The sequence below is a fragment of the Bordetella genomosp. 5 genome (assembly GCF_002261315.1).
In the GTDB taxonomy this organism is placed as follows: domain Bacteria; phylum Pseudomonadota; class Gammaproteobacteria; order Burkholderiales; family Burkholderiaceae_B; genus Bordetella.
The window spans coordinates 848,872-904,542 of the sequence record NZ_NEVP01000001.1; the positions used below are offsets into that span (position 1 = coordinate 848,872).

Annotated in this window: 55 protein-coding genes and 1 tRNA gene (1 of these 56 only partly in view); 40 read left to right on the forward strand and 16 right to left on the reverse strand. The window is 66.4% G+C overall.

All coding sequences use genetic code 11. The features are described from left to right. Positions 1–125: 125 nt before the first annotated feature. From CAL25_RS03915 to erpA, 6 genes are all read left to right on the forward strand, one after another. Entirely contained in the window at positions 126–1,226 is a 1,101-nt protein-coding gene (locus tag CAL25_RS03915; protein ID WP_094798602.1) for a TRAP transporter substrate-binding protein, read from the forward strand. Between the two features lie 350 nt (positions 1,227–1,576). After that, on the forward strand, positions 1,577–2,005 hold the full coding sequence (gene rplM / locus CAL25_RS03920) for a 50S ribosomal protein L13 (RefSeq protein ID WP_094798603.1): 429 nt from the start codon (positions 1,577–1,579) through the stop codon (positions 2,003–2,005). A 9-nt stretch (positions 2,006–2,014) separates the two neighbouring features. After that, positions 2,015–2,407 (forward strand): 30S ribosomal protein S9, encoded by a 393-nt coding sequence (gene rpsI / locus CAL25_RS03925; RefSeq protein WP_094798604.1) that lies wholly within the window; start codon positions 2,015–2,017, stop codon positions 2,405–2,407. Positions 2,408–2,595: 188 nt separating this feature from the next. Continuing rightward, positions 2,596–3,663, forward strand: coding sequence for an N-acetyl-gamma-glutamyl-phosphate reductase (gene argC / locus CAL25_RS03930; protein WP_094798605.1), 1,068 nt, complete (start codon positions 2,596–2,598; stop codon positions 3,661–3,663). Positions 3,664–3,713: 50 nt separating this feature from the next. Next, positions 3,714–4,685, forward strand: coding sequence for a DUF6776 family protein (locus CAL25_RS23980; RefSeq protein WP_141217885.1), 972 nt, complete (start codon positions 3,714–3,716; stop codon positions 4,683–4,685). Between the two features lie 88 nt (positions 4,686–4,773). Then, entirely contained in the window at positions 4,774–5,145 is a 372-nt protein-coding gene (erpA, locus tag CAL25_RS03940) for an iron-sulfur cluster insertion protein ErpA (protein ID WP_094798606.1), read from the forward strand. A 267-nt stretch (positions 5,146–5,412) separates the two neighbouring features. On the opposite strand, the gene CAL25_RS03945 is transcribed toward erpA, so the two are convergent. Further along, positions 5,413–6,636: an anhydro-N-acetylmuramic acid kinase gene (locus CAL25_RS03945; protein ID WP_094798607.1), complete on the reverse strand. Its 1,224-nt coding sequence runs from the start codon at positions 6,634–6,636 to the stop codon at positions 5,413–5,415. Between the two features lie 11 nt (positions 6,637–6,647). Beyond that, the gene (locus tag CAL25_RS03950; protein WP_094798608.1) at positions 6,648–8,066 is read right to left on the reverse strand and encodes a M23 family metallopeptidase; all 1,419 of its coding nucleotides are present in this window, start codon (positions 8,064–8,066) and stop codon (positions 6,648–6,650) included. Between the two features lie 306 nt (positions 8,067–8,372). Here CAL25_RS03950 and tyrS point away from each other — a divergent pair, with 306 nt between their 5' ends. The 4 genes from tyrS to nrdR all read left to right on the forward strand — a co-directional run bounded on the left by tyrS (position 8,373) and on the right by nrdR (position 12,417). Beyond that, entirely contained in the window at positions 8,373–9,602 is a 1,230-nt protein-coding gene (tyrS, locus tag CAL25_RS03955; RefSeq protein ID WP_094798609.1) for a tyrosine--tRNA ligase, read from the forward strand. A gap of 30 nt (positions 9,603–9,632) precedes the next feature. Beyond that, complete coding sequence (locus tag CAL25_RS03960) at positions 9,633–10,289, forward strand: YbhB/YbcL family Raf kinase inhibitor-like protein (protein ID WP_094798610.1); 657 nt, start codon at positions 9,633–9,635, stop codon at positions 10,287–10,289. Between the two features lie 256 nt (positions 10,290–10,545). Continuing rightward, a complete protein-coding gene (gene glyA / locus CAL25_RS03965) occupies positions 10,546–11,793 on the forward strand; it encodes a serine hydroxymethyltransferase (protein ID WP_094798611.1) in 1,248 nt (415 codons plus the stop codon). A 144-nt stretch (positions 11,794–11,937) separates the two neighbouring features. Beyond that, positions 11,938–12,417 carry a transcriptional regulator NrdR gene (gene nrdR, locus CAL25_RS03970; protein WP_094798612.1) on the forward strand — a complete coding sequence of 160 codons (480 nt, stop codon included), beginning with the start codon at positions 11,938–11,940 and terminating at the stop codon, positions 12,415–12,417. Positions 12,418–12,444: 27 nt separating this feature from the next. Here the strand turns inward: nrdR and CAL25_RS03975 are convergent, their stop codons facing one another. Beyond that, positions 12,445–13,452 (reverse strand): GlxA family transcriptional regulator, encoded by a 1,008-nt coding sequence (locus CAL25_RS03975; RefSeq protein ID WP_094798613.1) that lies wholly within the window; start codon positions 13,450–13,452, stop codon positions 12,445–12,447. After that, positions 13,452–14,018, reverse strand: a complete 567-nt coding sequence (locus CAL25_RS03980) for an isochorismatase family protein (RefSeq protein ID WP_094798614.1) — start codon at positions 14,016–14,018, stop codon at positions 13,452–13,454. Before CAL25_RS03980 ends, CAL25_RS03975 begins: the two co-directional genes overlap by 1 nt. A 214-nt stretch (positions 14,019–14,232) precedes the next feature. On the opposite strand from CAL25_RS03980, the gene ribD reads away from it, so the two are divergent. The 17 genes from ribD to CAL25_RS04070 all read left to right on the forward strand — a co-directional run bounded on the left by ribD (position 14,233) and on the right by CAL25_RS04070 (position 32,361). Continuing rightward, entirely contained in the window at positions 14,233–15,417 is a 1,185-nt protein-coding gene (gene ribD / locus CAL25_RS03985; protein WP_255176044.1) for a bifunctional diaminohydroxyphosphoribosylaminopyrimidine deaminase/5-amino-6-(5-phosphoribosylamino)uracil reductase RibD, read from the forward strand. Between the two features lie 67 nt (positions 15,418–15,484). Further along, positions 15,485–16,135, forward strand: a complete 651-nt coding sequence (locus CAL25_RS03990) for a riboflavin synthase (RefSeq protein WP_094798615.1) — start codon at positions 15,485–15,487, stop codon at positions 16,133–16,135. 34 nt (positions 16,136–16,169) lie between these two features. Beyond that, a complete protein-coding gene (locus CAL25_RS03995) occupies positions 16,170–18,065 on the forward strand; it encodes an LTA synthase family protein (RefSeq protein ID WP_094798616.1) in 1,896 nt (631 codons plus the stop codon). 533 nt (positions 18,066–18,598) lie between these two features. Further along, the gene (locus tag CAL25_RS04005) at positions 18,599–20,524 is read left to right on the forward strand and encodes a PrkA family serine protein kinase (protein WP_176456818.1); all 1,926 of its coding nucleotides are present in this window, start codon (positions 18,599–18,601) and stop codon (positions 20,522–20,524) included. Between the two features lie 12 nt (positions 20,525–20,536). Beyond that, on the forward strand, positions 20,537–21,796 hold the full coding sequence (locus CAL25_RS04010) for a YeaH/YhbH family protein (RefSeq protein ID WP_094798619.1): 1,260 nt from the start codon (positions 20,537–20,539) through the stop codon (positions 21,794–21,796). Further along, positions 21,793–23,331, forward strand: coding sequence for a SpoVR family protein (locus CAL25_RS04015; RefSeq protein ID WP_094798620.1), 1,539 nt, complete (start codon positions 21,793–21,795; stop codon positions 23,329–23,331). Before CAL25_RS04010 ends, CAL25_RS04015 begins: the two co-directional genes overlap by 4 nt. 217 nt (positions 23,332–23,548) lie before the next feature. After that, positions 23,549–23,639, forward strand: a tRNA-Ser gene (locus CAL25_RS04020). Between the two features lie 388 nt (positions 23,640–24,027). Next, positions 24,028–24,489 (forward strand): VOC family protein, encoded by a 462-nt coding sequence (locus CAL25_RS04025; RefSeq protein ID WP_094798621.1) that lies wholly within the window; start codon positions 24,028–24,030, stop codon positions 24,487–24,489. Beyond that, positions 24,486–25,346, forward strand: coding sequence for a branched-chain amino acid ABC transporter permease (locus tag CAL25_RS04030; protein ID WP_094798622.1), 861 nt, complete (start codon positions 24,486–24,488; stop codon positions 25,344–25,346). Before CAL25_RS04025 ends, CAL25_RS04030 begins: the two co-directional genes overlap by 4 nt. Next, a complete protein-coding gene (locus CAL25_RS04035; protein ID WP_094798623.1) occupies positions 25,346–26,332 on the forward strand; it encodes a branched-chain amino acid ABC transporter permease in 987 nt (328 codons plus the stop codon). Before CAL25_RS04030 ends, CAL25_RS04035 begins: the two co-directional genes overlap by 1 nt. 68 nt (positions 26,333–26,400) lie before the next feature. Further along, the gene (locus CAL25_RS04040; protein WP_094798624.1) at positions 26,401–27,654 is read left to right on the forward strand and encodes an ABC transporter substrate-binding protein; all 1,254 of its coding nucleotides are present in this window, start codon (positions 26,401–26,403) and stop codon (positions 27,652–27,654) included. A 10-nt stretch (positions 27,655–27,664) separates the two neighbouring features. Further along, the gene (locus tag CAL25_RS04045; RefSeq protein WP_094798625.1) at positions 27,665–28,408 is read left to right on the forward strand and encodes an ABC transporter ATP-binding protein; all 744 of its coding nucleotides are present in this window, start codon (positions 27,665–27,667) and stop codon (positions 28,406–28,408) included. Further along, a complete protein-coding gene (locus CAL25_RS04050; RefSeq protein ID WP_094798626.1) occupies positions 28,408–29,115 on the forward strand; it encodes an ABC transporter ATP-binding protein in 708 nt (235 codons plus the stop codon). Before CAL25_RS04045 ends, CAL25_RS04050 begins: the two co-directional genes overlap by 1 nt. A gap of 123 nt (positions 29,116–29,238) precedes the next feature. Then, a complete protein-coding gene (locus CAL25_RS04055; protein WP_094798627.1) occupies positions 29,239–30,120 on the forward strand; it encodes a glycine betaine ABC transporter substrate-binding protein in 882 nt (293 codons plus the stop codon). A gap of 26 nt (positions 30,121–30,146) precedes the next feature. Next, a complete protein-coding gene (locus tag CAL25_RS04060) occupies positions 30,147–30,623 on the forward strand; it encodes an Atu1372/SO_1960 family protein (RefSeq protein WP_094798628.1) in 477 nt (158 codons plus the stop codon). A gap of 121 nt (positions 30,624–30,744) precedes the next feature. After that, on the forward strand, positions 30,745–31,566 hold the full coding sequence (locus tag CAL25_RS04065; RefSeq protein WP_170948370.1) for an IclR family transcriptional regulator: 822 nt from the start codon (positions 30,745–30,747) through the stop codon (positions 31,564–31,566). 339 nt (positions 31,567–31,905) lie between these two features. Then, entirely contained in the window at positions 31,906–32,361 is a 456-nt protein-coding gene (locus CAL25_RS04070; RefSeq protein ID WP_094798630.1) for a hypothetical protein, read from the forward strand. A gap of 53 nt (positions 32,362–32,414) precedes the next feature. Here the strand turns inward: CAL25_RS04070 and CAL25_RS04075 are convergent, their stop codons facing one another. The 3 genes from CAL25_RS04075 to CAL25_RS04085 all read right to left on the reverse strand — a co-directional run bounded on the left by CAL25_RS04075 (position 32,415) and on the right by CAL25_RS04085 (position 35,390). Next, a complete protein-coding gene (locus CAL25_RS04075; RefSeq protein WP_249278931.1) occupies positions 32,415–33,167 on the reverse strand; it encodes a hypothetical protein in 753 nt (250 codons plus the stop codon). Further along, positions 33,158–33,655 carry a hypothetical protein gene (locus CAL25_RS04080; protein ID WP_141217886.1) on the reverse strand — a complete coding sequence of 166 codons (498 nt, stop codon included), beginning with the start codon at positions 33,653–33,655 and terminating at the stop codon, positions 33,158–33,160. The genes CAL25_RS04075 and CAL25_RS04080 overlap by 10 nt, the downstream gene beginning before the upstream one ends. 328 nt (positions 33,656–33,983) lie before the next feature. After that, complete coding sequence (locus CAL25_RS04085; protein WP_094798632.1) at positions 33,984–35,390, reverse strand: GntP family permease; 1,407 nt, start codon at positions 35,388–35,390, stop codon at positions 33,984–33,986. Between the two features lie 164 nt (positions 35,391–35,554). Between CAL25_RS04085 and CAL25_RS04090 the strand changes: the two genes are divergently transcribed. Beyond that, complete coding sequence (locus CAL25_RS04090) at positions 35,555–36,493, forward strand: succinylglutamate desuccinylase/aspartoacylase domain-containing protein (RefSeq protein WP_094798633.1); 939 nt, start codon at positions 35,555–35,557, stop codon at positions 36,491–36,493. A 142-nt stretch (positions 36,494–36,635) separates the two neighbouring features. Here the strand turns inward: CAL25_RS04090 and nudC are convergent, their stop codons facing one another. The 3 genes from nudC to CAL25_RS04105 all read right to left on the reverse strand — a co-directional run bounded on the left by nudC (position 36,636) and on the right by CAL25_RS04105 (position 39,755). After that, positions 36,636–37,403: an NAD(+) diphosphatase gene (nudC, locus tag CAL25_RS04095; protein ID WP_170948371.1), complete on the reverse strand. Its 768-nt coding sequence runs from the start codon at positions 37,401–37,403 to the stop codon at positions 36,636–36,638. A gap of 165 nt (positions 37,404–37,568) precedes the next feature. Next, positions 37,569–38,558, reverse strand: a complete 990-nt coding sequence (locus CAL25_RS04100) for a tripartite tricarboxylate transporter substrate binding protein (RefSeq protein WP_094798634.1) — start codon at positions 38,556–38,558, stop codon at positions 37,569–37,571. 72 nt (positions 38,559–38,630) lie between these two features. Next, positions 38,631–39,755 carry a muconate/chloromuconate family cycloisomerase gene (locus tag CAL25_RS04105; RefSeq protein ID WP_094798635.1) on the reverse strand — a complete coding sequence of 375 codons (1,125 nt, stop codon included), beginning with the start codon at positions 39,753–39,755 and terminating at the stop codon, positions 38,631–38,633. A gap of 101 nt (positions 39,756–39,856) precedes the next feature. On the opposite strand from CAL25_RS04105, the gene CAL25_RS04110 reads away from it, so the two are divergent. The 3 genes from CAL25_RS04110 (at position 39,857) to CAL25_RS04120 (ending at position 43,717) form a co-directional block, all read left to right on the forward strand. Next, positions 39,857–40,744: a LysR family transcriptional regulator gene (locus tag CAL25_RS04110; protein WP_094798636.1), complete on the forward strand. Its 888-nt coding sequence runs from the start codon at positions 39,857–39,859 to the stop codon at positions 40,742–40,744. Positions 40,745–40,927: 183 nt separating this feature from the next. After that, positions 40,928–43,186 carry a PQQ-binding-like beta-propeller repeat protein gene (locus CAL25_RS04115; protein ID WP_094798637.1) on the forward strand — a complete coding sequence of 753 codons (2,259 nt, stop codon included), beginning with the start codon at positions 40,928–40,930 and terminating at the stop codon, positions 43,184–43,186. A gap of 171 nt (positions 43,187–43,357) precedes the next feature. Next, positions 43,358–43,717: a hypothetical protein gene (locus tag CAL25_RS04120; RefSeq protein WP_094798638.1), complete on the forward strand. Its 360-nt coding sequence runs from the start codon at positions 43,358–43,360 to the stop codon at positions 43,715–43,717. Here CAL25_RS04120 and CAL25_RS04125 read toward each other — a convergent pair. Then, positions 43,693–44,064, reverse strand: coding sequence for a helix-turn-helix domain-containing protein (locus CAL25_RS04125; RefSeq protein ID WP_094798639.1), 372 nt, complete (start codon positions 44,062–44,064; stop codon positions 43,693–43,695). The two genes, CAL25_RS04120 and CAL25_RS04125, sit on opposite strands and share 25 nt — an antisense overlap. A gap of 264 nt (positions 44,065–44,328) precedes the next feature. On the opposite strand from CAL25_RS04125, the gene CAL25_RS04130 reads away from it, so the two are divergent. Beyond that, entirely contained in the window at positions 44,329–45,084 is a 756-nt protein-coding gene (locus CAL25_RS04130) for a response regulator transcription factor (RefSeq protein ID WP_249278932.1), read from the forward strand. Positions 45,085–45,114: 30 nt separating this feature from the next. Here CAL25_RS04130 and CAL25_RS04135 read toward each other — a convergent pair whose 3' ends face one another. Next, positions 45,115–45,384 (reverse strand): hypothetical protein, encoded by a 270-nt coding sequence (locus CAL25_RS04135; RefSeq protein ID WP_249278933.1) that lies wholly within the window; start codon positions 45,382–45,384, stop codon positions 45,115–45,117. Between the two features lie 168 nt (positions 45,385–45,552). Between CAL25_RS04135 and CAL25_RS04140 the strand changes: the two genes are divergently transcribed. The 3 genes from CAL25_RS04140 (at position 45,553) to CAL25_RS04150 (ending at position 48,566) form a co-directional block, all read left to right on the forward strand. Further along, positions 45,553–46,482, forward strand: coding sequence for an NUDIX hydrolase (locus CAL25_RS04140; RefSeq protein WP_170948372.1), 930 nt, complete (start codon positions 45,553–45,555; stop codon positions 46,480–46,482). Positions 46,483–46,611: 129 nt separating this feature from the next. Then, a complete protein-coding gene (nadC, locus tag CAL25_RS04145; RefSeq protein ID WP_094798642.1) occupies positions 46,612–47,499 on the forward strand; it encodes a carboxylating nicotinate-nucleotide diphosphorylase in 888 nt (295 codons plus the stop codon). Between the two features lie 101 nt (positions 47,500–47,600). Continuing rightward, positions 47,601–48,566, forward strand: a complete 966-nt coding sequence (locus CAL25_RS04150; protein WP_432759224.1) for a tripartite tricarboxylate transporter substrate binding protein — start codon at positions 47,601–47,603, stop codon at positions 48,564–48,566. An 82-nt stretch (positions 48,567–48,648) separates the two neighbouring features. On the opposite strand, the gene CAL25_RS04155 is transcribed toward CAL25_RS04150, so the two are convergent. Beyond that, positions 48,649–49,359, reverse strand: coding sequence for a tellurite resistance TerB family protein (locus CAL25_RS04155; RefSeq protein WP_094798644.1), 711 nt, complete (start codon positions 49,357–49,359; stop codon positions 48,649–48,651). A 142-nt stretch (positions 49,360–49,501) separates the two neighbouring features. On the opposite strand from CAL25_RS04155, the gene CAL25_RS04160 reads away from it, so the two are divergent. Continuing rightward, entirely contained in the window at positions 49,502–49,894 is a 393-nt protein-coding gene (locus CAL25_RS04160; protein ID WP_094798645.1) for an OsmC family protein, read from the forward strand. On the opposite strand, the gene CAL25_RS04165 is transcribed toward CAL25_RS04160, so the two are convergent. The 3 genes from CAL25_RS04165 to gloB all read right to left on the reverse strand — a co-directional run bounded on the left by CAL25_RS04165 (position 49,895) and on the right by gloB (position 52,921). Further along, entirely contained in the window at positions 49,895–50,281 is a 387-nt protein-coding gene (locus tag CAL25_RS04165) for a response regulator (protein ID WP_094798646.1), read from the reverse strand. It lies immediately after the preceding gene. A 383-nt stretch (positions 50,282–50,664) separates the two neighbouring features. Further along, complete coding sequence (locus tag CAL25_RS04170; RefSeq protein WP_094798647.1) at positions 50,665–52,095, reverse strand: transglycosylase SLT domain-containing protein; 1,431 nt, start codon at positions 52,093–52,095, stop codon at positions 50,665–50,667. A 7-nt stretch (positions 52,096–52,102) separates the two neighbouring features. Next, entirely contained in the window at positions 52,103–52,921 is an 819-nt protein-coding gene (gene gloB, locus CAL25_RS04175; protein ID WP_094798648.1) for a hydroxyacylglutathione hydrolase, read from the reverse strand. An 18-nt stretch (positions 52,922–52,939) separates the two neighbouring features. On the opposite strand from gloB, the gene CAL25_RS04180 reads away from it, so the two are divergent. From CAL25_RS04180 to CAL25_RS04195, 4 genes are all read left to right on the forward strand, one after another. Then, positions 52,940–53,698: a class I SAM-dependent methyltransferase gene (locus CAL25_RS04180; protein ID WP_094798751.1), complete on the forward strand. Its 759-nt coding sequence runs from the start codon at positions 52,940–52,942 to the stop codon at positions 53,696–53,698. 38 nt (positions 53,699–53,736) lie between these two features. Next, complete coding sequence (rnhA, locus tag CAL25_RS04185; protein WP_094798649.1) at positions 53,737–54,198, forward strand: ribonuclease HI; 462 nt, start codon at positions 53,737–53,739, stop codon at positions 54,196–54,198. Positions 54,199–54,355: 157 nt separating this feature from the next. After that, positions 54,356–55,447, forward strand: a complete 1,092-nt coding sequence (locus CAL25_RS04190; RefSeq protein ID WP_094798650.1) for an efflux RND transporter periplasmic adaptor subunit — start codon at positions 54,356–54,358, stop codon at positions 55,445–55,447. A gap of 10 nt (positions 55,448–55,457) precedes the next feature. Beyond that, a protein-coding gene (locus CAL25_RS04195; RefSeq protein WP_094798651.1) for an efflux RND transporter permease subunit crosses the window boundary here: on the forward strand, positions 55,458–55,671 show its beginning. It continues 2,885 nt past the right edge of the window; 214 of the gene's 3,099 nt are visible here — the first part of the coding sequence; its start codon is at positions 55,458–55,460; its stop codon lies beyond the right edge, outside the window.

A 55,671-nucleotide genomic window follows, 5' to 3' on the forward strand; every position in this document is an offset into this window, starting at 1 on the left:
CAGCGCAACACGCCCCGGTGCGGCTCGCCAGCCGGTGCGCTCGCGCGACAGCGTGTAATATCGCCCAGTAATTAAAAGTAAACCCCATACGTAAACCCCTCGAGTTCCACAGGAGGAGCCGTCACATGCAACGTCGTTCGTTCTTGAAGAAGGCCGGTCTCGGCGCAGTCGCCGGGAGCGCGGCCGTCGCCGCACCCGTTTTCGCCCAGGAAATGCCCGCCCTCAACTGGCGCCTGGCTTCCAGTTTCTCGCGCAGCCTGGACACGCTCTATGGCACCGGAGAAATCTTCTGCAAGTACGTCAATGAAGCGACGGGCGGCAAGTTCAACATCCGTCAGTTCCCGGGCGGCGAAATCGTCCCCGCGCTGCAGGTGTTCGACGCCGTGTCGAACAACACCATCGAGTGCGGCCACACGGTCTCGTACTACTACTACGGCAAGGATCCGGCGCTGTGCTTCGACTCCGCCGTGCCGTTCGGTCTGAACGCGCGCCAGATGAACGCCTGGATGTTCGATGGCGATGGCATGAAGCTCACGCGTGAGATGTTCAAGCCGCACAAGATCGTCAACCTGCCGATGGGCAACACCGGCGTGCAGATGGGCGGCTGGTATCGCAAGGAAATCAAGACCGTCGAAGACCTGAAGGGTCTGAAGATGCGCACCGCGGGCTTCGCCGGCGAAGTGCTGTCGCGCATGGGCGTGATTCCCCAGCAGATCGCCGGTGGCGATATCTACCCCTCGCTCGAGAAGGGCACGCTGGACGCCGTCGAGTTCGTGGGTCCGTACGACGACGAGAAGCTCGGCTTCAACAAGGTCGCCAAGTACTACTACTACCCGGGATGGTGGGAAGGCGGTCCGCAGGTCTCGCTGTACCTGAACGAAGGCGCCTGGGGCTCGCTGCCCAAGAATTACCAGGCGATCGTCGAGGCCGCCAGCCGCGTGGCCCACGTGGCCATGACCTCGCGCTACGACGCCCTGAACGCCGCCGCGCTGCGCCGCCTGATCGCCGGTGGCGCCGAGCTGCGTGCGTTCCCGCGCGCCGTGATGGATGCGTCGTTCGCGGCCGCCGAGACCGTCTACGGCGAGTTTTCGGCCAAGGATCCCAAGTTCAAGGCCCTCTACGACAACTACATGGGCTTCCGCGACGAGCTGCTGCCCTGGTTCCGTCTGGCCGAAGGCTCCTACGACCAGTATCTGGGCGTGGCGCTGGCCGCCCGCCGCAAGTAAGGCGGCGTCCCCCGGCGCAGGGCGCGCGTTCCCGGCGGGATTCCCCGGGGCACGCGCCGCCCGCCGGCGCGGCGGTCGGGGTTTTGTGGCCCGCCCGCAACGCCGTGCCCGGTGGATCCTCCCGACGCACTATGCAACCCCGGCCTCGCGCCGGGGTTTGCACATTTTTTGAGCAATCATGCTATGATCGTCGGCTTCCCTTAGTTTGACTTCCTACACGGGCGGGTAATAACGCTTAGGCGGGGGGCAAAAGTACCGCGCAAGACACACCCTTCTTCAGATGGGGCCTTGCCGGATTTGGGAAGACATCCCAGGCAAATCGTTGCCGGGAAAACTTTTAAGGAACCATCATGAAGACCTTTGTGGCCAAGCCGCATGAAGTCAAGCGTGACTGGTTTGTGATCGACGCCAAGGGCAAGGTCCTCGGTCGTGTGGCCAGCGAAGTCGCACACCGTCTGCGTGGCAAGCACAAACCTGAATTCACGCCGCACGTTGATACCGGCGATTACATCGTCATCATCAACGCATCCGATATCGTCGTGACCGGTACGAAGGCGAAGGACAAGAAGTACTTCCGCCACACCACGTACCCGGGCGGTATCCGCGAAACGAACTTCGAGAAAATGCAAGAGCGTTTTCCCGGTCGTGCGATCCAGAAGGCCGTCAAGGGCATGCTGCCCAAGGGTCCGCTGGGCTACGCCATGATCAAGAAACTCAAGGTGTACGCCGGTGCCGAGCATCCGCACACCGCCCAGCAGCCGAAGCCGCTGGATTTCTAAGGAAACGCCATGATCGGTAACTGGAACTACGGAACCGGCCGTCGCAAGACCTCGGTGGCTCGTGTTTTCGTCAAGAAGGGCACTGGCAAGATCATCGTCAACGGCAAGCCCGTCGACGAGTTCTTCGCTCGTGAAACCGGCCGCATGGTCGTGCGTCAACCGCTGGAACTCACCGGCCTGACCGAGTCGTTCGACATCAAAGTCAACGTCCACGGCGGCGGCGAAACCGGCCAGGCTGGCGCGATTCGTCACGGCATCACCCGTGCGCTGATCGACTACGACGCGACGCTCAAGCCCGCGCTGTCGCAAGCCGGCTTCGTGACCCGTGATGCGCGTGAAGTCGAACGTAAGAAGGTCGGCTTCCGCAAGGCACGTCGGCGCAAGCAGTTCAGCAAGCGCTAATGTCCCCCAGAAAGGCCGCGAAAGCGGCCTTTTTGTTTATGGCCCGCGCGCGGCGTGGGGGTATTTTTTCTCGGGAACCTCGCGCTACACGCACGGTCGGATACCGATCGACGACATAAAGGTGGTCACCGCCGCCAGCGTCCGTTTCCTGAGCGATACAATCGTTCTACGTTTTACGGAACCTCACCATGGCCCAAGCTTCGAACTCCCGCATCAAGGTCGGCATCGTCGGCGGCACCGGTTACACCGGCGTCGAGCTGCTGCGCCTCCTGTCGCAACACCCCAATGTGGAATTGACCGCCATCACGTCCCGCAAGGAAGACGGGTTGCCGGTGGCCGACATGTATCCGAACCTGCGCGGCCGCGTGAATCTGGCCTTCTCGGCGCCCGAGAAAGCCACGCTGACCGACTGTGACGTGGTCTTCTTCGCCACGCCGCACGGCGTCGCGATGGCCCAGGCCCAGGAACTCACCGCGGCTGGCACGCGCGTGATCGATCTGGCCGCCGATTTCCGCCTGCAGGACACCGCGGTGTTCGAGCGTTGGTACAAGATGCCGCACAGCTGCCCCGATATCCTGGCGCAGCAGTCCGCCTACGGCCTGGTCGAGCTCAACCGCGAGGCCATCTCGCGCGCCAAGGTCATCGGCAATCCCGGTTGCTACCCCACCACCGTGCTGCTGGGCCTCGCCCCGCTGGTCGAGGGCGGCAAGAAGCTGGTCGACACCCAGACCCTGATCGCAGACTGCAAGTCGGGCGTGTCGGGCGCCGGCCGCAAGGCCGAAGTCGGCTCGCTCTTCTCCGAAGCCAGCGACAATTTCAAGGCCTACGGCGTGGCCGGTCACCGCCATCACCCCGAGATCGTCGAGCAGCTCGAGAAGCTGGCCGGCGGCAAGGTGGGTCTGACCTTCGTGCCGCACCTGGTGCCGATGATCCGTGGCATGTTCTCCACGATCTACGCGCGCATCCTGCCGGAAGCCCGCGACACCGATTTCCAGGCCCTGTTCGAGGCGCGTTACGCCGACGAGCGTTTTGTCGACGTCATGCCCGCGGGCAGCCAGCCCGAGACGCGTTCCGTGCGTGCCTCCAATAACCTGCGCATCGCGGTGCAGCGTCCGGGCAACGGCGACCAGCTGATTGTGCTCGTGGTCCAGGACAACCTGGTCAAGGGCGCGGCCGGCCAGGCCGTCCAGAACATGAACCTGATGTTCGGCCTGTCCGAATCGCTGGGGCTGGACCAGGTTGCCATTCTTCCCTGACCCAGGCCGTCGGGCGGGCCTCAGGGCCCGTCCTGCGCCCGTGCAGCACCATGTCTGATCCCGCAGCTCCCGTGCCTCCCGCGCCCGCCTCTGGTGGGCGCCTGGGGCGCTGGCTGGCGGCCGGCCTGGTCGTTGCCTCGGCGCTCGCGATCGGCGCCATGGTCGGCTATCGCTACGGTGCCGCGCAACCGCTGCCCGAGGGCACGGTCGTGCTCACCCAGACCCAGCTGGCGGCGCACGAGCAGGCACTCACCCAGCGCGAGACCGAGCTGCGCTTTCTGCGGGCGCAGCTCGACACCGCCGATGGCGAAATCGCCGTCGAACGTGCTGCGCGCCTGGAGCTCGAGACCCAGCTGCGGCAGGCCCAGGCCGACGTCGGTCGTGGTCGTGACCAGCTGGCCTTTTATGAACAATTGCTGCCGCCCGGGCCGGCCGGCTCGCTCGATATCCGTGGCGCCGAGTTCGTGCGCGAGGGGGCGGGCCTGCGTTACCGGGTGCTGATGATGCGCAGTGGCCGCAGCGAGACCCCGTTCCAGGGCGAGCTGCGCTTCGAGGCCGCCGGTCTGCTCGACGGCGCGACGGTCAGCGTGTCGCTGGCGCCGCTGCAGGTCGCGGCCAGCGAAAACACCACGGTGCCCTCCGTGCCGGTCAATGGCGGCGCGGCCATCGTATCGCCCGCCGCCACGGCGGCCTCCGGATCGGAAGGGGCGGCCGCGAAGCCGCCCGCCGACAAGGCGGCTGCCGCTGCCGCCGCGGACGCATCCGCGCCGCTGGCGTCCGCCGCGACGGGTGCCGCACCGTCGGCCACCGTGCCGGCGCTGACCGGCAATGGTCTGTCCCCCGAAGCGGCCGCTGCCGTCGCCAAGGCCTCGGACGGTCCGTTCGATCTGCATTTCGACCAGTATCAACGCAGTCAGGGCGTGTTGGCGGTGCCGCCCGGATTTGTCCCCGAAGCCATTACCGTCAGCGTGCTGGAAAACGGCACCGTACGCGCCACCCGCACCGTCAAGCTCGAATTTTGAATCCGCTTGACGGCTGCGCTATAGTGAATCATCTGCGCGGGGATTCCCGCCTTCCGTATATGGCCCCGTTGCGGCCAGGAGTGTAATCATGAACGCTGTCACCGAAACCGTCGACCTGCAAGAAGCACCGCCGACGCCGCTGGTCTTTACCGACTCTGCAGCCGCCAAGGTCAAAGACCTGCTGCTCGAAGAAGGCAACCCCGATCTCAAACTGCGCGTGTTCGTGCAGGGCGGCGGCTGTTCGGGCTTCCAGTACGGCTTCACGTTCGACGAAGTCGTCAACGAAGACGACACCGTCCTCGACAAGGAAGGCGTGCAGCTGCTGGTCGATCCGATGAGCTTCCAATATCTAGTGGGCGCCGAGATCGACTACAAAGAAGACATCGAAGGCGCGCAGTTCGTGATTCGCAACCCGAACGCCACCACCACCTGCGGCTGCGGTTCGTCGTTCTCGGTCTGAGCACGCATCGCCCCAGCAAAAAGGCCTCCCTCGGGAGGCCTTTTTCATGCCCGCATGGAAATACTGCAGTCTGATCGGAGGAGGGCGCGCCGGTTCGTCCTGCGTGCCTGAGTGCCGGCGATTTGGTTGCGTGCGCAACGATTGCGCGTGCGTATACGGCTGCGTGTGCGGCTGCGTGTGCGTATGCGTGTGCTTGTGCGTGTGCGAGTCGTGAGAAGTACGAGAGCAAGTGCGTGGCCGCGTGCCTTGCGCGGCCGTGCGCGCGGCTCAGCGCGGATAGAGCGCGCCCAGCACGCGCGCGGCGCGAGCGCCGGTCACTTCGGGCACGGCGGCGGGCAGCCGGTCCACGTGCATGCGCGCCAGCCAGGCAAACGCCATGGCCTCGACCCACTGTGCCGGCACGCCCGCCGTGTCGGTGGCCGCCACGGGCAGGCGCAGCACCGAGGCCAGCTCCTGCATCAGCCCGCCATTGCGCGCGCCACCACCACACACGAGCACGTCCTGCACCGCCACGCCCTGCACGGCGATGGCGTCGGCGACCGTGCGCGCCGTCAGTCGCTGCAGCGTGGCCTGAACGTCTTCGGGGCGCAGCGGCGTGCCGCGATAACTGGCGAGCCGGGTTTCGATCCAGCGCAGGCCGAACAGATCGCGGCCGGTGGATTTGGGGGCGGGCAACGCGAACCAGGGTTCGCTGTCGATGAGGTGCGCGAGCAGCGGTTCGGACACCCGGCCGAGCGCGGCCCAGCGGCCGTCGGCGTCGTAGGGCAGGCCGGTGTGCTGCAGACACCAGGCGTCGAGCAGCACGTTGGCGGGGCCCGTGTCGAAGCCGCGCGGGGCGCGCCCCGGTTCGAGCAACGTGACGTTGGCAATGCCGCCGAGATTGAGCACCGCGCGCGGCTGCGCGCCACCGAACATCGCCGCATGAAACGGCGGCACCAGCGGCGCGCCCTGGCCGCCCGCGGCCACGTCGCGGCTGCGGAAATCGGCCACCACGTCGATACCGCTGAGCTCCGCGAGCAGGGCGGGGGCGTTGAGCTGGATGGTGTAGCCCAGCTCGGGCCGGTGCCGCACGGTCTGGCCATGCGCGCCGATCGCCGTCACGTCGGCCGGTGCCAGCGCGGCCGACAGCAGCAGATCGTGGCAGACCTGCGCATAGACGCGCGCCAGTTCGTTGGCGGCCAGGCTGGCCTGAGCCAGCTCGTCGGGTCCGCTGGTGTTGAGCGCCATCAGGGCGCTGCGCAATGCATCGCCCAGCGGCGCGCTCGCGGTCGCCAGCATCACCGGCGTACAGAGGCCCGGCGTGGCGACGCCCGGCGTGGCGACACTCGGCGCAGAGACGCCCCGCGTGGCAACGCCCGGCGCCTCACCCGCGCCCGCTGGATCGAGCCGCAGCAGCACGCCGTCGACACCATCCATGCTGGTGCCGGACATCAGGCCGATGAAAAAACGGCCCGGCAGTTTGCTGCGCGGGCCGTTGGTATGTTTGCTCATGAGCGTACGGCTCAGCGGGCGGCCACGCTGGTGGTCGCTTCGGGAAGCGTGGTCTGGAGCTGGGTCAGCAGCTGGATCTGCTGCTTGTAGGGCTCCACGGCCTTGGCGAAGGCGCGGGCCTCGGAAGGCTCCAGCGTGCGCGCCACCGGCAAATCGACCGACAGCGGATCGATCGGCTGGTTGTCGACGCGGAATTCGTAGTGCAGGTGCGGACCGGTGGCCCAGCCCGTCGAGCCCACGTAGCCGACCAGTTCGCCCTGGGCGATCTTGTCGCCCTTCTTCAGGCCCGGCGCGATGCGGCTCTGGTGCGCGTAGAGCGTGGAGAACTTGCCGTGGTGCTTCACGATCACGACGTTGCCGTAGCCGTTCTGCCAGCCGGCGAAATCGACGGTGCCATCGGCCGTGCTGTGGATCGGCGTGCCGGTCGGGGCGGCGTAGTCGACGCCCTTGTGGCCGGTCCAGGTGCGATGGATCGGATGCATGCGCATGCCGAAGGTCGAGCTGATCCGGGTGAACTTGAGGGCGGTGCGCAGGAACGCGCCGCGCAGGCTGGTGCCGTCGAAGTCGTAGTAGGAGCCCGACTTGTTGTCGGCGCTGAACCAGACGGCGCTGTAGGTCTTGCCGCCGTTGATGAACTCGACCGCCAGCAGGCGGCCCGCGCCGGCGTAGCGGCCATCATGCGAACGCGTTTCGTAGACCACGCGGAACTGGTCGCCCTGGCGCAGATCGCGCAGGAAGTCGATCTTGGCGCTCAGGATGTCGGCCATCTGCAGCGTGATCGAATCCGGGATGCCGGCGGCGTCGGTGGCGCCGAACAGCGACGAGCGGATCGTGCCCACGGCCACGCGGGTCTGGAGTTCGGTGTTTTCGGTGAGCTCTTCGGCCTTGAAGCCCGTGCCGGCCGGCTCGACCTGCAGCATCTTGGTGTAGACCTGGCCGCCGGTTTCGTTGCCGGGGGTGTGGATGTAGCGCAGCCACACCAGCTTGCCGTCGGTATCGGTGGCGGCCTGCACGGCACGGCCCGGGTACAGCTTGTAGATGCTGCGCGCGCTGGCGTCGTGCGTGAGGAAGGCCTGCAGACCGTTTTCGCTGATCTCGAGACGCTGCAGCACGGCGGCGAGGGTGTCGCCGGAGCGGATGCGGGTTTCGCTGATGTAGGGGGCGTCGACGGCCGGGGTTTCGCTGATCTGGACCTGGCTCGATTCGAGCGGCAGTTCGCTGTTGATCAGGCGCATCGGCGGCAGGCTGGCGTGATCGGGCTGCTGCACCATGCCGAGCGCGGCGGCGCCAGCAAACAGGCCCAATGCCGAGACGACGAGGGTGCGTCGCACAAGGGCGGCGCCGCGGGAGGAAGGTTCAGCGCGAGAGGCGAACAGGGTGGCAACTTTACGTCGGAAGCTGCTCACCAGGCTGTTGGGGCCACGATTCATCGTGATTCAGACCTTGAGGTGGCGTCGAGTGCAAGTTACGGTTGCACGCGGCCTCCCCCTGACGGCCTGCGGGCCGGAGGCAGGAATACGCCGCGCGGCGCATCTTGGTACAAACGGCAATAGGTGACAGATGATCGACGGGATGGGGGCCACCCTGCCGATCCAGGCGACAACGGCCACGAACATGACAGTTGCGTATGATTAGGGCAGTATCCTAGCCGATTCAGCTAGAATTTTCGACTAATTTCCTCACTTTTTACACCTTTTGTGCCGCGCGCCGACCCGGCACAACCGGCTGGAACCATCATGTCGCACCCCGAAGCCCCCATCACTCCCGAAGTCGAAGCCGATCTGCGCATTGCGCGCCGTGGTTGCGACGAGCTCCTGGTCGAATCCGAGTTTGCCAAGAAGCTCGCCCGCAGCCGCGCGACCGGGGTGCCGCTGCGCATCAAGCTGGGCCTGGACCCGACGGCGCCCGACATCCATCTCGGCCACACCGTCGTGCTCAACAAGATGCGCCAGCTCCAGGATCTCGGTCACGAGGTGATCTTCCTGATCGGCGATTTCACCTCGACCATCGGCGATCCGAGCGGCCGCAACACCACCCGTCCGCCGCTCACGCGCGAGCAGATCGAGCACAATGCCAAGACCTACTACGCGCAGGCCAGCATGGTGCTGGATCCGGCCCGCACCGAGATCCGCTACAACTCCGAATGGTGCGACCCGCTCGGTGCGCGCGGCATGATCCAGCTGGCCTCGCGCTACACCGTGGCGCGCATGATGGAGCGTGAAGACTTCACCAAGCGCTTCAAGGGTGGCGTGTCGATCGCGGTGCACGAGTTCCTGTACCCGCTGCTGCAGGGCTACGACTCGGTGGCGCTCAAGTCCGACCTCGAGCTCGGCGGCACCGACCAGAAGTTCAACCTGCTGGTCGGACGCGAGCTGCAAAAGGAATACGGCCAGGAGCCGCAGTGCATCCTGACCATGCCGCTGCTGGTGGGCACCGACGGCGTCGAGAAGATGTCCAAGTCCAAGGGCAACTACATCGGCATCTCCGAGTCGCCCGATTCGATGTTCGGCAAGCTGATGTCGATCTCCGACACGCTGATGTGGCGCTACTTCGAGCTGCTGTCGTTCCGCTCGCTCGAAGACATCGCCGCGCTCAAGGCCGAGATCGACGGCGGCCGCAATCCGCGCGACGCCAAGGTGGCACTGGCCCAGGAAATCATCACCCGCTTCCATTCCGCCGCGGCGGCCGAGGGCGCGCTGGCGTCGTTCGAAGCGCGCTTCCGTGACGGCGCGATCCCCGACGACATTCCCGAGGTCAACGTGGCCGGCGCGCCGATGGGCATTCTGCGCGTGCTGCGCGAGGCCGGTCTGGTGGCGTCGAGCTCCGAAGCCCAGCGCAATGTCGAGCAGGGCGGCGTGCGCGTGAACGGCGATCGCGTCGAAGACAAATCGTTGCAATTGGCCGCCGGCACCTATGTCGTGCAGGTGGGCAAACGCAAGTTCGCGCGTGTTACCTTGGCAGGGTAGGAATTCTTCGCATTTCTCCAGGAGTACGCCATGAAACTTGCGAGCTTGTCTTTCTCCGATAACGAGTCGATTCCCGAGCGCTACGCCTTCGGCAAGATCGATGCGCAATCGCACGTCGCTCTGGCCGACAACTACAACCCGCAGTTTTCCTGGGACGATGTGCCGCAGGGCACGCAGTCGTTCGCGCTGATCTGCCACGATCCCGATGTGCCGACCAAGCCGGACGACGTGAATCAGGAAGGCCGCACCGTGCCGGCCACCCTGCCGCGCGCCGACTTCTTCCATTGGGTGCTGATCGATCTTTCGCCGGAGATGCGCGAGATCGATGAGGGCGCGTTCTCGAGCGGCATTTCGCCGCGCGGCAAGGGCGGCCCGCTGGCGCCGCTCGACGCCCGCCAGGGCCTGAACGACTACACCGGCTGGTTCGCGGCCGACCACGACATGAGCGGCGAGTATTTCGGCTACGACGGCCCGTGCCCGCCCTGGAACGACGAGATCGTCCATCGCTACGTGTTCACGCTGTACGCGCTGGATGTCCCGTCGCTCAAGCTGCAGGGTTCGTTCACGGGCGCCGACGCGCTCAAGGCGATTCAGGGCCATGTGCTGGCGCAGGCGCATCTCACCGGCACCTACACGCTGAACCCCGAGCTGGCCCCGCGCCAGATCGGCGCCACCACGGCGTCGTGATCGTTTCGGCGGGGCGCCGAGCGCGCCCCGCGCCTCCCGGCCGCCGCACGGCGCGGCTTTTTGGGGGCTCAGCATGAGGCGCTCTCATGCTGTCATGAAAAAACTTCTCTTCGCGCGCAGATGACGGCGCGTTGGTTACATATACCGCGATCTTGACCACACACGGGTGGCGCGGCACGGGTATACCCGGTCGGCGCGGGGTACACTAACGCTCATTGCTTAACCCCCGCATTCTTCACCGTTCCAGGAACCTCCCATGTTTGACCGCAAGCTCACCCTCGACAAGGTGGATCCCGACCTCTGGGCCGCGATTCAGAAAGAAGACGTCCGCCAGGAGCAGCACATCGAGCTGATCGCCTCGGAAAACTACGCCAGCCCGGCCGTGATGCAGGCCCAGGGTACGCAGCTCACCAACAAGTACGCCGAAGGTTATCCGGGCAAGCGCTACTACGGTGGTTGCGAGTACGTGGACGTCGTCGAGCAGCTCGCGATCGATCGCCTGAAGGAACTCTTCGGTGCCGAGGCCGCCAACGTGCAGCCCAACTCCGGCTCGCAGGCCAACCAGGGCGTGTACATGGCCGTCCTGAAGCCGGGCGACACCGTGCTGGGCATGAGCCTGGCCGAGGGGGGCCACCTCACGCATGGCGCATCGGTCAATGCCTCGGGCAAGCTCTACAACTTCCTGCCCTACGGCCTCGACGAAAACGAAGTGCTGAACTACGCGCAGGTCGAGCAGCTGGCCAAGGAACACAAGCCCAAGCTGATCGTGGCGGGTGCCTCGGCCTACGCCCTGCACATCGACTTCGAACGCATGGGCCGCATCGCCCGTGAAAACGGCGCGCTGTTCATGGTCGACATCGCGCACTACGCCGGTCTGGTCGCCGGTGGCCAATATCCCAACCCGGTCCCGCACGCCGACTTCGTCACCTCGACCACGCACAAGTCGCTGCGCGGCCCGCGTGGCGGCGTCATCATGATGAAGGCCGAGTTCGAGAAGGCCGTCAATTCGGCCATCTTCCCGGGTATCCAGGGCGGTCCGCTGATGCACGTCATCGCCGGCAAGGCCGTGGCCTTCAAGGAAGCGCTGTCGCCCGAGTTCAAGGACTACGCCGCTCAGGTCGTGAAGAACGCCAAGGTGCTGGCCGACACGCTGGTCAAGCGGGGTCTGCGCATCGTGTCGGGCAAGACCGAAAGCCACGTGATGCTGGTCGACCTGCGTCCCAAGGGCATCACCGGCAAGGAAGCCGAAGCGGTGCTGGGCGAAGCCCACATCACGGTCAACAAGAACGCCATCCCGAACGATCCGGAAAAGCCTTTCGTGACCAGCGGCATCCGCCTGGGCACGCCGGCCATGACCACCCGTGGCTTCAAGGAAGCCGAGGCGGAAGCCACGGCCAACCTGATCGCCGACGTGCTGGACAACCCGCGCGACGAGGCCAACATCGCCGCCGTGCGCGCGCGCGTCAACGAGCTGACCGCGCGTCTGCCCGTCTACAGCAAGTAAGCACCGGCATGGGCGGGCCTGGCTCCCCATGACAGACAGGCCCCGGCATGCCGGGGCCTGTTCATTTGCCTCATCCATTTTTTTCCGGGTGGCCGGGGCGCTGCTTTATTACAATATGCGGAACACAGGTACGGGGGAGAGCTGATGAAGTGTCCTTTCTGCGGCAACGCCGATACGCAGGTGGTCGACAGCCGCGTATCGGAAGAGGGCGACACCATACGTCGCCGGCGCCGCTGCCTGTCCTGTGACAAGCGCTTCACCACCTACGAACGCGTCGAACTGGCCATGCCTTCCGTGGTCAAGCGCGACGGCAACCGCACCGAATACGATGCGCGCAAGCTGCGCGGCAGCCTCTCGCTGGCGCTGCGCAAGCGTCCGGTCAGCACCGAAGAGCTCGACGGCGCCGTCACCCGCATCGAAGAAACCCTGCTCGCCAGCGGGGTCCGCGAGATCCCGAGCGAGAAGATCGGCGAGCTGGTCATGAACGAGCTCAAGCGGCTCGACAAGGTCGCCTACGTGCGATTCGCGTCGGTCTACAAGAGCTTCGAAGACATCGGCGAATTCGTCGAGGCCATTCGCGAGATGCAGGGCCCGCGGCCGCCGAACAAGCTCCGCAAGGACTGAGCGCGCAGCGCCGCAACAACTGAGCGCTCAGTGCCGCAAGGGCGGCATCGCCGGGTCCGCCGCGTCGGCCAGGGCCTCGGTGCGCAGCGCGCCCGGCGGCGCCGACTCATAGCGGCGCCACACGCGGCGCAGGTGGTGGGCCGAACTGAATCCCGCCTGTTGCGCCACCCGCTCCATGCCGTGCCGCGTCTGGCTCAGCAGCGTGCGCGCCAGCGCCAGCCTGACCCGATAAAGATAGTCCATGGGCGTGCAGCCCGCGTGCTCGGCGAAGAGCCGCGCCAGGTGGCGCGCGCTGGTATGAGCCTGCCGCGCCAGCGTCGTCGCGGTCCAGTCGGCGGCCGGATTGCGCAGCACGGCATCCTGCACGCGATGTACGCCGGGATGCAGGTGATTGCGGTGATCCAGCCACGGCGAGATCGCGGGGTCGTCGCCCGCGCGGCGCAGATAAACCACCATGTCGCGCGCCACAGCGCTCGCCACGCGCGGATCCGTCACGCGCGCGACCAGATGCAGCGCGAGGTCGATGCCGGCGGTGATGCCGGCGCTGGTCCAGATCGGGCCGTCCTGTACGAAGATGCGGTTTTCGAGCACGCGGGCGCTGGGTTCCATCGCGCTCAGGCTCGCCACGCAGCTGTGATGCGTGGTGCAGGCGCGATCGCGCAGCAGTCCGGCGGCCGCGGCGACCAGCGCGCCCGCGCATACGGTGACGAGTTCGAATCCATCCGCCGGCATGCGCACGCGCAGCCAGTCGAGCACGGCCCGCGTGGCCGGCGCCTCCAGATCGTAGGCGCGGTCGACCACGCCGCTCAGGACCACCAGGGCATTGGCGGGCAGGCTTTGCGGCAAGGGCTGCAGCCCCGACAGGTTGAGCCCCGGCAGGCCGGTGCCGAGCTCGGGCGTGGGGGCGCAGTAGTGCACCTCGAAGCTGCCGGGCACGAGCTTGTTGGCGACGCGCAGCGCCTCCGCCGGCCCGGCGAGGTCGAGCAGAACGATGCCCTCGAGCACGATGAAGACCACCGGCACGGAGCTCGGCATCAACGGCTCCCGGCCTCGGCGGCCGACACGACGGCGGCGAAGCGCCCTTCGAGCACGAGCGCCGTGTGGTCGCGCAGCGCCGCGGCCGAATAGACCCGGCCGTCGCGCGCGGTCATGGGAAACGTCAGCGTCGCGTCGAGGGCGTAGCGCACCTTGAGGCCCGAGTCGCTCGCATGGCGCGCCGTGGTCTCGCAGCATTGCTCGGTGCGGATGCCCGTGATGATGACTTCCTGGATGCCGGCTTCGGTCAGCCATTGCGACAGCGCCGTGCCCTGCGCGTCGAGAGCGTACAGCGCCGAGTGCACCGTTTTGTGAAACACCGGGGCGTCGGGTACCCGCAGGCCGTCGAGCGTGCGCACGTGCCCGCTGGCGGGGTCGAACGGGCCCGGCGTGCCGCCGCCTTTCTGCACATGGAAGATCTGCACGATGGCGTGGCCGTGGCGCTCGGCGGCGTCGATGAGCGACTGCGTGGCGGCCAGGAACGCCGGCACTTCGGTGTCGTCCCAATACGGACGCGTGCGGAACGATTCCTGGATGTCGATGAGCAACAGAGCGGTGGTGGGCATGAGTGGTCCGGAGAGAGAGGGTTTGCGGGCAAACCGGGGTGATGTGGACGCCATTATGAGCCGCGGGCGGCCGTCTGGGCAGGCGCCGGGCGGACCGGGGGCGGACCAAAACAGACATGCGGGAAAGCCAGGATCCGGCACCGTCAGCGCGCCGTCAGGGCGGTGTCAGCTTGACGCCGCTTCCGGCTGCGCACCGGCATACAATCCGGGGGACATGATCATCGCAACGAACCCCGACGTGGACGTCTCCCGGCCGCAAGATTCGACCTATATGCGCCACGCGCTCGCGCTGGCGCGCGCCGTGCTCTACACCACGTCGCCCAACCCCCGGGTGGGCTGCGTGATCGTGCGAGACGGGCGGGTGATCGGCGAAGGCGCCACCCAGCCCCCGGGCGGTCCGCATGCCGAGGTGATGGCCTTGCGTGCGGCGGCGGCCGCCGGCGAGACCGTCGCGGGCGCCACCGTCTACGTCACCCTCGAACCCTGCTCGCACCATGGCCGCACGCCGCCCTGCGTCGACGCGCTGGTGGCCGCGGCGCCGGCTCGCGTGGTGGTCGCCATGGGCGATCCGAATCCGCGCGTCAACGGCGCAGGCTACGCGCGGCTGCGCGCCGCCGGCATCGAGGTCTGCACGGGGGTGGGCGAGGCAGAGGCGCTCGAACTCAACGCCGGCTTCGTTGCGCGCATGAGCCGCGGCACGCCGTGGGCCTGGATGAAGATGGCCGCCTCGCTGGACGGCCGCAGCGCGCTGCACAACGGCATTTCGCAATGGATCACGGGCGACGCAGCCCGGGCCGACGGACATCACTGGCGGGCCCGCGCCGATCTGGTCCTGACCGGCATGGGCACCGTCACGAAAGACGATCCGCTGCTCAACGTGCGCGCGGTCGAGACCGCCCGCCCGCCGCGCAAGGCCGTGGTCGACGCCACCCTGTCGATCTCGCCGCAGGCCAGGCTCTTCGACGGCACCGAGGTGCTGATTTTCACGGCGGCCCCCGCGCCCGGCCGCGCGGCGGCGCTCGCCGACCGCAATGCACGCGTGATCGCGCTGCCCGACGCGCGCGGCGAGCGGGTCGACCTGGCCGCGATGATGCGTTGGCTGGGGCAGAACGAATTCAACGAGGTGCACGTCGAGGCGGGCGCCGGCCTGTCGGGCGCACTGCTGACGGCAGGCTGCATCGACGAGCTGCTGGTGTATCTGGCGCCGGTGCTGCTCGGCGACGCGGCCGGCATGGTCCGCCTGCCGCTGCTCGAGCATCTCGAGGCCGCGCGCCGCTATGTATTTACCGACATGACTCGCGTGGGCGCCGACGTGCGCCTGCGCGCCACGAGCGATGCGCACTGGCAGCAACTGCTGGCCAGCGTGCGCGGCGTCGGCCAGGCCGGCGCCCAACCCTGATACGAAGACGAAAGAGCGCGCTTGCGCTCGATGCGACATGGCGCTTCGGCGCCGAAGGAGTAGAGATATGTTTACCGGTCTGGTGGCGGCAGTGGGCCGCATCGTCAAGGTGGAGCCGCTCGCGCAGGGCGATGACGCGGCCGGCGTGCGCCTCGATATCGAGTCGGAGAGCCTGGGCCTGCAGGACGTGAGCATCGGCGATTCGATCGCCGTGGAGGGCGCCTGCATGACCGTGGTCGCGCTGCAGGGCACGCAGTTCCAGGTGGACGTGTCGCGCGAGAGCCTGAACCGCACGGTGGGCCTGGCGGCGGTGGGCGAGGTCAATCTCGAGAAGTCGCTGCGCATCGGCGACCAGATCGGCGGCCATCTGGTGTCGGGCCACGTCGACGGCCTGGGCGAGGTGCTGCGGTTTTCGGATGTGGGCGAGTCGCGTGAACTCGTGATCCGTGTGCCCAAGACGCTGGCCCGCTTCCTTGCCTACAAAGGCTCGATCGTGGTCAACGGCATCAGCCTCACCGTCAACAGCGTGCTCGACGATAGCGATGGCTGCGACATCAGCATCAACATCATCCCGCATACCCAGGAAGTGACCACGCTGCGCAACGTGAAGGCCGGCGACAAGGTCAACCTCGAGGTGGACATGATCGCCCGTTACGTGGAGCGCATGCTGTCGGTCAGCGGCGTGGCCTCGGGCGGCGCCGTGGCCGCCTGGCTCTGAAGATTTCGCTCGACCCCGCGACGGAGTAAGAGTCATGAGAGGCGAAGCCCTGATCTTCGTGGCCGCGAGCCTGGTGCTGCTGACCCTCAGCCGCCTGGCATTGGCGGCATGGCAATGGCCGCGTGTGCGCGATGCCGGCGGGCTCTGGCCCCTGCTGCGAGGTGGCGTGCGCATCGACGCGCACATGATCGGCGTGCTGGCCGCATGGCCGCTCGTGTTGGGCCCCTGGCTCGGTGAGTATCAGTGGGCGGCCGACATTACCGCCGGGTGGTTCATCCTCTGCTGGATCCTGCTGGCCCTGCTGGAGGTCTCGACGCCGCCGTTCATCCAGGAATACGACACGCGTCCCAACCGGCTGTTCGTCGAATACCTCAAGCATCCGCGCGAAGTGTCCAACATGGTGTGGCGCGGCTACAAGACGGCGCTGCTCGGGGGCACGGCCGTGCTCGTGCTGGCCAGCGTCGCGGGCTGCGTGCTGTTCGTCAACCCGACCGCCGACCCCGCGCTGCTGTGGTGGCAACAGATTCTTTACAGCGTGGTGATGCTGGCGCTGGTGATCCTGGCGATCCGCGGCACGCTGGGCCACCGGCCCATCAATCCTTCGTCGGTGGCCTATTGCTCCGACGGCATGGTCAACACGCTGGCGCTCAACTCGCTCTACAACGTGGTGTATGCGATCTACAGCATGAAGAACGAGCGCGGCGGCTCGAGCATGTACGGCAAGATGCCGAGCGCGGCGTTCAACGAGCTGGTGATGCAACAGGCGGGCCTGCCCTGGCCGCCCGCCGACGCCGAACTGCCCAGCCTGCATCGCCAGGCCCCCGTGCAGCGTGCCAGCCGTCCCAAGAAGCTGGTGATCATTCTCGAAGAGAGCCTGGGCGCGCAATACAGCGCGGCGCTCGGCGGTATGGGGCTCACGCCGGAGCTCGACGCGCTGATGGCGCAGGGCTGGGCCTTCACCCGGGCCTACGCCACCGGCACGCGCTCCGTGCGCGGCCTGGAGGCCGTGACGACCGGCTTCCCGCCCACGCCGATGCAGGCGGTGCTGAAGCTGCCGCGCGCGCAACGCGGCTTTTTCACGATCGCCGAGATGCTGGGTCGGCAGGGCTATCACTCGCGATTCATCTACGGCGGTGAATCGCACTTCGACAATATGAAGGCCTTCTTCCTCGGCAACGGTTTCGACCGGATCGTGGATCGGTCCGATTTCACCGATCCCGCGTTCTGCGGCACCTGGGGTGCGAGCGACGAAGACATGTTCGCGCAGCTCGATCGTCTGCTGCGCGAAGATGCCGACGAGCCGACGTTCACGCTGGCCTTTTCGGTGTCCAACCACACCCCCTGGGAATACCCTGCCGGCCGCATCGAGGTCGACGGGAATCCGGCCACCGAACACAACAGCGTGCGATACGCCGACTGGGCGCTCGGCCGCTTTTTCGAGCAGGCGCGCGAGGCGCCTTATTGGAACGACACCGTATTCCTGGTGGTGGCCGATCACGATTCGCGCGTGTTCGGCGCCACGCTCGTGCCGGTGCGGCATTTCCATATTCCCGCGCTCATCCTCGGTGGCGACATCGCGCCGCGCCGCGATGACCGCATCATCAGCCAGATCGATCTGCCGCCCACGCTGCTCTCGCTCATCGGTGTGGAGGGCGAGCATCCCATGATTGGTCACGATCTTGCGAGCAGTTCGCCCGATCGCGCGATCATGCAGTACGACAACACCTATGGGTATCTGCGCGGCGACGATCTGCTGGTCATGACACCCAATCGCCCGCCGGTTCAATTCCGCTATGCGGCGCCGGAGCAATACACGCCGGTGGATCTCGACGCGGCGCTCGCGCGTGTGGCGCTGGCGCATGCGCTGTGGCCGGACTGGTGCTATCGCGAAGGCCGCTATCGGCTCGCGAGCACAGCCCCCTCCGTTTGAGCGAGGGCATTCTCATCAACCTGTACGACATCGAACGCGCCGCCAGGCGCGTTTTGCATGACGGCGCGAGGCAACGCGCGCGGCTGGCGGGCAGGCTTGTGTACAAGGCGGTGCACCGGGAACGCCGCATGCTAGTTGAGAAGCAGCGAGAGCGCCGCTCATGTTTCATGTATCCGCAACACCGTTTGCGCGCATACACGGTGCTGAGAAAGGAGGCTCGCGCGAGTGAAGGACTTATGAATAAAGGGTATGTACTCATGGCTGTCAGCACTCGTGGTGTTGCGCTGCCAACCCCTTTATTCAGGGGTTCCGCCGGTAAATTCGCCGCAGCCCGGAACTTGTGGCGCATGAACGGGGCCTAATCTCTGAAGGGGTCTTTCATCCCTGTCTATTGTGTGTGGCGAAAGTGCTACGACTACATAATGTGGTGGAGGCTCATTCGCAAGAATGACTAGCTTGGCTGGTATAGGAAGCACACAATGGACTCAACCGTATCCGATTATTTGGATACGGCACCCGTAGGAGGGTCGGCCGTGCAAAGCATCCTCGAAGGCTTCAAGTCCCAGTACGCGCGGGAGCAGGAATCAGAACTTTCCCTTGAGGAATATCTGGACCTGGCCAAGCGTGATCCCATGGTCTATGCCAGTCCTGCCGAGCGCATGCTCGCGGCCATAGGCGAACCCGAACTCATCGACACGCGTAACGATCCGAGACTCTCGCGATTGTTCTCGAACCGCGTGATACGCCGCTACCCGGCGTTCAAAGAGTTCTACGGCATGGAAGAGGTGATCGATCAGATCGTCGCCTTCTTCAAGCATGCCGCTCAGGGGCTCGAAGAACGCAAGCAGATTCTTTATCTGTTGGGGCCCGTGGGGGGCGGCAAGTCCTCCATCGCCGAACGTCTCAAGGTCTTGATGGAGCGTTATCCCATCTATGCCCTCAAGGGATCGCCGGTCAACGAATCGCCGCTCGGCCTGTTCCATCCCGAGCGCTTCGGCGACGAACTCGAACGTGACTACGGCATTCCCAAACGCTATCTGAGCGGCATCATGTCGCCGTGGGCGGTCAAGAGGCTCAAGGAATTCGACGGCGATCTTTCGAAATTCCGTGTCGTGCGGCTCAACCCCTCGGTGCTGCGTCAGATCGCGATCGCCAAGACCGAGCCGGGCGACGAAAACAACCAGGACATCTCGTCTCTGGTCGGCAAGGTCGACATCCGCAAGCTCGATCGCTATTCCCAGGACGACCCCGACGCCTACAGCTACTCGGGCGGGCTGTGCCTGGCCAATCAGGGGCTGCTCGAGTTCGTCGAGATGTTCAAGGCGCCGATCAAGATGCTGCATCCGCTGCTGACGGCGACCCAGGAAGGCAACTTCAAGGGCACCGAAGGCTTCTCGGCGATCCCGTTCAACGGCGCGATTCTCGCGCACTCGAACGAATCGGAATGGCAGACCTTCCGCAACAACAAACACAACGAGGCCTTCCTCGATCGGATCTATATCGTCAAGGTGCCGTACTGCCTCCAGACCTCCGAGGAAGTGAAGATCTACGAGAAGCTGCTGCGCCACAGCTCGCTCTCGGCCTCGCCCTGCGCACCGGGCACGCTCGACATGATGTCGCAGTTCTCGGTGCTCACCCGGCTCAAGGATCCCGAGAACTCCAGCGTCTATTCCAAGATGCGGGTCTACGACGGCGAAAGCCTGAAAGACGTCGATCCGAAGGCGAAGGCGCTGCAGGAGTACAAGGATTACGCCGGCACCGATGAAGGCATGAACGGGGTGTCGACGCGCTTCGCGTACAAGATCCTGTCCAGCGTGTTCAACCACGACCAGACCGAGGTCGCGGCCAACCCGGTGCACCTGATGTATGTGCTCGAGCAGCGCATCGCCCGCGAAGACTTCCCCGAAGAAACGCGCCGGCGCTATCTCGACTTCATCAAGGGCTATCTGGCGCCGCGCTACGCGGAGTTCATCGGCAAGGAGATTCAGACGGCGTATCTCGAGTCGTATTCCGAGTACGGCCAGAACATCTTCGACCGCTATGTGACCTTCGCCGACTGCTGGATCCAGGACGAGGAATTCCGCGATCCCGAAACCGGGGAGAGCTTCGACCGCGGCGCGCTCAACGACGAACTCGAGAAGATCGAGAAGCCGGCGGGCATCGCCAATCCGAAGGACTTCCGCAACGAGATCGTGAATTTCGTGCTGCGCGCCCGCGCCAACAACGGCGGCCGCAATCCTAACTGGACCAGCTACGAAAAGCTGCGCGAAGTCATCGAGAAGAAGATGTTCTCGAATACCGAGGACCTGTTGCCGGTGATCTCGTTCAACGCCAAGGCATCGGCGGAGGACAAGAGCAAGCATCAGAGCTTTGTCGATCGCATGGTCGACAAGGGCTACACCGAGAAGCAGGTTCGCCTGTTGTGCGAGTGGTACCTTAGGGTGAGGAAGTCATCCTGAGCGAGGTGAACCATGAATTCGCTCATCGATCGTCGTCTCAATGGCCGCAACAAGAGCGCCGTCAACCGCGAGCGCTTCTTGCGGCGCTACAAGGAACAGATCCGCAAAGCCGTACAGGATCTGGTCCGTGAGCGTTCCATCGCCGACATGGACCAGGGGGGGGAGATCAACCTTCCCGCCCGGGACATCTCGGAACCGCATTTCCGCCACGGGCAGGGCGGTGACCGCGAAATGGTGCACCCGGGCAACCGGGAGTTCGCCAAGGGCGACACCATCGACCGGCCCCAGGGCGGCGAGGGCGGTGGCGGCTCGGAGCCGGGCGAAGGGGAGTCGGTGGATCAGTTCACCTTCAGCCTCTCGCGCGCCGAGTTCCTGCATCTCTTTTTCGAAGACCTCGAACTGCCGCACCTGGTGCGCACGCAGCTGGGCGATGTGTCCCAGAAGCGCTGGCAACGGGCCGGCTACACCACCACGGGCTCGCCCAGCACGCTGAGCGTCAACCGCACCCTGCGCGCCTCGCTGTCACGGCGTGTCGCACTCGGGCTGCACGCGCGCAGCGAGTTGGAGCAGGCCGAGGCCGAGTTGGCCGAGGCGGTGGAGGAGGGCGCCGACGAGGCGCGTCTGCAAGCCCTGCAGCTGCGCGTGGACGAAGCGCGCGGGCGTTCGGCCCGCGTGCCGTTCCTCGACGAGATCGACCTGCGCTACCGCAACCGCGTGCCGGTGGCGGTGCCGGTGGCGCGCGCGGTCATGTTCTGCCTGATGGACGTGTCCGGCTCCATGGACGAAGGCAAGAAAGACCTCGCCAAGCGTTTCTTCACGCTGCTGTACCTCTTTCTCTCGCGCAAGTACGAGCGTGTCGAGGTGGTCTTCATCCGCCACACCGACAACGCCGAAGAGGTCGACGAGCACACGTTCTTCTACGATCCCAAGAGCGGTGGCACGATCGTGTTGTCGGCGCTCGAGTTGATGCATGAGATCGTGCAGGAGCGCTACTCGCCATCTGCCTGGAACGTCTACGCGGCGCAGGCCAGCGACGGCGATTCGTTCGGCGCCGACGCGGGCAAGAGCGCACGCTTTCTGGCTGAAAACCTGCTGCCCGCCACGCGCTACTTCGCCTACATCGAAGTGCCCGACTCGCAGGAGGCGCGCAAGAGCAGCCTGTGGGCCGAGTACGAGCAGGAGACCGCGCCGCACTTCGCGATGCGCCGCATCTGCGAACGCGGGGAGATCTTCCCGGTGTTTCATGACCTGTTCAAGAAGGAGGTCGCATGAACGCCATCGCGGGTTCGCGCGCCGAGCTGGAGGCGGTCCGGCGTGCCCGGCCCATCTCTGAGGGATCCGAATGGACCTTCGAGCTGATCCAGCAATACGACGAGGTCATCGCCGCCACGGCGCGCGAGTACGGTCTCGACACCTACCCCAACCAGATCGAGGTGATCACTTCCGAGCAGATGCTCGACGCCTACGCCTCGGCGGGCCTGCCCATCGGCTATCCGCACTGGTCGTACGGCAAGGAGTTCATCCGCAACGAGCAGTACTACCGCAAGGGCATGCAGGGGCTGGCCTACGAGATCGTGATCAATTCGAACCCGTGCATCTCGTATCTCATGGAAGAAAACTCCATGGCGATGCAGGCGCTGGTGATCGCGCATGCCTGCTACGGGCACAACTCCTTCTTCAAAAACAACTACCTCTTCCGGCAGTGGACCGACGCCGACGGCGTGCTGGACTATCTCGTGTTCGCGCGCCGCTTCGTGATGGAGTGCGAAGAGCGCCACGGCATCGAGGCGGTCGAGGCCATCCTGGACTCCTGCCACGCCTTGCAGATGCATGGGGTCGACCGCTACAAGCGCCCCGCGCCGATCTCGTACCGTGAAGAGGCGCAGCGTCAGGCCGAGCGCGAAGAACATGCACGTCGCCAGTTCAACGACCTGTGGCGCACCGTGCCCAAAATGCCCGCCGCGCCCGAGGCCGAGAAGCGCAGCGTGTTCCCGCCAGAGCCCGAAGAAAACATCCTGTACTTCATCGAGAAGTACTCGCCCACGCTCGAGCCCTGGCAAAAGGAGCTGGTGCGCATCGTGCGCAAGGTGGGGCAGTATTTTTACCCGCAGACGCAGACCAAGGTGATGAACGAGGGCTGGGCCACGTTCTGGCACTACACCCTGCTCAACCGCCTGCATCAGCGCGGCCAGGTCAACGATGGCTTCATGATGGAGGTGCTGGCCAGTCACACCAATGTCGTGAGCCAGCGCGGCTTCGACGAACGCGGCTACGGCGGCATCAACCCGTACGCGCTCGGCTACGCCATGATGACCGACATCCGCCGCATGTGCGAAAACCCCACCGACGAAGACCGCCGCTGGTTCCCCGACATCGTCGGCACCGACTGGGTCAAGACGCTGGACTTCGCCATGCGCAACTTCAAGGACGAGTCCTTCATCTCGCAGTACCTCTCGCCCAAGCTGATCCGCGAGTTCCGCTTCTTCGCCGTGGCCGACCACCAGTCCAATCCCAAGCTCGAGATCGCGGCGATCCACGACGACGAGGGCTATCGCCACGTGCGCCGCCTGCTGGCCGCGCAACACAACCGCGACAACCAGGTGCCCGACATCCAGGTGGTGCGGTACTTCCGCGAGTCCGACCGCTCGCTGGTCCTGCGCCACACCCAAAGCCGCGGCCGTCCGCTCGACAGCGGCGAGGCCGACCAGGTGATGAAGCACCTGGGCCGGCTGTGGGGCTTCCGCGTGCGGCTCGAAGAGGCTGCGACCGACGGCACCGTGCTGTCGTATCGGCAGATCGAGCCCTAGCGCAGCTGGCCGCTGGCACGGCCTAGAGCAGGACGGGGCGCATCCACCGGACTCCCGGGTGGTGCGTCCCTTTTTCATGCGCGGCGTGGCGGTCGCGCCATCGGCCCTCCCCACAGTCGCGGCGATTCTGCTAGAATCGCGGATTCGCGTTTTCGGTAGTTCCTTTGCGCCCGTGGTCTGACCCGGCGCAAGAGCCACGAAAGCCGATTCCAAATCAGGACAGGTGGCCGAGCGGTTGAAGGCGCACGCCTGGAAAGCGTGTATACGTCAAAAGCGTATCGGGGGTTCGAATCCCCCTCTGTCCGCCAGAACAATCAGGGCGCATGCCCTGAACAAAAACCCCGCGGGAGCGATGCTCCTCGCGGGGTTTTTGTTTTCCGTCTGCGGTTGGCGAGCGTGCGAGCGGTTCGCGTGCAGCCCGTCGCACGACACGATCTCCCCCTCGAGGTCCGGCAGCGCGGCGCCCGGCGAGTGCGGCCGCACACCCGCCACTCGCCGCCCGTTGGGGCGGTCACGCTCTCCCCGGAACGCGGCTGTGTCGTCCCCGCTACCGCTGCGCACCCCAATACTCGGACGAGAGATGCGTCCCCGAGGCGGCAACTGCCTTGACGCTCGTATGGCCAGCCTTCTATAACTGCATCGTAACTAAATAATCAACCAGTTGATTATTTATCAACAACGACGCAGGAGACAGAAGTGAAAGCCATCGACCTCAACCATTTCACTTTGCGCACCCCGAAGCTGGAAGAAACCCGCCGCTTTTTCGAGGAGGTGGTAGGCCTGCGGGTCGGTAACCGCCCCGATTTCAAGTTTCCCGGCTACTGGATGTACTCGGCGGCCGGTTTGCCGGTGCTCCATATGATGGCGCGCGATACCGGCGACGCCGAACTGGTGCGCTACCTTGGCGACCGCGGCCAGACTTCCGGCAGCGGCGTGGTCGATCACATTTCGTTCAACTGCGAGGGCCTGCCCGGATTCGAGGAGCGTCTGAAGAAGGCCGGCTACCCGTACCAGCCGCGCACGGTACCGGGCGAGGGGCTGCACCAGGTGTTCGTCGTCGATCCGAACGGCATCACGTTCGAATTCATGTTCAAGCAAAGCGAACAGGCCAGCTGGATCGCCGACGACGCGGGCGTAGCCATCGGGAGTGCCCGGTGAGTCTTTTCTTGACGGTGACCCTGAACGGGCTGACCGTGGCGGCCCTGTATTTCCTGGTGGCAGTCGGCTTCACGCTGATCTTCGGCCTGATGCGCTCGGTCAACCTGGCGCACGGTTCGCTCTACCTGCTGGGGGGCTACCTCGGCTACCAGGTCGGCGAGTGGAGCGGCAGCTGGTACCTGGCGGTGTTGGCCGGGGCCTTGATCGTCGCCGTGCTCGGCATGGCGATGCATCTCTTCTTTCTGGACTGGATGCAGGGCGAGGACCTGCGCCAAGCACTGGTCAGCATCGGCCTGTCGGTCGTCATCGCCGACCTGCTGCTCGCCAGGTTCGGCAGCCTGACCTTGCAGTTCCAGCCGCCCGAGTTCCTGCAGCACAGCGTCGAATTGCCGCTGATCGGCGCTTATCCGCTGCTGCGTCTGAATCTGCTGCTGGTGGCGCTAGCCATCGGCATCTTGCTTTGGCTGGGCCTGCACCGGACGCGCTTCGGGGTGGCCATCCGGGCCGGCGTCGACGACCGCGAGATGCTCTCTGCGCTCGGCATCAACACCTCTCGCCTGTTCGTGCTCGTCTTCGCCGTCGGGGCCGCGCTGGCCGGCCTGTCGGGCGTGCTCGGCGGCACGGTGCTCTCGGTATCGCCCGGCGAGGATGCGCGCTACCTGCTCTCGTCGCTGGTCGTCACCATCGTCGGCGGCATGGGCAGCATCGTCGGTGCGGCGGTCGGTGCGGTGCTGGTCGGGCTGGTCGAGCAGTGGGGTCTGGCCTACCTGCCGACTTACGCCTACATGCTGATCTATGTCTTGATGACCGGGGTGCTCGCCTTGCGGCCGGCCGGCCTGTTCGGAAGGAAAGCCTGATGTCCACGCCGCTCGAAACCCGCCTGATCCGCTACGACCTGGCGCTGCTCTGCTGGGCCGTGCTCTATCCGTTTCTCATGCCGGATTTCTGGGTGCTCAACATCGGTGCGCCCAGCCTCTTCTTCGGCCTGGTCGCCCTGTCGCTGAGCTTTCTTGCCGGTTACGGCGGCATGGTCTCGCTCGCCCAGATGACGGTGGCCGGCGTCGCCGGCTACGCGCTGGCGCTGACCAGCGTCAATGCCGAGGCGATGGGAGTGCCGCTGCCCTGGCCGCTGGCCGTCGCCTTCGCCGTACTCGTCGCGGTGCTGTTCTCGATCTTCGTCGGCTTTCTCGCGGCGCGCACCGAAGGCATCTATCTGTTGATGATCACGCTTGCCATCGGCATGGGCTTCTTCTTCCTTGTCCAGCAGAACGACACCGTGTTCAACGCCTTCAATGGCCTGCAAGGGGTGGCGGTGCCGCAGTTGTTCGAGCGGCCGATCCGCAGTGAGGCGCAATTGTTTTACTTCATCTGCCTCGGTGTCGCAGCGACGTTCTATGCCGGTATCCGCTACCTCGTCGCGACACCGGCCGGGCTGGCCTTGCAAGCGGTGCGCGACGATCCGCGCAAGGCGGCGGCGCTCGGCTATTCGGTGCTGGCGATCAAGGTGGCCGCGTTTGCCGCGGCCGGCGTGCCGGCGGCGCTCGGGGGTGTGTTGATGGTTTGGTACAACCAGCGCATTTCGCCGGGCTCGGTCGATCTCGGCGGCATCACCGCCATCCTCATCATGGCCGTGGTCGGCGGCCTGCGCCATCCGGCCGGTGCCTTCATCGGGGCCGTGCTCTACGTCCTGCTTCAGAACTTCGCCGGAACGATCGTTGGCGCCGATCGTTTCAACCTGCTGATCGGCTCGATATTCCTCGCGGTCGTCCTGTTTTCTCCGGACGGTCTGCTCGGCATCGCGCGCCGTCTGCAGGCGGCGATGCAACGCCGTCGCGCCGCTTGACCCGGCTGCGTCGGCCGACCGAGCCACGCAGCCGCTACGGTACCTACAAAAATCATGGAGACCTTGAAATGAAAATACTGCAACCTACCCGGCTGGCCGGCGCCATTGCCGCCGTTGGCCTGGTGCTGGCAGGCGGTGTCGCACAGGCCCAGCAGACGCTGAAAATCGGCACTCTGCTCGTTCTCGAGGGGCCGCTCGCCGCGCTCGGTCAGGATGGGAGTCGCGGCATCGACCTGGCGCTCGAAGAATTCAAGAACGGCATTGCCGGCAAGAAGATCGAGGTCATCCGCGAATCGACCAACGCCAAGGGCGATGTCGCCGTGACCAAGGCGCGCAAGCTGCTCGACCAGGACAAGGTCGACCTGATCGTCGGGCCCTTGTCGGGCGGCGAAGGGTTGGCCATCAAAGAGCTGGCCAAGACCATCCCGGCCAAGACGTTCGTGAACGGCACCGCAGCGGCGCAGGAAACGACGTTGCGCGACCCCGCCCCGAACTTCTTCAGCTTCAGCACGGACGGGGCGCAGCGCGTTGCCGGCCTGGGCAACTATGTCTACGACGAGAAGAAGTATCGCAATGTCGCCGTCGTGGCCGAGGACTACGGCTTCCCTTATGCCCAGGTCGCCGGTTTTGTCACCGAGTTCTGCCGCAAGGGCGGCAAGGTGCCGAGCCGCTTCTGGGTTCCGCTCGGCACCAAGGATTACAGCACGGTGATCGCCCGCATTCCCAAGGATGTCGATGCCGTGTTCGTCGTGCTCGGCGGGGCGGATGCGGTCAATTTCCTCAGCCAGTACTACCAGGCGGGCGGCAAGGCGCCGCTGATCGGCGGCTCGATCACCGTCGACTCGATCGTCCTGAACAGCCGCGGGCCGTTCCAGCAGCGCGTCGTCGGCATTCCGTCGGCCAGTTCCAGCGCCGACGAGAACGAAGATCCAAAGTGGAAGGAATTCGTACGCCGCTATCGCGCCAAGTTTCCCGATGCGCTGTCGGCGCCGTCGAGCATGGCGCACGGCTACTACATCAGCATGAAGGCGGCGCTGCTCGCTCTGGAACAGGCAGGCGGCGACGTCTCCGGCAACCAGGACAAGCTGAAGGCGGCGCTGCGCCAACTCAAGTTCGAAACGCCGACCGGCATCTACAGCCTCGACCAGAACCGTCAGGTGATCGCCGATGCCTTCGTCACCGAGGTCGCCCGGCGTCCTGATGGCAGCCTCTACAACAAGGTGGTCAAGGTCAGTCCGCAGGTGAACCAGACGCTGGGCGTGCCGCGCGAGGAATTCCTCGCCGCCGGTCCGGCTTCGCGCGACAACCCGGTCTGCAAGTGAGCGGCGCGGCATGAGCGTGCTGGCACTGCATGTCGACGCGGTCGAACGCCGCTTTGGCGCCTTGCGCGCCATCGCCGGCGTCGACCTGCGGATCGCCCCAGGGGAGCGTCGCGTTTTGCTCGGTACCAACGGTGCCGGCAAGACCACGCTGTTCAATATCATCGCGGGCGATTTTCCGCCCAGCGCCGGGCGCATCGTGTTCCACGGCAGAGATGTCACCGCGCTGCCCGCGCATCGCCGGGCGCGCCTGGGCATTGCCCGCACCTACCAGACCTCGTCGCTGTTCAAGGGCATCAGCATCGAACAGAACCTGAGCGTCGCCTGGCGCGGCAGCCGGCCCGGCCGTTTCGGCGTGCTGCGGCCAGGTCGTCTCGACGAGGGCGCGCGCAAGGTGCGCGAGGTGCTGGCGGCGGTCGGTCTGGAACACAGTGAGCACCGTCCTGTGGCCGAGCTGTCGCACGGCGAGCAGCGTCAGCTGGAGTTGGGCATGGCGCTGATGCAAACGCCTCGCCTGCTGCTGCTCGACGAGCCGGCGGCCGGGCTGAGTCCGGCCGAACGGCCGCTGCTGCTGGAACTGATCCGCAACCTGTCGCGTGACATCACGCTGATCATGATCGAGCACGACATGAACGTTGCCTTGCAGATCGCCGACGAAGTGACGGTGATGAAGGACGGCGAAATCGTCGCTTCCGGCAAGCCGGACGAAATCCGCGTCAATCCTCTGGTGCGCAAGATTTATCTGGGAGAGGGCTGATGGAGACTCTGCTCAAGCTCCATAACGTCACTGCGTGGCTGGGCGGCATGCCGATTCTGCACGACATCGATTTCAGCATCGGCAACGAGGCGCTTGCCATCGTTGGGCGCAACGGCGTCGGCAAGACCACGCTGTGCAAATCGCTGATGGGCATGGTCGACCGTATCGAAGGGTCGATCCATTTCGAAGGCAGCGAGGTGGCCGGGGTGCAGCCTTTCGAGATGGCGCGCCTGGGCGTGGCGTTGGTGCCCCAGGGGCGGCGGGTTTTTCCGTCGCTCTCGGTGCACGAGCATTTCACGCTGACCGCCGGCATCCGGCCCGGCGCGTGGACGGTGGAGCGGGTGTACGACACCTTTCCCCGCCTCGCCGAGCGCCGGCGCAATCGCGGCAACCAGTTGTCGGGCGGCGAACAGCAGATGCTGGCGATCGGCCGCGCACTGCTGCTCAACCCCAGCCTGCTGGTTCTCGACGAACCGTCGGAAGGCCTGTCGCCGCTGGTCGTGGAGCACTTGCAGGGGGTGCTGCGCCGGCTGGTGGACGAAGAGGGGATGTCGCTGCTCGTCGTCGAACAGAATTTCCGGCTTGCCGTCGCACTGTCGGAACGCATGCTGGTGATGGAGTCGGGCGAGATCGTGCTTGATCTGCCGTCGTGCCAATTCGCAGCCGATGCCGAGTTGCAGGAACGCTACCTCGGGGTCGGTCACTGAGCTCGCCCATGTTGGAAAGAAAGACGATGTCGATGAAACGCATCCGGGCCCATCCGGCCTTGCTGCGCGAACTGTACAAGGCGCTGGCCTGAGGCCGGTGGTCATTTCATTAAGGAACTCACCATGAATCCGAATCGCCGATACTTTCTCGCCGCGTCCGCCGGCATCCTGGCCGCCGGTGCCTCAGGTATCGCTCGCGCGGCACTGGCCGGCCGCAAGCTGGTCGTCGGCCAGATCGCGCTGTCCTTCCATGCCGCCAGCGGCTCCATCGCCCGCCAGTTGCTGGCGTTGCAGGGCATCGAGACCGAGGTCAAGGAAGCGCCGCACGAAAAGATGTTCGAAATGCTCGGCAAGGGCGAGGTCGACATGCTCGCCTCGGCCTGGCTGCCCGGCAGCCACGGCGGCTATCTGGCGCCGATGGTCTCGGAAGTCGAGAAGCTGACCGTGCTGTACGAGCCGTACACGCTGTGGGGGGTGCCGGATTATGTGCCGGCCGGTGAAGTGTCCGCCGTTGCCGATCTGAAAAAGCCGGAAGTCGTCGCCCGGATGACCAAGGTGATCCAAGGCATCGGGCCAGGCGCGGGGATCAGCCGCTTCTCGCGCGAGATCGTCAAGGAGTACGGCCTCGACACCCTCGGCTATGAGTTCCGCAACGGCACGCAGGCCGATATGGAGCGGGCCTTCGAGAGCGCTGTCGCCGAAAAACGCTGGGTGGTCGTGCCGCTCTGGCAGCCCCAGCATTTGCACCATACCTACAAGATCCGCGAACTGGCCGAGCCGAAAGGTCTGTTGCGCGGCAAGGATCAGGCGACGCTGCTCATCCGCAACGATGCCCGCCACCTGCTGCCGGCCGACGCACTGGCCAGCCTGCGCCGGGTGACGCTGGGTAACGCCGCGATGACCGAGCTCGACTACCTGATCAACGTCCGCAAGCTCAGTCCGATGGCTGCGGCAGCCGATTGGATGAAGCGCAATCCAGCCATCGTCGCGCGCTGGAGAGCCTGAAAACAACGAGAACAAGGAGGCAGACGATGTACCCCGAGAATCATCCCGAAACCCGCCTCGCGGCGATGGGCCACCGCTTGCAGCCCGCCCGCGCCGGGGTCGGTGCGTATGTGCCCTGGGTTCGCACCGGCAATCTGGTCCACACCTCGTTTCAGTTTCCCTGGCGCGAGGGCAAGCTGGCCTACACCGGCCGCGTCGGCGCCGAAGTGAGCACGGAGCAGGCGGTCGATGCAGCGCGCCTGGCGGCGCTGGCCGGGCTGGCGCAGCTGAAGGAAGCCGCGGGCGGAGACCTGGCCCGGGTGCGGCTGGTCCGTCTCGACGGCCATGTCGGTTGCACCATGGAGTTCAAGGACATCCCGCATGTCCTCAATGGCGCCTCCGAACTGCTCACTCAGGTGCTGGGCGTGGCGCATTGCCGCACCGCGCTCGGCCATATGGTGATGCCGCTCGATTCGCCGGTAATGCTCGGGTTCCTCGCCGAAATCGACGACGCCCCGACGTAATGACGGCGCCCTGCCTACCCGCATTCGCGGGGGGCAGGACGCCGTGGCATGGCAATGTTGTCAGTTAGAATCAAGTTCTCCGAACGCTCTGACACCGTCGCAACCGATGGTTGATTTGCCCATGTCCGCCCTCATGCCTCACGTCGAGCCCCGTGCCGGCGAAACCGCGCCAGAGAAACCCGGCCCCAACGCCATCATCGGCTCCTTCGACAAGGGGCTGAATATTTTCGAGTTCCTGATCGATTCCGATGAACCGATCCGCATTGTCGACGTGGCGCGTGAGTTCGGTATCGACAAGAGTTCGGCCCTGCGTTTTCTCAATACGCTGGAACGCCATGGCCTCGCGCAGAAGAACCCGCTGGACAAGACCTACACGGTCGGCGCGCGCATTGAGTACTGGGCCAAGAGTCTGCGCCAGCCGAAGGCCCTGGTCGACATCGCCCGGCCCTACCTGCGCAGACTTTCGGAATTGACGGGCCAGACCTCGCACCTGGCGATCATCGAGGGCGACCGGGCCATTCTCCTCGAAGTCATGCCCAGCGACAGCATCGTTTCCGTGCGTCAGGCCGCCGGCGACTGGGAGCCGCTCTACTGCACCGCGGTCGGCAAGGCCATCCTGGCGCATATGTCGCCCGCCGAACAGGAAAGGCTCATCGCCCAGATGCATTTTCGCCGCCTGACGGAGACGACGATCACCTCGGCAAAGCAGTTGCGCCGCGAACTCGATCGAGTGCTCGATGAGGGGGTTGCGTTCGACGACGGGGAAAGTAACCCGCACGTCTCCTGCATTGCGGCGCCCTTGCTCGATCGCCATGGGGTCCCGCTGGCCTCGGTCGGGATTTCCATGGTCACCTCGCTGCATGAAGGCGGACCGCGCCAGCAGGTGCCGATGCTAGCCGCGGTGCGGCGCATCGCCGACGAAATCACCGCTTCCTTGCTCTAGGAAGAGACGCCGCTTCAATCGAGACTGGGTATCGCCCGGCCGCGCGTGGCATCGGCATAGATCCACGACGGAAAAGATGCGCCCGGTCGCGCCACCGCGTGGCGACATGGACAGATGCATCCGTCGCGTCACCGCACGGCGACAGCGAAAGATGCCTCCGTCGCGTCACCGCACGCCGACAGGGCGCGGCGAACTCGCGGGCAGAGACCGATAAGCGGTTTCGGGTGATAAAGTCGTCGGTCGTCCCACCGCCGAGCTGCGTCCCGGTCGTCCCAGCGCCGGGCTGCGCCCCGGTCGTCTCAGTGCCGGGCTGCGCCCGCGTGCCACAGGAGTTTGCCAATGCGCCGTCTTCTCGTTCGCTCTCTGCTTGTTGCCGGCCTCGCTGCCGCATCCCTCGGCACCGCTCAGGCGGTGCAACTGAGCGCCGAATGCAAGAGCCCGCAGGGCACGTTTTTCCACGTGCCCGCGGGCAAGTCAGAGCCTGTGCAGAAGAAGGCGGGCTACAAGAACAGCACCTGGACGCTGGTGTGGGACAGCGCGCGGCCCGAGCAGGGCATCATCCGCCACACGTCCACCGACGCCGGCGAGCCGCCCGGCGAACAGCTCGCGGATGTCATCGATGGCCGTCCTGCCCTGATCACGTTCCTGGTGCCCGATGGGCCCGAGATCATGGTGTATTCGCTCTATCCCACCAAGGGTCTTCTGCTGGCCTCGCTGCACGGGCCGTCCAACGCGACGGCCGACGCGACCGGAGGTACGTTCACCGCGCGCTGCAAGGTGAGCAATAGCCGGTGAGGCCATCTGCCGTGTGAGGGGCTTCAGAACGACTCTGCTACGCGAGTGGCAACTCAATGAATCTGTGTTGCCAGGAGGCTGCTGAAGTCCGCTGGACTAAAACTCACGGTCTTTCCGGTGTAGTAGTTTGCTCGCTCGAACTGCTTGGCGCCGACGGACCGCTGGCTTTCCACCGTGGCCAGAACGAAGCCGGGTAAGCCTTCTTGCTGGTAGCGCATGTGAACAATCTCGGCTTCCAGCAAGCGCTGAATTCCGGTGGCAGCTATGACGATAAGGGGAGGCGAGCTTGATATCACGTGGTCCGCTTTGAAGTCTCCTGCAATCGGCAACATGACGTCATTCTCGTAAGAGAAGCCGAGCGTGGCTGCGGCCGCTTCGACGGCCTCAGCCACTCTTTTTTTGAAGTCACTCTCCTTGCGTGGCTGGCGGGCTGTCGCGAGGGCGTATAGGCTTTGTGCAGCTTCCGCCACTCGGAAGATATAGGCGGGGATCAGGCGCTCGTCGGAAGCGTGCGCGCGAAGGACTTCGTCCTCGTCTATTGAGACCGGGGAGTACGTTGGCAGATCTGCCAGCCAGCGTTGCACCGCTTCGAGTTCGACGTCACCATCCGCCATGGATGCATAGAGAGAGGACTCGCCGTTCTCGTCGACGGTGAAGCCATGCTCATTCGCACGTACTCGAACCACGATGTGATCTCCGCTGCCGGAGTACTGAAGCGGCGTGACGACGCGCTGCACGCCACCTTCATCGGCGTGCACTTCAAATAAGGCGCAAATGGCCTGCTTGATAGTTCGGGTCAATTCCATAGCCGAGCAGACTGTCCGTCGTGCGGGTTATCAATTGTAATGCCGCAGATGCGGCAGAAGATTTCAATCAATGCCAGCCTGTCTGCCGCCCTCGCGGGATCCAGGCGGCGCGTCTTGACCTTGAGCTCTGTGCAGCCATGCAGCATACGGTTGGTGTAGTCGGCGTCGGATCCGCAGGGCGTCACGCAGTGAAAGCCCTTGTGGCTGGGATGCCAGTGGAACTCAAGCAGCGTTCGAAAGTTGCCGCCAGAAAGGAGCTCGATCAGGTAGGCATAGAACGATCGATCCGTCAGAATCGCGCCATCGCGCCAGATAAAAAGCACGCTATGCGATTCGGACACCGTGATCATGTTGGTGCCCTGCGCTCGAGGGCGGCCCAGCCGACGATACTGGCCGGGTAATGTGTGCTTTCTTAGCGGCGAGAACGAGGGAAGGTCGGAAAGGACTTTCGGCGTCTTTTTGTGCTGCTGAAGTGTTCTTCGATCCATATGGAGCTTTGCCTTGATGAATGTTGAAGCTTCGCTGCACTCAGTGGACGTGCGTGGCTAAAGGCCAAGCCTTTTCACCTGATTGCTTGGGGCAGTAAGGGCGGCGCGCGGAACGCCTCGCACATAAGTATCATGCGATTTTTAGAGGGGCAAGGACGTGGCGAGCGAGCTGGCGTCCGGTTTCTACACTTCAGCGATTCCGGCCGCTCGTTCCCGGTTTTCACATCAGATCTCAACGAACGCGTCACGCCAGCTACCCGCGTTGCTTGAGGTTCGCTCCAGTACTTATTGCCGCGGGCCGATGGCCCGCAGCAAGCTCACTTCAAACTTAGAAACTGCCGAACATCGTTCCGAGCGTGATCACCAGCGCCAGTGCGGGCAGCGGGATCATGATGGTGACGGCCGCGATGTCGAGGTACGACTGGCGATGATTCAGTTTGCAGATCGCCAGCAGCGTGATGATGGCGCCGCAGTGGGGCAGGGTGTCCATGCCGCCCGCCGCCATGACGGCCACGCGGTGCAGCAGCTCGGGGCTGATGCCGGCGGCTTCGGCCATGCGGAGGTAGTCGGCGCCGAGTGTCTGCAGCGCGATGCTCAGGCCGCCGGAGGACGAGCCCGTGATGCCTGCCAGCACGTTCATCGCGACCGCTTCGGAAATCAGCGGGTTGGTCGGCGAGATGTTCAGCACGGCGTCGCGGATGATGGCGAAGCCCGCGAGGCTGGCGATGACGGCGCCGTAGCCGACTTCGGAGGCGGTGTTGAAGAGCGGCAGCATGAAGCCGAACACGCCCTTGTTCACGGTGCCCTTGAGATCTTCCCATTTGCCCAGGCGCATCAGCACGAGCGTGAGGCAGGCGACGGCCAGCGCGATGATCAGCGACCAGAGGCCGGTGGTCTTTTGTGGATCGACATTCTGGAAGCGCTCGCCCAGGAAAGCGAAGTCCATGCCGGGGAAAATCACGTAGGTGAAGAGTGCGTTCACGCCGACCACGAGTAGCAGCGGCAGCAGCGCCAGCGGCACCGGCATGACCGACCAGCGGCCCTGTTCGGCGGGCTGATCGGGATTGGTCTGCTCGTCGGCCTCGCCGTGTTCGCCGAAGCCTTCGCCCGCCGCGTGGGCTTTGGCCGCGCGGCTTTGCAGCCACCACAGGCCGCCGCCGAACATGACGAGTGCGCCGATCAGGCCCAGGCCCGGGGCAGCGAAGACGTTGGTGTTGAAGTAGGGGATGGGGATGGCGTTCTGGATCGACGGGGTGCCGGGCAGCGCGGTCATGGTGAACGTGAAGGCGCCCAGCGCGATGGTGCCGGGAATCAGGCGCTTGGGCAGGTCGGCGGCCTTGAACAGGCTGACGGCCACCGGATAAAGCGCGAAGGCCACGACGAACAGCGACACGCCGCCGTAGGTGAGCAGGCCGCAGGCCACCACCACCGAGAGGATCGCGCGGCGCGGGCCGAGGCTGTTGACGATCCACCTTGCGAGCGTGTTGGCCGCGCCGGAGTCCGCCATCAGCTGGCCGAACAGCGCGCCGAGCAGGAAGATCGGCAGGAACTGCAGCACATAACCGCTCAGCGCGGTCATGAAGGTGGAGGTGTAGATGGGAAGCAGGAAACTGCTATCGCCCGAGAGCACCACCGCTATCGCGCCCATGATCGGTGCGAGCAGCAGCACCGTGACACCGCGATAAGCGAAATACATCAATAGCGCCAATGAAATGACGATGGCCAACATACCCATCCCGCGATCCTCCGGTTGACGTTAAAACGGACATCATCGCAGGAAGAGGCGGCTGTGCGCTACCTTGTTGGCGCCGGGTTGAGACGGATCAGTGAATTCGCGCGGCGGCCAGGGCGGCGAACTGCGTTATCGTGATGGGCTCTCTCCCTCAACGCGAGCCGCTCATGTCCGCACAACCGTTGCCTCCGCCTCTCGAAGTCCTGCCCCGCGACATCTCCGCCTATCGCCAGGGCAACACCGGGATCGATTACGTGCATCGTTTCGAGTCCGGCAAGCCGGGCCCGCACGTGCTGATCAATGCCCTCACGCATGGCAACGAGATCTGCGGCATGGTGGCGGCAACGCATCTGCTCGATACCGGGGTGCGCCCGAAGATCGGGACACTGACCGTGAGCTTTGCGCATGTGGAAGCGTACGAGGCGTTCGACGCCGAGCGCCCCTACGAGAATCGGCAGCTGGTGCACAACCTGAACCGCATCTGGACCACCGAGATGCTCGACGGGTCGGAAGACAGCCCCGAGCTGCGCCGTGCGCGCGAGCTGCGTCCGGTGATCGATGCGGCCGACTGTGTGCTCGATATTCATTCCACGAGCGCGCCGGTGCGGCCGTTCTGGGTGTATTACGACTCGCCGCGCAATGCCGCGCTGGCGACCGCGGTGGGCGCGCCCGACGTGCATCTGCTGATGCCGAATGGCAAGGGCCCGGGCTCGCCCCTGATCGGCTACGGCCGTCATGGCGGCGATGCGGTGAACAGCCTGGGGTCGCTGGTGGTGGAGTGCGGTCAGCACTTCGCGCGCTCGGCGGCCGAGTTGGCCACCGACACGACGCTGCGCTTCCTGGCGCATTTCGGCCTGATCGATGCGCAGCAGGCCGCGCCCATCACGCCGAAGCGATTCCAGCTGCTGCAGGTGCATGTGGTGAAGTCGGATGACTTCCGCTTCGCGCGACCGGTGATCGGCTTCGAGACGTTCGCCAAGGACGAGCTCATCGCCGTGAACGGCGACGAAGATATCCGGGCGCTGTGCGACGACTGCACGATCTTCATGCCGGCGCGCGTGCCGATCGTTGGACGCGAAGCGGTCTACCTGACCGTGCCGGTGTGAGGCGGCCGGCGAGGTGTGGCCGACTAGGTGTGGCCGGCTAGGTGCGGCCGGCGAGGCGCGACCAACCAGGCGCGGCCGGCTAGGCGCGGCCGGCGAAATCCGGCCGGCCTGACCTGTCATCCTTGCCCGGCCACTCCCGCTTTCAGTCGACCCGCACGCCCGGCGGCAGATTGGCGCGCACCAGCCTGCCCGCGATGGATTCGCGCATCGGGATGTCGGGAAACGGCTCACCGGGCCCGAACCACTGCGCGTCCGCGATCTCGTCTTCCTGGACGCGGATGTCGCCGCCCGCATACTCGGCCGTGAACGCAATCATGAGCGAGTGCGGGAAAGGCCAGGACTGGCTGCCGAAGTAGCGCAGGTCGCGCACCTTCAGGCCGACTTCTTCCTCGACCTCGCGGTGCACGGCGTCTTCGATGCTCTCGCCGGGCTCGACGAAGCCGGCGAGCGCGGTGTAGCGCGCCTGCGCATAGCGGGCGTGGCGGGCCAGCAGCAGCGCATCGCCGCGCTTGATCAGCACCATCATCGCTGGCGAAATGCGCGGGTAGGCATGCAGGCCGCAAGACGGGCACGTCAGGCACAGCTCGTGGCCCGCCTGTTGCATGGGCGTGGCGCAGACGCCGCAGAATCGATGCGTGCGTACCCACTCCGCGATCTGAAAGGCGCGGCCGGCGAGCGGACCGTGCTCGCCCAGCTCGGAGAGCAGCGCGCGCAGCTTGCGAAACGCGTAGCCGGCGGGCGCTTCGGCGTCACGGGCGATGTGGGTGGTGCGCTGGTGCGGGTCGCGGCCGAACCAGATCGTTTGCATGCTCTCGACGCGCACGCCGAGCCCTTCACAGACGGTGGCGTCGGGCAGTTCGATGCCGTCCTCGCGCACCAGCAGCTCGTCGCCGCGGAAAATGAAATTCACGACAGGATCCTCGTGGTTGCGCCCGCCTTGAACGCGGGCGCTCAGCTTGTGCGAGCTAGTGTATTCCTCGATGCTGACTCCTGCTCGAACGCGGCGGCTCCCCACAACGCAAAACGGCCCGCTTCCGCGGGCCGCAGCACTTCCCGGCACGAGGCCGCGACGTGTTTACTGGATCTTGATGTTGCGCTCTTTCACCAGCACCGCCCACTGCGCGGTTTCCTTGGCGAGGTGATCACGCAGCTCGACGGGGCTGCCGCCGATGGGCTCCGCGCCGATCGAGGCCATCGCGTCCTTCACCTTGGGGTCGGACAGCGCCTTGCGCATCGAGCTGTTCAGGCGCTCCACGATCTCCGGCGGGGTGCCGGCGGGCGCGAAGGCGGCGAACCAGGGCATCAGCTCGTAGCCGGGCACGCCGGCTTCGGCCATGGTGGGCACGTCGGGCAGGGCGGACGAGCGCTTGGCGGTGGTCACGGCCAGCGCGCGCAGCTTGCCCGCCTGAATGTGCGGCTTGGCCGAGGTGATGCTGTCGAACATGTAGTCGACCTGACCGCCGAGCAGGTCGGCGACGGCGGGACCGCTGCCCTTGTACGGCACATGCAGCAGGTCGACCTGGGCCAGCGAGACGAAGAGTTCGCCCGCCAGGTGGATCGAGGTGCCCACGCCGGCCGAGGCGTAGGTGTAGTGGCCCGGCTTGGCCTTGGCTTGCGCGATCACGTCCTGCACGCTCTTGGCGGTGCTGCGCTCGGCGTTGGCGACCAGTACGTTGGGCACGACGGCCAGCAGCGAGATCGGCGCGAAGTCCTTCTGCGGGTCGTAATTCATGTCGCGATAGAGCGCGGGGTTCACGGCCATGCCGTTGGCCGCGATCATGATCGTGTAGCCATCGGGGGCCGAGCGCGCGACCGTGGCCGCGCCGATGTTGCCGCCCGCGCCCGCGCGGTTTTCCACGACGAACGAGGTGCCGAGTTCACGGCCCATGGCTTCGCCCAGCGTGCGGGCAATGCTGTCCATGGCGCCGCCCGGCGGGAACGGCACGACCCATTTGATGGGACGATCCGGGTAGCCGGCGGCCTGCGCGGCCAGCGGCGCGGCGAGCGCGGCGCCGCACAGCGCGAGGCCGGTGGCCAGGCGCGCGAGGGATTGTTTGATCTGCATGGTTTGTCTCCTGTGTTTATTGTGGCCCGCGCCGCGGCGTGCGCGCTGCCACCGTGACCGCTGCGTGGGCGTTCAGTCTTTGCGGCGATAGAACGCCAGTTTGTCTTCGTCCAGCACGATGCCCAGGCCCGGGCCCGGCGGCAGGTGCATTTCGAAATCGGTGAAGGTCGGCGGCGTCGCGACGATGTCGTCTTTCAGCAGCAGCGGACCGAACAATTCGGTGCCCCAGGCCATCGTCGGCAGGGCGCAAAAGGCGTGAGCCGAGGCGATGGATCCCACCGACCCCTCCAGCATGGTGCCGCCGTAGAGCGCCATGCCGGCGGCATCGCCCACCGCGGCCACGCGCATGACGCCGGTCAGGCCGCCGGACTTGGCGATCTTCAGCGCCAGCACGTCGGCCGCGCCCAGACGGGCGAGCTCGAGCGCGTCTTCGGGCGTGCACACGGCTTCGTCGGCCATGATGGGCACCACGAAGCGGGCCGCCAGGCGCGCCATGCCGGCGCGGTTGTCGCGGGCGATGGGTTGTTCGATCAGGTCGACGCCGGCCTCTTCGAGCTTTGCGATCGCGCCGGCGGCGTCGGCCTCGTTCCAGGCCTGATTCACGTCCACGGTCACGCGGGCCCGATCGCCCAGCGCGCGCTTGATTTCGGCCACGTGCCGCACATCGTCGGCGACCGAGCGGCGGCCGACCTTGAGTTTGAAGGTGTTGTGCCGGCGCGCCTCGAGCAGGGCGTGCGCCTCGTCGATGTCGCGCGCGGTGTCGCCGCTGGCGAGCGTCCACAGCACCGGCAGCGAACGGCGTACGGCGCCACCCAGCAGCGTGCTCACCGGCACGCCGAGACGCTTGCCCTGCGCGTCGAGCAGGGCCGTTTCGAGGGCGGACTTGGCGCAGCGATTGCCGCGCGCGATCTTGTCGAGCCGGCGCATCGCGCCGTTCACGTTGGTGGCATCCTCGCCGATCAGCGCCGGCGCCAGATAAGTGTCGATCGCCAGCTTCATGCCTTCGGGGCTTTCTTCGCCGTAGGCCAGGCCGCCGATGGTGGTGGCTTCGCCGATGCCTTCGATGCCGTCGCTGGTGCGCACCCGCACGATCACCATCGTCTGGCGCTGCATCACGGCCATGGCGAGCTGGTGCGCGCGGATGGTGGGCAGGTCGACCAGCAGGGTCTCGACGGAATCTAGGGTGATGGCAGTCATACCTGAAACGATGAAAAGTGGACGAAAACCAGTATCCCCATGCCCGGCGTGGCCGTCCAAGACTATATTGGTCTCCATCCATACCTTTAGGGTATCCATCCATGGAACTTCGTCATCTGCGTTATTTCCAGGCCGTGGCGCGCGAGGGCAGCTTCACGCGCGCGGCCGCCACGCTGCACATCGCGCAGCCGCCCCTGTCGCGCCAGATCCGCCAGCTCGAAGAAGAACTCGGCGTCGTGCTCTTCGAACGCGCGCCGCGCGCGCTGCGCCTCACGGAGGCGGGCCGCTATTTCTATGAACAATCGCTGCAGCTGACCGCGCGCCTGGACGACGTGGTGGCCGGCACGCGCCGGCTGGGGGCGCAGGCCACGCGCTGGTTCGGGATCGGTTTCGTGCCGTCGTCGCTGTACGGCTTCGTGCCCGAGCTGATCCGGCAGGTGCGTCAGGCCGATTCGCGGGTCGAGGTCGGCCTCACCGAAATGACCTCGTTGCCGCAGATCGAAGCCCTCAAGCGCGGGCACATCGACCTCGGCATCGGCCGCATTGCGTTCGACGACCCCGCCATCGAGCGGCGGGTGCTGATGAACGAGCCGCTGGTGGCGGCGCTGCCGATGTCGCACCGGCTGGCAAGCCGCCAGCGCGTGACGGTGGCCGCCTTGGCGGCCGAGCCCTTCGTGCTCTATCCGGCCCGGCCGCGGCCCAACTATGCCGATCATGTGCTGGGCCTGTTCCGCGAGGCGGGGCACGCGCCGCAGGTGGTGCAGGAGGCCAACGAATTGCAGACCGCGTTGGGGCTGGTGGCGGCGGCGATCGGCGTGACCGTCGTGCCGGCCTCGGTGCAGCGCGCGCATCGCGCCGACGTGCGCTATGTGCCCATCGCGGCGGCGGATTTCACCTCGCCGGTGATCGTGAGCTACCGCAAGGACGACAGCTCGGCCTTCCTGATGCGCGTGGTGGCCACGGCCGAACGGCTGGCGCGAGGCGAATGACGCTCTGCTAGCATACGTGGCACCCGGCAGGGCGGGCCGATCGGCCCGCCGCTGTCGCTTCACACAGACGCGCCGGGCATCCAGAGGTGGCAAGACCGTACGCGGCCAGCGCAGCCGCGCGGGACAACGAAGCGCCGGAACGCCGGAACGCCGGAACGCCGGCCAGGCCTTGGGGAGTGTGGCATGTCTGCGGTCGACGATGAGTCGGGTAGAAATGTAGTGGCAGTGGGGCTGTGCGTTGTGCTCGCAACGAGCGGCGTGCTGCTGGGCCTGGGAGGCCTCAAGCTGCTCATGCAGGGCGGCTCCGTCTATTTCCTCTGTACCGGCGTGGCCTGTGTGGCCGCGGCCCTGATGCTCTGGTTCGGTCATGCGGGATGCCTCGGCGTCTATGCCGCGATGCTGGCCTGGACGCTCGGCTGGTCGCTCTGGCAGGTCGGTCTGGATTTCTGGGCGCTCGCCGGCCGCCTCGGCCTGCTGTTCGCGCTCGGCATGGCGTTCTGGCTGCCGCCCGTCATGCGCTGGCTGGCGCCCGCGCCCCGCGTCGATCGTGCGGCGCGGCTGGTCACGATGGGGTTTGCCGTGTCGCTCGCGGGCATCGTGGTGGCCGGGGTGCTGCGCGGCAAGCCGGCCTACGAGTCGGGCCCGCAAGCCGTGCCGGCCCTGCGCGCCGACCTGCGCGACGAAGCGGGCGCGCCGCCGACCTCGCCCGACTGGCCGTACTACGGCAACGACGCCGGCGGCACGCACTACAGCTCGTTGGCGCAGATCCGCCCCGACAACGTGGCCGGGCTGCGCGTTGCCTGGACCTACCGCACCGGCGAATGGCCCGCCGCCGACAACGAGCCGCGCCGGCTCGAGGTCACGCCGCTCAAGGTCGGCGACTCCCTCTATCTCTGTTCGGCGCGCGGTGCGCTGATCGCGCTCGATATCCGGACCGGACGCGAACGCTGGCGTCATGATCCGCACGCGGACGTGGCCGCGGCGAACGCCGCGCCGGCCGCTGATGTGTCGGGCGCCGTGGCCTGTCGTGGCGTGGCGCATCACGTCTTGCCCCGGATGGCGCCCGACGCGGTGTGCGCCGCGCGCATCTATGGCGTCACGCCCGATGCACGTCTGCTGGCTGTCGATGCGCGCACCGGCGCACCCTGTCCGGACTTCGGCCGCGCGGGCCAGGTGGACATGCGCGACGGCGCGTCTTCGCATCGCAGCTATCACGCGACCTCGGTGCCGCAGGTGGTGCGCGGCCGCGTCGTGCTGGGCGGCTGGCTGAGCGACGGTCAGTCGGTGGGCGAGCCGGGCGGGCGCATGCGGGCCTACGACGCGCGCACGGGCGCGCTGGTCTGGTCGGTGGATCCGGACGAGGCCGGTCCGGGCCCGCGGCCTTCCGAGCCGAACGCCTGGGCTCCCATCAGCGCCGACGAAGCGCTCGGCATGATTTATGTGCCCACCGGCAACGTGCCCGCCGATGCGGGCCTGCCGCAGGGGGCGCAGCCCCGGCGCTACGGCACGGTGCTGGCGCTCGACGCCGACACCGGGCAGCCGCGCTGGACCTTCCAGGCCCGGCGTCACGCGCTGTGGGATTACGACGTCGCCTCGCAACCCGTGCTCACCGACTGGCCCGGCGCGCCGGGGCAGGGCCGTATTCCGGCGCTGGTGCAGGTCAGCAAGCGCGGCCAGGTGTTCGTGCTCGACCGGCGCACGGGCGAGCCGTTGCCCGTGCCGGCGCTGGACATGGGCGCACAGACGGAGGGGCCGCTGCGAGAATCCGACATGTGGGGGCTCACGCCGTTCGACCACCTCTGGTGCCGGCTGCGCCTGCGTCAGGCCGCCGCCCTGCAGACCGCGCGCGTCAGCGACGCGCCGCATCTGGATCTGCCGGCCGCGATCGGCGGCGTCAACTGGGGTGGCGTCGCGCTCGATCCGCATCGCGGCGTGCTGGTGCTGAACTGGGCCCGCCTGCCGCTCTACGATCCGCCCGCCGAAGCGAGTTCGGCGTCCAGCGCCACCACGCAGGCGGCGGGTCCGTTTCTGTCGCCGCTCGGGGCGCCCTGTGCCGCCCCGCCGTATGGGCATCTGACGGCGGTGGACCTCAGGCAGGGCCGGGTGCTGTGGCAGGCCCGGCTCGGATCGGCATACGACAGCGTTCCGCTGGGTCTGCGTTCGTTTCTGCCGATACCGCTTGCCACCCGCACCGCCGGGGGCGCGTTGATCACCGGCACCGGATTGGTGTTCACCGTGGCCGCGCAGGAGCAGGCGTTGCGGGCGGTGGATGTGCGCACGGGCGATGTGCTGTGGCAGGACCGTCTTCCGGCGGGCGGACAGGCCGCGCCGATGGCCTACCAGGACGCCGATGGCCGCGCCTACGTCGTCATCGCCGCGGGCGGCCATCCGGCTGCCAGGACGCGGCCGGGCGACTATCTCATCGCGTACGCGCTGCCCTGACTCACCCAGCGGACGCCGATACATTGATTTCCACCCCTGGCCGGCGTTCTGAAATATTATTTAACTTATCTGTTTCAGTATTTAACACTGACGCTGGCGGCGGGGGCTCGCCTCGACTCGCCGGTGAGATGCGCGCAACACAGCGCGCGGTATGACCCAGGGGAGGGCATCATGCAGAACGAACATCCCGGCGCCCAGGAGCAATCGGATCGGATTGCGCAACAGCCGCAAGAGACGGCAGGGCGGGGCGAAGCCGGCGCGGATCGGCTGGTGCAGGCACTGCAGGCGTCTCGATCCGTCGCGATCGGCTTGCGCAGCCTGCTGAGCATTCTTCAAGAGGATCTGTCGCGGAGCTTTTATGCGCCGGAGCCCGGCAGGCCGCTCGATGTGGCGAGAGCCGATGCGCTGTTCGAGCTGGCCGGCGTCTCGCTCGACCTGCTCAACGACAAACTCGAACACGTGGCCGATTCGCTGGCCGCCAGCGCGGGACGGCTGTCCGCCGACCCTCAGCAACCACAGGAATCGATATAGGCCGCCAGCAGAATTTCGATCTGACGCTTTTGCTGGGGTTTGAGGCGCGAATATCGAGCGAAATCAATATTGCGGAAGGGCCAGCGCGAATCGGCGGCGGTCGATTGCGGATATTGCGGCACGGGGGCGGGATGGGGCGCGGACGCGTCTCCCTCGCCCAGCCAGACGGGCGACACGTTCAGCACCTGCGCCAGTTTGAGCAAAGCCGTGCCCGACGGATGCATCCGCTGGCCGCTTTCGTAATTGCCGATGGCGCTGGGCGTGAGGCCACTGATTTCGGCCAGTTCTTTTTGAGTCCAGCCGCGATGTGCCCTGGCGTCGCGGAGACGATCGCTAAACGTACTCACCCTGATTATTAAACTGTCCGGCCATGTTCGGTTAGTGATTAAAACATATGAAATCTGCGCGATCCATATCGGAAAAGGTGCGAGCGAAAAGGGTTTACCCGCAGCCTGTGATCGCGGGTTTTACTTGATGCTTGAATTAAGTCGGGAAAATCCTAGGCCGTCTGCATACACGACTGTGTTTAACTCATGAAACACGATCGTGTTCAGGGCGGTATGTCGTTCGACCGCCTGTTGGGCCGCGAATGTTCTGCAGGCGGAGTCGCCATGAGTACGCTTACGCCGTCCGTTTTGTTGTGCGCCGAAGGGGCGGGCCCGCACCGCCTCGGTATCTGGCTGTCCCGCTCTGGCTTCGAGGTGCGGGAGTGCAATGACGTCGCCGCGCTGTTTGCGGTGCATGCGGCCCATCGCTGCGCCTTCGTCGTGCTCGCCGCGCCTCATGCCGACGTGCTGATCGCTGCTGCCCGCCTGCGCACCTTGCATCCCGGCCTGGGCATCGTCGCCATGACGCGCGCCGTGCCGCCCGAGATGCGGGTGCAGTTGCTGCTGTGCGGGGTGGACGCCTGCGTCGATCGGGAGACCAGCGAACGCGAAGTCGCGGCGGTCCTGCACGCGCTGGCGCGGCGCTGGACCAGCCCGCTGGCCGACGCCTTCGGCCGGGCGGTGGGCAATGTCGTCGACGAGCAGAGCACGACGCCGAGGCCCGGCGTCCCGCCCGTGGGCAACACCTGGCGCTTGCAGGACGACGGTTGGGTGCTGGTGAGTCCGAGCAACTGCCGTCTCGCCCTGAGCGGAAGCGAACGCGCGCTGGTCGGCGCCTTGATGCAGGCGCCCACGCAGCGCCTGAGCCGCCACGAGCTGATGGATGCCGTCGACGTGCGGCCGGGCCGCAGCGGTGCAACGCGTTTGCGCTACGTCGACGTACTGGTGTGCCGCCTGCGGCGCAAGGCGGCGGGGCACGACCTGCGTCTGCCCATCCGCGCCGTGCACGGCTGGGGCTATATGTTCAGTGCGGCGGCCTAGGCGCCGCCGCGCAGCGAGCCTCCTAGAAACTTAAGGCCGATGCTTCGCCGGGCCGCTGTCCGGCTCGAAATCCTCGCCGGGCTCGGGGGCGCGCGAGGTGTCCAGCATGTCGTCTTCGCCCGCCGGCACGCCCGGGTCGCCGGGCTCGTTCATCACCCGGCCTTCGCGCGGCATGCCGGCCACCGTGGGCGGCGACTCCGGCATCGGCATCTTGCCGGTCCCTTTCACCGGATCGGCGGCGCGGGGCGCGGCGGGGGCCGCGGCGTCGGGCGGCACAGTGGCATGAATCGTTTTCGTCATGATGCGGCTCCTGGAATTGCGGCGTGGCGCAGGGGCGCCAAGCCCGTCACCTTCATCCTAGGAGCCCGCGCGGCCCGTCGCAGTGACCAGGTGTGAAAAGCTGCAAGCCCACGCGTACAGGCCCTGCCCCCCACATATAATGGGGACGCCGCCCGGACCCCATTCATCGTGACCGACACCTTCGAACGCAACGTTACCGCCGAGCTCGTCGCCGTGCTGATCGCCGTGACGGCGGGCGAGCCGCGCGTGCTCACGACCGACGGCGGACAGGCGCTGCCGGCGGGGCCCTTCGAGTTGAGCCACCGTTCGTTGCAGGCCGGCATGCGCGATTGGGTCGAGACGCAGACCCATCATCCGCTCGGCTATGTCGAGCAGCTCTACACGTTCGCCGACCGCGACCGTTCCGATGCGGTCGGTGCGCGCGTCATCTCGGTCAGCTATCTCGGCCTCACGCGCGAAGCGGGCGAAACCGGCGTCGCGCAGGTGGGCTGGCAGGACTGGTACCGCTACTTTCCCTGGGAAGATCATCGGGCCGGCGCGCCCGCGATGCTCGCGGAGCATATCGAGCCCGCGCTCAACGCCTGGATCGCGCAGGCCGGTGACGCCACCGCGGCCGCGCAGCGGCGTCAGCGCGTGAACCTGACCTTCGGACTGGACGGTGCGTCCTGGAACGAAGACATGCTGCTGCAGCGCTACGAGCTGCTGTTCGAGGCCGGGCTCGTGCCCGAGGCGCAGCGCCGCGGCCAAACCGCGCCCACGCTGCCGGGGCAGGCCATGCATCACGACCACCGGCGCATCCTCGCCACCGGCATGGCCCGGCTGCGTGCCAAGATCAAATATCGGCCGGTGGTGTTCGAACTCATGCCGCCCGAGTTCACGCTGCTGCAGCTCCAGCTCGCCGTCGAGGCGCTGGCGGGGCGGGGCCTGCACAAGCAGAATTTCCGCCGGCTTATCGAACAGCAGGATCTGGTCGAAGAGACCGGCGGCATGGCCACCGGCACGGCCGGGCGGCCGGCCAAGCTGTTCCGCTTTCGCCGGGATGTGCTGGCCGAGCGCGCGATCGCCGGCAGCAAGCTGCCGCTCGCCCGGCAGGTCTAGCCCGGGGGCGGGTCCGCCGGGGCAATGCCCGACATGCTGCACCGCGGCTTGACAACGCTTTATGCTCAGGAATAGCATAATTTATCGATTCGGCCAGACGCCTTTTTTTTACGCGCACAAATACTCAAAATGAGCATAAAAACCGAAGTGCCCGCCTCCTCCTCCCGCATCACGCAGGTGCCGCCCTTGCCGAGCGTAATGCTCGAGCCCCTGGTCCGTGCCACCCTGCTCGAAGACCTCGGACGCGCGGGAGACATCACCACCGATGCCATCGTGCCGGCCGAGTCGCGCGGCCGGACCCGTCTGGTGGCGCGGCAGGCGGGAGTGCTCGCCGGGCTCGACCTGGCGCGCCTGGCGTTCCGCCTGGTCGATCCCGAGATCGGCTTTCGGGCGCTGCTGGCGGACGGGGCGCGTCTCGAGGCGGGCAGCGAGATTGCCGTGATCGAAGGGCCCGCCCGCGGCATGCTCACGGCCGAGCGCACCGCGCTCAACTTCCTCGGGCATCTGAGCGGCGTGGCGACCGCGACGGCGTCGATCGCCGACGCGATTGCGCAGTACCGGTGCAAAGTCACCTGCACGCGCAAGACGCTGCCGGGTCTGCGCGCGGTGCAGAAGTACGCCGTGCGCGTGGGCGGCGGCAGCAATCACCGCTATGGGCTCGACGACGCGGTGCTGATCAAGGACAACCACGTGGCCCTGGCCGGCGGCGTACGCGAGGCCGTCGAACGTGCCCGCGCCGCGGTCGGCCACATGGTCAAGATCGAGCTCGAGGTCGACACGCTGGCGCAGCTCGAAGAGGCGCTGGCGCTGGGCGTCGACGTCGTCCTGCTCGACAACATGGATCCGCCGACCCTGCGTGATGCCGTCGCCATGGTCGACGGCCGCGCCATCACCGAGGCCTCCGGGCGCATCACGCCCGAGACGGCGCCGGCCATCGCGGCCACGGGCGTCGACCTGATGGCCGTGGGCTGGCTCACGCACAGCGCGCGCGTGCTGGACATCGGTCTGGACAGCTGAGGCGCCGCACCTACGCGGACAGCTCGTAGCCAGCAAGCCTGCCGGCCCGCGAGTGTCCGCCCTGAACGATCATGAAAACGAAATCGATCCTCGCCATGGCCATGCTGGGCCTCGCGCTGGGCGTGGCGGTCTGGAGCGCGCGCGGCGCGGCGACCTCCGCGGCGCGCGCCGCGGTCTATCCCGACCATCCGATCACCATCGTCGTCACCTTTCCGCCGGGAGGGGGCACGGATCTGCTTGCCCGCAAGATCGGCGCCGCGCTGGCCGAAGACATCGGCCAGCCCGTGGTCGTGGAAAACCGGCCGGGCGCCAGCGGCAATATCGGCGCGCGCGCCGTGGCCCAGGCCGCGCCGGATGGCTACACGCTATTGATGGTGAACAGCTCGTTCGCCATCACGCCGGGCGTGTTCAGCAAGCTGGATTTTTCGCCCGAGCAGGACTTCGCCGCCGTGATCAACGTGGCCTTCGTGCCCTCGGTAATCGTGACGCGTGGCGACGCCGGTTTTACCGACCTGCCCGCCGTGCTGGCGCGCGATCCGGCCGGCACGACCGTGCCTTACGCATCGTGCGGCAATGGCACGCCCCAGCATCTGGCGGGCGAAATGCTGCGTCTGCGCAGCGGCGCGCCGTTGCAACAGGTGCCGTACAAGGGCTGCGGCCCCGCGCTGACCGACGTGCTGTCGGGCCATGTGCCGCTGGGTATCGTCACGGCGTCGAGCGCGGTGCCTTTCATCGAGAGCGGCCGCCTGCGCGCACTGGCGGTGAGCTCCGCCGAGCGCTCGCTGCTGCTGCCCGAGGTCCCGGCGGTAGCCGAGTTCGACATGGCGGGCTACGAGCTCAACCAGTGGCACGGCCTGCTCGCGCCGGCCGGCACACCGCCCGAGGTGATCGACAGACTGAACGCCGCGGTGGCCGCGATCATGGCCCGGCCGGGCCTGCGCAACCACCTGCTGGATCTGGGCTTTGCGCCCACCGCGTCGAGCGCGGCCGAGTTCGATCGGCTGGTGCGCGCCGACATCGCGCGCTTCACCGCGCTCACGCAATCGCTCGGCCTGCGTGTCGACTGACAATGCAACGGGCCGCCCGAAGGCGGCCCGCGCGATGCGATGTAGCCCGGCTCGGCGGTACGTCGAATCGGTCGGCAGCGCCTCAGACGGCCGCGGCCTGCGCCTCGAGCGTGGCCTTCAGCTCCGGCGCCAGCTTGAGTTGGCGCGCCAGCTCGTCGAGGTAGGCGCGTTCCATGAAGCTCTCTTCGTCGACCACGAGCACGCTGGCGAGATACATCTCGGCCGCCATCTCCGGGGTCTGCGCGGCACGCGCGACGACGGACGGGTCGACCGGGCGGGCCAGCTCGGCCTCGAGCCAACCGCGGTCGGCGTCGTTGCCCGACAGCCGGGTGAGCTCCTGTTCGAGCAACTGGCGCTCGTCGGGGCCGATGTGGCCGTCGGCCTTGGCCGCGCCGATCATGGCGGTGAGGATGGCGCTGGCATGCTGTTCGACCTGCGCCGGCGGAAGGCGATCGATCGTTTGCGGCTGCGGCAGGGCGGCCGGCGCGGCGGCCGTGCCTTGCGGCGGCGTGCCGCCGGCCTGATTGCGCTGCCATTGGTCGTAAGCGCGATAGGCGAGCACACCGACGGCGGCCACGCCGCCGTACATCGCGAGCTTGCCGCCGACCTTGCGGGCCTTTTTGCTGCCCATCAACAGGCCGAGCGCACCGGCGCCCAACGCGCCGCCGCCCAGTCCCTTGAGGAAAGACGACGAGTCGCCGCCCTTTGTGGCGGCATTGGCGCGGCCAGCGGCGCCTTGCACCAGGCTCTGGCCGGACTGCAGTAGTTGATCGAGCAATTGACGAGCGCTCAAGATGCGACTCCAGTAACAATGACAAGCTATGAGACCCGGCGGTGGAGCGGAAGTTCAGTGGGGCGTCAGCTTCGGCAAATGGGGGACGCCGTGATACAAGACGGTATTCCGGCGCGGCCGGCCCACAGCATAGGAGCTTTTCATGACGATCACCCTGCACGCCAATGCCCCGGGCACGCTGCGCTACACGGCGACGGCCGAAGGTCATGCGCTGCCGGTGGGCATGCCCGCCCCGCAGGGCGAGGGTCCGGACCCGCACGATTACTTCGACACGGCGCTGGGCGGCTGCAAGGCGCTCACGCTGATGGTCTACGCGCAGCGCAAGCAGATTCCGCTGGAATCCGTGGACGTGGAAGTGGTGCGGGATGCCAGCGACGAACGGCGTGGCATCTATCGCCTGACGACGCAGCTGCGCCTGAACGGTAATCTGACCGAGGCGCAGCGCGACGAGCTGCTGGCGGTGTCGGAGAAGTGCCCGATCCACAAGCTCATGACGGCCGTGGACGTGCAACTGTCGACGATTCTGAAACCCTGATCAGATCCGGGCGGCCGCGCCGGGACGGGGCGGCGGCGCGAGGCGATGAACGGCGTCGAGCACGTCGTTGAGTTCGGCGGGCTTGCGCAGATGCGCGGCATGGCCGCGGCAGGCGGCCTCGACCTCGTGTTCGGGGCGGCCGCTGAGCACCAGCACCGGCGTCTCGTTGAGATAGGCGTTGTCGCGCATGGCGGTGATCAGCGCGCCACCGTCCATCCCCGGCATGTTGAAGTCGGTGATCACCAGGTCGGGCCGCAATTCCAGCATCTGCTGCAGGGCGGTCAGGCCATCGGTATGGGTATGAACGTCGTAGCCCTCTTCGGCCAGGAATTCGCTCAACATGTCGACGATCACGTGCTGGTCGTCGACGACAAGGATTTTCGTCATGATTCGGTCTGCCACGCGCCGCGCGGCATCAGGAGGTTCGAGTCGTCGCGCAGGATGCGCCGGCGGAATCGGGCGGGGAAGGTGCGGTAGCAAGCGCAATGCCTGATGGACGAGGTGCGGTCGGGGTCGCCGCAGCGGTTTGCGCGGCTCACGGACCAACACGGCAGCGGCATGCTAGGCGATGCCGGCAACCTGAGTATGAAGGAATTGTATCGCTTTGATACTCCGGTCGCTTTGCATCCACGCCATTTCCGGTGACGTAAGGGTATGAACGCTGCGGGCCGCGTAAGTTCGATGGGATGAAAAAATGGGCCCACGAGGGCCCATCGGACGAGCAGTGCAGGGGCAGGCGCCGGGGCACCCGACCCTGCCGGGGCGGGCGATCAGCCGCGGGTGCCCGTGCCCGGCACGCGCAGTTGCGAGCCCAGCTTCAGGTTGTTGCCTTTGAGGTTGTTCAGCGCGCGCAGCGCGTCGACCGTCGTGCCGTAACGCTTGGCCAGCGCGAACAGCGTGTCGCCGCTGCCGACCTTGTGCGTGCGCACATTCGCGCGGGCGTTGTTCGGACGCGCGGGCGGCGCGGCTTTGGCGCGGCTGGCCGGCGTGCGCGAGGCGGGCGCGGTATCTTTGGCGCCCACGCCGTCGAGCGAACCCACCGGCGTGCCCAGCGAAGCCAGCTGCACGCCACCGCCGGGGTTGCCCGCGGCGCCCGCCGGCACCAGCAGCGTCTGGCCGCTGGCGACCTTCTGGCGCGACGGCACGTCGTTGATGTCGCGCAGGCGCGCCTCGGACACGTTGTAGCGCTTGGCGATCGCGGCGTAGCTTTCGCCGCGGCGCGAGGCGTAGGTGGTCCAGGTGCTCAGATCGCCCTTGTAGTTGCGCAGATTGGCGTTGAAGGTTTCGACCCGGTTGGCCGGCAGCAGCAGGGTGGGTTGGTGCTCGCCGCGGATCAGGGGGCGGTTGAACGAGGGGTTGAGCGCCTTGAATTCGTCGAGCGGCATCTCGGCCAGCTTGGCCGCGACCTCCACGTCGATGTCGCTCTTCTTTTGCACCGTGACGAAGTACGGCGCGTTGTCGACCTTCGGCAGCACGACGGCGTAGCGCTTGGGGTCGGCGATGATGTTCTTGATGGCCTGCAGCTTGGGCACGTAGTTGCGGGTCTCGTCGGGCATCGACAGGCTGAGATAGTCGGTCGGGATGCCGGCGGCCTCGTTCTTGGCCATCGCGCGTTGCACCGAGCCTTCGCCCCAGTTGTACGAGGCCAGTGCCAGGTACCAGTCGCCCTGCATTTCGAACAGCTTCTCGAGGTAGTCGAGCGCCGCATAGGTGGAGGCGATCGGATCGCGGCGTTCGTCGCGCCACCAGTCCTGCTTCAGGTTGAAGTAGGTGCCGGTGGTCGGCACGAACTGCCACAGGCCCGAGGCTTGCGAGCGCGACAGCGCGGTGGGGTTGTAGGCGCTCTCGACGAACGGCAGCAGCGCCAGCTCGGTCGGCAGGCCGCGACGATTGACCTCGTCGACGATGAAATACAGATACTTGCCCGAGCGCTCGGCCATGCGCTGCACGGCTTCAGGGTGCGACGCGTAGTAGTCGGTCCATTGCTGCGACAGCTCGGTATTCAGATTGGGCACCGCGAAGCCGCGGCGGATGCGGTCCCAGGCGTCGCTGGGCGGACTGGTCAGGTCGACGGTGCGGGAAGTGTCTTTGGCGATATACCGACTCGAGGATCCTTGGGCCTGGGGCTTGCTCTGGGGAGTACCGGCACAACCGGCCAGGGCCACGACGAGGATGGGAAGCAGGAATCGGATAAAGCTCATTGTCGGATCACTTGAAGTTGTTTTTCCATTCACGCAGCGAGGCGAAAACGTCCACGGGGCTGGACAAAACACGTCCGGCCCAGGCGGCAGCGGCCTTGGCGACATCCACTTCTTGGATGCGCAGAAACGGATTGGTGGCCCGCTCCTGGCCTATCCAGGAAGGCAGGGTAGGGACACCTTCTGCGCGTAATTGCTGGGCCCGCTCGTACCACTGTTGCAGGGTGCGGTTGGCCGGTTCAACGGCGAGCGCCCAGCGCAAGTTGGCTAGAGTGTACTCGTGTGCACAGAAAACCGATGTATCTTCCGGTAAAGTCCCCAATTTTCGCAGAGAATCGGTCATCTGTGCCGGCGTGCCCTCGAAGAGCCGCCCGCAGCCGCCCGCGAACAGCGTGTCGCCACAGAAAAGCACCGGCCGCCCCGCGGCCTTGCCGGCGTAGGCGATGTGGCCGGCGGTGTGTCCCGGCACGTCGAGCACGCTGAGCGACAGCCCGACGTCGGGCAGCTCGACCGAGTCGCCTTCGCCGAGCAGCACGTCGCAGTGCGGCAGCACCTCGAGCGCGGGTCCGTACACGCGCGCGCCCGTGGCCGCGACCAGTTCGGTCACGCCGCCCACATGGTCGGCATGGTGATGCGTGAGTAGAATGGCGCGCAAAGTCAGGCCTTGCTCGTGCAGAAGACGTTGCACCGGTTCGGCCTGGCCCGGATCGACGACCACCACGGACGTGTCGCGCACGACAGCCCATATATAGTTGTCATTGAAGGCCGGCAAGGGCAGGATGCGGACACCGCCGTCGGCGGCGCCCGTGAAGTCGGGCTGAGCGTTCATAGCGTGAGGATGTGGAATGTGGCTGAGGTAACGTCGCCGATTGTAGAACTCGCTGAATGGTTCGATACCGCCCCGGGGCAATATGCCCTTGCCTGGGAGCGCGAGCGATACGACGAACTGGTGGCGGACGTGTTCGGCTACCACGCCTGGCAGGTCGGCCTGCCGGGGCTGGATCTGCTGCGCGCCAACCGGATGCCCTTCAAAGGCTGGGTCGGCACCGAAACGGTCGAAGGCGAATGGCAGCAGGCCAGCGTCATTGCCGCGCCGGATGCGCTGCCGTTCGAGTCGCAGAGCGTCGATCTGCTGCTGCTGCCGCACACCTTCGAATGCACCGACGCGCCGCACCTGGTGCTGCGCGAAGTCGAGCGCGTGCTGGTGCCCGAAGGCCGGGTCATCGTGTCGGGCTTCAATCCCTGGAGCCTGTGGGGTGCCCGCAATGCCATCCCCGGCATGGAAGACTGGCTGCCGTCCTCGCGCCAGGCCCAGATGTCCGTGCCGCGTCTCAAGGATTGGCTCAAGCTGCTTTCGTTCGACATCGACAGCAGCCATTACGGCTGCTTCGTGCCCGCCTGCCGCACCGACCAGTGGCTCAAGCGCTGGCATTTCCTGGAGCGCCAGGGGGCGCGCTGGTGGAAGATGGGCGGCGCCGTCTACGTCGTGTCGGCGGTCAAGCGCGTGGCCGGCATGCGCGTCATCGGCCCGGCCTGGAAGAAAAAAGGCAAGGCCGCAGCCGCGGCCACGGTGGCCGTAAACCGCAGCGCCCACGCCGACGAATAACCCGTGCCGCCCGCTGGCGGCACTTTTCTAGAAGTGACATGCAAGAACAAACGACCTCTCTCGACACCGTGGAAATGTGGACCGATGGCGCCTGCAAGGGCAATCCGGGTCCGGGCGGATGGGGAGTGCTGATGAAAGCGGGCGGCCACCAGAAGACCATGCATGGCGGGATGGCCAACACCACCAACAACCGCATGGAGCTGCTGGCCGTCATCGAGGGCCTGCGCGCGCTCAAGCGCGCCTGCACCGTGGTGATCCACACCGATTCGCAGTACGTCATGAAGGGCATGACCGAGTGGCTGCCCAACTGGAAGCGGCGCGGCTGGATTACGGCCGACAAAAAGCCCGTGAAGAACGCCGAGCTCTGGCAGCAGCTCGACGAGCAGGTGGCTCGCCACCGGGTGTCCTGGCGCTGGGTGCGCGGCCATAACGGCGACCCCGGCAACGAGGCCGCCGATGCGCTGGCCAACCAGGGCGTGGCGAGCGTGGGGCGCGTGTAGCACGCGCTGCCCGCGCTGCCCGCGCGGGCGCCCTGCGGGATATCCCCAGGCGGCCCTGCGAGCGGGATTGTTCCTGGATGTAAATTCAGGTGCTAAAGTCCAAGGTTCCCTGATCATTCAGCTCGCCTTTTCGGACGCGGGCGCTCGTCGTTCGCGCATGAAAAAAGCTGCATTGTTCGCCGTGCTGGCCGTTGGCGTGGCCGTTGGCGCGGGACTCGGTTGGGCCGTGCCGCGCTGGCTGGCGGCGGGCGCCGGAACGCCGGCCGCCACCTCGGCGCCTGCCGACCCCGCCGTGGTCAAGATCGCCCCGGTCCGGGTACAGACCACCCAGGTCCAGGAAGTGCCGTTCGCGCGGGGCATCGCCGCCGTGGGCAGCCTGCGCTCCGACGAATCCGTGATCCTGCGGCCCGAGGTCGCCGGCCGCATCCAGCACATCGATTTCGGCGAAGGCCAGTCCGTGAAGGCGGGGCAGGTGCTGATCCGCCTCGACGACTCGATTCCGCGCGCCGAGCTGCAGCAGGCTCAGGCCAATCTCGCGCTGGCGCAAAGCCAATACAAACGTTCGGTCGACCTGCAGGGGCGCGGCTTCGTGAGCCAGCAGGCGCGCGACGAGGCGAGCAGCACGCTCAAGGTGCAGCAGGCGGCCACCGTGCTGGCACAGGCCCGGCTCGACAAGATGACCATCCGGGCCCCGTTCGCGGGCATGGTCGGCCTGCGCGACGTGTCGGTCGGCGATTACGTGAACCAGGGGCAGGACCTCGCGCCGCTCGAGGCGATCGATCCGCTCAAGGTGGATTTCCGGGTGCCCGAGATGTACCTGAGCAAGGTCGGCACAGGCCAGACCCTGGCCGTGCGGCTCGACGCGATGCCGGGCCAGGAGCGCGAAGGCAAAGTCTATGCGGTGAGCCCGCTGGTCGACGCGGGCGGGCGCTCGATCCTGCTGCGGGCCACCGTCGCCAATCCCGATCACACGCTGCGCCCCGGCATGTTTGCCCGCGTGCAGCTGCAGTTCGCGCAGGATCGCGCCCTGGTGGTGCCCGAGGCCGCGCTGTCGCCCTCGGGTCAGACGCAGTATGTGTTTCGCGTGCGGGAGGGCAAGGCGCAACGCGTGCAGGTCACGGTGGGCGAGCGGCGCGAGGGCCGCGCCGAGCTGCTCACCGGCGTGGCGCCCGGCGATGAGGTCGTGGTGGCGGGCTTTCAGCGCCTGACCGACGGCGCGCCCGTCACCATCGTGGCCGACGCCCGCTGAGCGCCCGATCATGAGGATCTCCGAAATCTGCATCCGCCGGCCGGTGTTCGCGTCGGTCCTCTCGCTGATCATCGTGCTCATCGGCCTGATCTCGTATTCCCGCCTGACGGTGCGCGAGTATCCGCGGATCGACGAGCCCATCGTGTCGGTCGATACGACCTACAAGGGGGCGTCACCGGAGGTGATCGAGTCGCAGGTCACCAAGCCCCTCGAAGACCAGCTCG

What these genes read in the sequence shown, in the direction of transcription:
- CAL25_RS04090 (WP_094798633.1), top strand. Translation starts at nt 35,555, where the DNA reads ATGTCCGCACAACCGTTGCCTCCGCCTCTCGAAGTCCTGCCCCGCGAC.
- CAL25_RS04160 (WP_094798645.1), top strand. Translation starts at nt 49,502, where the DNA reads ATGACGATCACCCTGCACGCCAATGCCCCGGGCACGCTGCGCTACACG.
- CAL25_RS04170 (WP_094798647.1), bottom strand. Translation starts at nt 52,095, where the DNA reads ATGAGCTTTATCCGATTCCTGCTTCCCATCCTCGTCGTGGCCCTGGCC.
- CAL25_RS04080 (WP_141217886.1), bottom strand. Translation starts at nt 33,655, where the DNA reads ATGGATCGAAGAACACTTCAGCAGCACAAAAAGACGCCGAAAGTCCTT.
- CAL25_RS04045 (WP_094798625.1), top strand. Translation starts at nt 27,665, where the DNA reads ATGAGCGTGCTGGCACTGCATGTCGACGCGGTCGAACGCCGCTTTGGC.
- CAL25_RS04075 (WP_249278931.1), bottom strand. Translation starts at nt 33,167, where the DNA reads ATGGAATTGACCCGAACTATCAAGCAGGCCATTTGCGCCTTATTTGAA.
- CAL25_RS04110 (WP_094798636.1), top strand. Translation starts at nt 39,857, where the DNA reads ATGGAACTTCGTCATCTGCGTTATTTCCAGGCCGTGGCGCGCGAGGGC.
- CAL25_RS03980 (WP_094798614.1), bottom strand. Translation starts at nt 14,018, where the DNA reads ATGCCCACCACCGCTCTGTTGCTCATCGACATCCAGGAATCGTTCCGC.
- CAL25_RS03995 (WP_094798616.1), top strand. Translation starts at nt 16,170, where the DNA reads ATGAGAGGCGAAGCCCTGATCTTCGTGGCCGCGAGCCTGGTGCTGCTG.
- nadC (WP_094798642.1), top strand. Translation starts at nt 46,612, where the DNA reads ATGAGCATAAAAACCGAAGTGCCCGCCTCCTCCTCCCGCATCACGCAG.
- rpsI (WP_094798604.1), top strand. Translation starts at nt 2,015, where the DNA reads ATGATCGGTAACTGGAACTACGGAACCGGCCGTCGCAAGACCTCGGTG.
- rplM (WP_094798603.1), top strand. Translation starts at nt 1,577, where the DNA reads ATGAAGACCTTTGTGGCCAAGCCGCATGAAGTCAAGCGTGACTGGTTT.
- CAL25_RS04070 (WP_094798630.1), top strand. Translation starts at nt 31,906, where the DNA reads ATGCGCCGTCTTCTCGTTCGCTCTCTGCTTGTTGCCGGCCTCGCTGCC.
- CAL25_RS04050 (WP_094798626.1), top strand. Translation starts at nt 28,408, where the DNA reads ATGGAGACTCTGCTCAAGCTCCATAACGTCACTGCGTGGCTGGGCGGC.
- nrdR (WP_094798612.1), top strand. Translation starts at nt 11,938, where the DNA reads ATGAAGTGTCCTTTCTGCGGCAACGCCGATACGCAGGTGGTCGACAGC.
- CAL25_RS03990 (WP_094798615.1), top strand. Translation starts at nt 15,485, where the DNA reads ATGTTTACCGGTCTGGTGGCGGCAGTGGGCCGCATCGTCAAGGTGGAG.
- CAL25_RS04015 (WP_094798620.1), top strand. Translation starts at nt 21,793, where the DNA reads ATGAACGCCATCGCGGGTTCGCGCGCCGAGCTGGAGGCGGTCCGGCGT.
- CAL25_RS04085 (WP_094798632.1), bottom strand. Translation starts at nt 35,390, where the DNA reads ATGGGTATGTTGGCCATCGTCATTTCATTGGCGCTATTGATGTATTTC.
- CAL25_RS04150 (WP_432759224.1), top strand. Translation starts at nt 47,601, where the DNA reads ATGCTGGGCCTCGCGCTGGGCGTGGCGGTCTGGAGCGCGCGCGGCGCG.
- tyrS (WP_094798609.1), top strand. Translation starts at nt 8,373, where the DNA reads ATGTCGCACCCCGAAGCCCCCATCACTCCCGAAGTCGAAGCCGATCTG.
- CAL25_RS04105 (WP_094798635.1), bottom strand. Translation starts at nt 39,755, where the DNA reads ATGACTGCCATCACCCTAGATTCCGTCGAGACCCTGCTGGTCGACCTG.
- CAL25_RS04060 (WP_094798628.1), top strand. Translation starts at nt 30,147, where the DNA reads ATGTACCCCGAGAATCATCCCGAAACCCGCCTCGCGGCGATGGGCCAC.
- CAL25_RS03975 (WP_094798613.1), bottom strand. Translation starts at nt 13,452, where the DNA reads ATGCCGAGCTCCGTGCCGGTGGTCTTCATCGTGCTCGAGGGCATCGTT.
- argC (WP_094798605.1), top strand. Translation starts at nt 2,596, where the DNA reads ATGGCCCAAGCTTCGAACTCCCGCATCAAGGTCGGCATCGTCGGCGGC.
- CAL25_RS04035 (WP_094798623.1), top strand. Translation starts at nt 25,346, where the DNA reads ATGTCCACGCCGCTCGAAACCCGCCTGATCCGCTACGACCTGGCGCTG.
- CAL25_RS04040 (WP_094798624.1), top strand. Translation starts at nt 26,401, where the DNA reads ATGAAAATACTGCAACCTACCCGGCTGGCCGGCGCCATTGCCGCCGTT.
- CAL25_RS04065 (WP_170948370.1), top strand. Translation starts at nt 30,745, where the DNA reads ATGTCCGCCCTCATGCCTCACGTCGAGCCCCGTGCCGGCGAAACCGCG.
- CAL25_RS04010 (WP_094798619.1), top strand. Translation starts at nt 20,537, where the DNA reads ATGAATTCGCTCATCGATCGTCGTCTCAATGGCCGCAACAAGAGCGCC.
- CAL25_RS04120 (WP_094798638.1), top strand. Translation starts at nt 43,358, where the DNA reads ATGCAGAACGAACATCCCGGCGCCCAGGAGCAATCGGATCGGATTGCG.
- CAL25_RS04115 (WP_094798637.1), top strand. Translation starts at nt 40,928, where the DNA reads ATGTCTGCGGTCGACGATGAGTCGGGTAGAAATGTAGTGGCAGTGGGG.
- CAL25_RS04190 (WP_094798650.1), top strand. Translation starts at nt 54,356, where the DNA reads ATGAAAAAAGCTGCATTGTTCGCCGTGCTGGCCGTTGGCGTGGCCGTT.
- CAL25_RS03915 (WP_094798602.1), top strand. Translation starts at nt 126, where the DNA reads ATGCAACGTCGTTCGTTCTTGAAGAAGGCCGGTCTCGGCGCAGTCGCC.
- gloB (WP_094798648.1), bottom strand. Translation starts at nt 52,921, where the DNA reads ATGAACGCTCAGCCCGACTTCACGGGCGCCGCCGACGGCGGTGTCCGC.
- erpA (WP_094798606.1), top strand. Translation starts at nt 4,774, where the DNA reads ATGAACGCTGTCACCGAAACCGTCGACCTGCAAGAAGCACCGCCGACG.
- CAL25_RS03945 (WP_094798607.1), bottom strand. Translation starts at nt 6,636, where the DNA reads ATGAGCAAACATACCAACGGCCCGCGCAGCAAACTGCCGGGCCGTTTT.
- rnhA (WP_094798649.1), top strand. Translation starts at nt 53,737, where the DNA reads ATGCAAGAACAAACGACCTCTCTCGACACCGTGGAAATGTGGACCGAT.
- CAL25_RS04055 (WP_094798627.1), top strand. Translation starts at nt 29,239, where the DNA reads ATGAATCCGAATCGCCGATACTTTCTCGCCGCGTCCGCCGGCATCCTG.
- glyA (WP_094798611.1), top strand. Translation starts at nt 10,546, where the DNA reads ATGTTTGACCGCAAGCTCACCCTCGACAAGGTGGATCCCGACCTCTGG.
- CAL25_RS23980 (WP_141217885.1), top strand. Translation starts at nt 3,714, where the DNA reads ATGTCTGATCCCGCAGCTCCCGTGCCTCCCGCGCCCGCCTCTGGTGGG.
- CAL25_RS03950 (WP_094798608.1), bottom strand. Translation starts at nt 8,066, where the DNA reads ATGAATCGTGGCCCCAACAGCCTGGTGAGCAGCTTCCGACGTAAAGTT.
- CAL25_RS04130 (WP_249278932.1), top strand. Translation starts at nt 44,329, where the DNA reads ATGAGTACGCTTACGCCGTCCGTTTTGTTGTGCGCCGAAGGGGCGGGC.
- CAL25_RS04100 (WP_094798634.1), bottom strand. Translation starts at nt 38,558, where the DNA reads ATGCAGATCAAACAATCCCTCGCGCGCCTGGCCACCGGCCTCGCGCTG.
- ribD (WP_255176044.1), top strand. Translation starts at nt 14,233, where the DNA reads ATGATCATCGCAACGAACCCCGACGTGGACGTCTCCCGGCCGCAAGAT.
- CAL25_RS04165 (WP_094798646.1), bottom strand. Translation starts at nt 50,281, where the DNA reads ATGACGAAAATCCTTGTCGTCGACGACCAGCACGTGATCGTCGACATG.
- CAL25_RS04135 (WP_249278933.1), bottom strand. Translation starts at nt 45,384, where the DNA reads ATGACGAAAACGATTCATGCCACTGTGCCGCCCGACGCCGCGGCCCCC.
- CAL25_RS03960 (WP_094798610.1), top strand. Translation starts at nt 9,633, where the DNA reads ATGAAACTTGCGAGCTTGTCTTTCTCCGATAACGAGTCGATTCCCGAG.